Consider the following 57,671-nt stretch of genomic DNA (forward strand, 5'->3'; position numbering starts at 1 on the left):
CAATCTAGTTTTCTCAAAGGAACCTCATACGAGGTTACATATAAGCTCTACTGGCTTAGTTCACTAGCACACTGTTGAGTTCTCAAGCAACACACCGCAACCCAGCCCACCCAGCAGGCAAACCAGATCACTGCGTTGTTTCAAGCTTTTTGGTCGAGCATGCCGACACCTGCAAGTAACTCGCAGAAGCTCGGCGGCCGCTCGTGGGCCGACGCTGAACATTACCTGGTCCGTTTCGCGGTGTCAACCCGCTCGGCCCTGGCGCCCCGTTCCCTTGGGGCTTTCGGCCCCGCCGGCCCGGTGTTCCTGGCGACGAAGAGAAGATTACATGCCCCGCAACGGGCCGAAAACAGGGGGGTCACTTAACGACATAGCCGCAGGTCAGAGGCCAATTCGACCCCGTGCGACGGGCACCGGCGGCAACGGCGGGCCGGCCGGAAACGAGAACCGGCTTCCCCACCCGCCACGAAGGCAGGGCGAGGGAGCCGGATTCGAACAGTCCCGCGGTCAGAGGACCGGCAGCAACGTCCGCAGCTCGTACGGCGTCACGGCACTCCGGTAGTTGTCCCACTCGGCGTGCTTGTTCCGGAGGAAGAAGTCGTAGACGTGCTCCCCCAGCGCGTCGGGCAGCAGCTCGGAGCGCTCCATCTCCGCGAGCGCCTCCCCGAGGTTCTGCGGCAGCTGCGCGTATCCCGCGGCACGACGCTCGGACTCCGACAGCTGCCAGATGTTGTCCTCCGCGGGCGGCGGAAGCTCGTAGCCCTTCTCGATGCCCTTGAGGCCGGCGGCGAGGATCACCGAGTACGCCAGGTACGGGTTGCACGCCGAATCCAGCGTGCGGATCTCGACCCGCCGGGAGGACGCCTTGCCGGGTGAGTACATCGGCACGCGCACCAACGCGGAGCGATTGGCGCGGCCCCACGACACCGTCGTCGGCGCTTCACTACCGCTGATCAGGCGTTTGTACGAGTTCACCCACTGGTTGGTGACTGCGGAGATCTCCTTGGCGTGGTGCAGCAGCCCCGCGACGAAGGCCTTCCCCGTGGCGGAGAGCTCGTACGGGTCCTCCGCGTCGTAGAAGGCGTTGCGGTCGCCTTCGAACAGGCTCACGTGAGTGTGCATGCCCGAGCCCGGCTGATCAGTGAACGGCTTCGGCATGAACGTCGCGCGCACGCCCTGCGTCAGCGCGACCTCCTTCACGACGTACCGGAACGTCATCACGTTGTCGGCCATGGTGAGGGCGTCGGCGTAACGCAGGTCGATCTCCTGCTGGCCGGGCGCGCCCTCGTGGTGGCTGAACTCGACGGAGATGCCCATCGCCTCGAGCGTCTCGATGGCGTGGCGGCGGAAGTGCGTGGCCGTGGCGTGGCTGGCCTGGTCGAAGTACCCGCCGTTGTCCGCGGGCTCGGGTTCGCTGCCGTCGTCGGGCAGGTTGGCCAGGAGGAAGAACTCGATCTCCGGGTGCACGTAGCACGTGAAGCCCGCTTCACCGGCCTTCGAGAGCTGGCGACGCAGCACGTGGCGCGGGTCGGCCCACGACGGCGAACCGTCGGGCATCGCGATGTCGCAGAACATCCGCGCCGAGTACGGGCCACCGTCCGGCGTCTCCCACGGGAGCACCTGGAACGTCGACGGGTCCGGCTTCGCGACCATGTCCGATTCGTAGACGCGGGCGAAGCCCTCGATGGCGGAGCCGTCGAAGCCGATCCCCTCGCTGAACGCGCCCTCGAGCTCAGCCGGCGCGACCGCGACGGATTTGAGGAACCCCAGCACATCGGTGAACCAGAGGCGGACGAAACGGATGTCGCGCTCTTCCAAGGTCCGGAGCACGAATTCCTGCTGGCGATCCATGGCCGCACCCTAACGACGGCGTGTTAACGACATGTTTCACGACGCGCCGGAAGTGTCCACGATGCGTGAACTCTCCTCAGGCCACGAACGTGAGCTCGCGTTTCCCGGATCGGGTGATCGACACCGACGCGATCGAGGCGATCACCGCGAGGCCCGCCGCCACGTACCAGGCCAGGGCGTAGTCACCCAGCTGATCGCGCACGGCGCCGGCCGCGGAAGCCGCGAACGCAGCGCCCAGCTGGTGGCACGCGAAGACCCAGCCGAACACGATCGGGCCGGCCTCGCCGAAGGAGCGGATGCAGAGCGCGACCGTCGGCGGGACCGTGGCGACCCAGTCGAGACCGTAGAAAAGGATGAACGCCCACATGCTGGGCTGCACGGAGTCGGTGAGCAGTTGCGGCAGCAACGCGAGCGAGAGACCGCGCAGCGCGTAGTACACGCCGAGCAGGATGCGCGGGTCGACGCGGTCGGTGAGCCAGCCGGACACGACCGTCCCCACCACGTCGAACACGCCGACGAGCGCGAGCAGGCTCGCCGCGGTGGTCTGCGGCATGCCGTGGTCGTGCGCGGCCGGCACGAAGTGGGTGCCGACCAGGCCGTTGGTGGTCGCCCCGCAGATCGCGAAGCCGACGGCCAGCAGCCAGAACGAGCGGGAGCGCATGGCCTGGAACAGCACGCTGATCGCCCGGCCCGCCGAACCGCGCTTGACCTCCGGGTGGGCCACCTCCGTGCCCGCCGGCGCGCCGTACGCGACGGTGTCCAGGTCGGCCGGGTGGTCGCGCACCACGAGCAGCACGACGGGGACCACCGCGAGCGCCGCGATGGCGATGACCAGCGACGCCGTGCGCCAGCCGTCGTTCACGGCCAGCGTGGCGACCACCGGCAGGAACACGAGCTGACCCGTCGAGCCGGCCGCGGTGAGGATGCCGGTCACGGCGCCGCGGTGGCGCTCGAACCAGCGCGTGGTGACGGTCGCGGCGAAGCTCATGGCCATCGAGCCTGTGCCGGCGCCGACGAGCACGCCCCAGCACAGGATGAGCTCCCAGCTCGTGCTCATGAACACCGTGCCGCCGGCCCCGAGCGCGACCACGAACAACGCGGTCGCGGCGACGCGGCGGATGCCGAAGCGCTCCATCAACGCGGCCGCGAAGGGCGCGAAGACGCCGTAGAGCACGAGGTTGACGGAGACCGCGAGCCCGATGGTCGCGCGGGACCAGCCGAACTCCTCGTGCAGCGGGTCGATCAGCACGCTCGGCGCGGCGCGGAACCCGGCCGCGGCCAGCAGCGCGATGAACGCGGCCGCGGCCACGAACCAGGCTCGGTGGACGCGGGGCGCGGTACGAGTCTCGACGGTCACGGGAGATGAGTCTGATTCGTCTTCGGCGTCCGGGACAGTGGCTTGAAGGACACCGTCCGAAAGGATCGGGCCACGGGTAGTCTCACCGCCATGCGCTGCCGAAGCTTCCTGCCGGCGCTGCTGCTCCTCGGACTCGTCGGCGGGTGCACAGCGCCCTCGCTGCCCCCGGCCGGTGACCTGCTCGGCGCGGCCGGAGCGAACTTCGCCGGCGTGCGCAGCCTGCACTTCTCCGTGGTCGTGAACGGCGTGCTGCCCGGCCTGCCGCTGAGCACCGTCGACGGCGACGCGACGCTCGACGACGGCGGCCACGCGGCCGGCACCGCCGAACTGGAGAACGCCACGAGCGACCGGAAGCTCTCCTTCGTCCTCGACGGCTCCCACGCCACCACGCACGACAGCACCGGCGCGACCTGGTCGGGTCCGGCGACGTTCACCGTCGGAGACTTCCTCGGCCCCGACAGCGGGCTCGCGCACCTGCTCAGCTCACTCGGCAACCCGCAGACCGAGACCCGCGAGCCCGTTCACGGCCTCGACACCTACCGCGTCGGCGGGGTCCTGCCCGAGAAGGTGGCCACGCGGCTGCTCCCCCAGATTCACTCGGACGTGAACGTGAAGGTGTGGGTCACCGCCGCCGAACCGCGGCGGTTCGCCCGGTTCTGGCTGCAGGTCCCGCCCCCGACGGAGAAGGACAGCCCGGTGATGTTCGAGGTCACGCTCTCGAACGAGAACCAGCCCATCCCGGCTCCCCGGACCTGATCACAGCGGCCTAGCTGCCCGCGCAACGCGTCCCGTCGGCCGGCACCGTCCCGTCGACGAGGTAGGCGATTCCCGCCTTGTCCACGCACGCGTTGCCTTGCAGGAACGCCGTGTGCTGCGTGCCCTCGAAGGTGAGCAACGCGCCCTTCAGCGCCTTCGCGAGGTTCACACCCGCCTGGTACGGCGTGGCCGGGTCGTTGGTTGTCGAGATCGTGAGCGTCTTGGGCAGCCCTTCGACCTGCGGTTCGTGCGGCGTCATGGTGTTCGGCACGGGCCAGAAGGCGCACGCGTCGCGCGCGGAGCTGGCCGGGCGGCCGTCGTCGAGGAACGGCGCCACCTGCTCGTACTTCTGCTGCGCGTCGAGGATCGTCTTGGGGTCCGTAACACGCGGGTCGTCGACGCAGCGGATCGCGGTGAAGGCGTCCTGCGTGGTGCCGTAGCGCCCGTCGGGGCCGCGCTCGTTGTAGATGTCGGCGAGCTGCTCGAGCGTGGCGCCGCGCTGGTTGCGCAGCTCGTTGAGGCCCGTGTTGAGGTAGTCCCAGAGGTTCTGCTGGTAGAGCGCCTGGATGGCGCCGGTGGTGGCGTCCTCGTACGACAGCTTGCGCCCGTCGCCCACCGGCACCGGGAAGTCGATCAGCGGCCGCGTCAGGTCCTGGAACGCCTTGGTCGCCGCGGCCGGGTTGGTGCCGAGCGCGCAGTCCTGCTGAGCGGCACACCACTTCGCGAACTCACCGAACGCGACGCCGAAGCCCTGGCCCTGCGCGACGAGCGAGTCTTCCGGGTCCTGCGTCGGGTCGACGGCGCCGTCGAGGACGAGCGCGCGGACGTTGCGCGGGAAGTCCTCGGCGTAGGTCGAGCCGAGGAGAGTGCCGTAGGAGTAGCCGAGGTAGGTCAGCTTCTCGTCGCCGAGCACGGACCGAAGGACGTCCAAGTCCTTCGCGCCGTCACGGGTGCCGACGTGTTCGAGCATGTCGTCGCCGAGTTTCGTGCGCTGGGCGCACTTGGCGGCGAAGTCTTTTTCCTGTGTCTCCTGCTTGGCGACGCCGGCGGGCGTGCCGTCGGTTTCGCTGTCGTCGGCGCGGTCCGCGTCGCGCTCACTGTCGGTGAGGCAGCGGATCTGCGGTTCGCTCGCGCCGATGCCGCGCGGGTCGAAGCCGACGAGGTCGAAGCGTTTGCCGAGGTCGTTGTTCTTGACCTGGTCGATCAAGCCGGCCGCGGCGACCATGCCGGACGCGCCGGGACCGCCCGGGTTGACCACCAGCGAGCCGATGCGGTCGTCCGGTTCGCTCGCTTTGTGCCGCAGGACGCCGAGCGTGATGGTCTGTCCGTCCGGTTTGTCATAGTCCAGCGGGACGGTCAGCCGGGCGCACTGGATCCCGGACGCGCGGAAGGCGGACTGCGCGTCGTCCGAGGTCGCGTAGGGTGCGCAGTCGGCCCAGGTCATGCTCTGGCCGTAGAAGCGCGCCAATCCCGCGGGCACCGGGCCCACGGGCGGATGCGATTCCGTGGTCGGCGAGGGCGCGACCTGACCGTCGTTCGACGTACACGCGGCTAGCGTGCCGCCGAGCAGTACGGCCGCCGCGAGAGCGGCGATCCGGTGGGCGCGAGAGCTGGCGCTGGCAAGGGGAGACACGGTTTGATCGTGCCATCCGGCGACGGAACTCCGACGCACCACCGGCGCGTTGGGTAGTCAGCGTCGGGTGGACCAGCGGCGGTCGGAGACACGAGCAACAGGACGGGAGACCAGGGGTGGCACTGATCAGCCGGGTGGGCAAGCGGCTCCGCCGGATCATCCAGCGGCCGGGCAGCGTCGAGCTGACCCGCTACGAAGCGCTGCTGCCCGCAGTCGCGAAGCTCGAACCCGACCTCGAGAAGCTCTCGGACGCCGAGCTCACCGAACGCGCCGAAAAGCTGCGTGAGGACCTCGGCGGCGCGAAGGTGTTCAACGACGACCAGCTGGTGGAGACCTGCGCCCTCGGCCGTGAGGCCGCGCGGCGCGCGCTCGGCGAGCGCGCGTTCGACGTGCAGGTCCTCGGCACGATGGGTCTGCTCACCGGGCACGTGGTGCAGATGGAGACCGGTGAGGGCAAGACGCTCGCCGGAGCGCTGGCGGCCGCGGGGTACGCCCTGCGCGGCAACCGCGTGCACGTCGTCACCGTCAACGACTACCTCGCCCGACGCGACGCCGAGTGGATGAAACCCGTCTACGACCTGCTCTCGGTCACCGTCGGCTGGGTCGAGCCCGCGCACAGCCGCGACGAGCGCAAGGACGCCTACGGCAAGCAGGTCACCTACGGCGCCGTGGCCGAAATCGGCTTCGACGTGCTGCGCGACCGGCTCGTGACGGCCGTCGACGACCTGGTGCAGGGCGCACCCGAGGTGGCGATCGTCGACGAAGCCGACTCCGTGCTGGTCGACGAGGCCCGCGTGCCGCTCGTGATGGCCGGCTCGATCGACCACAACGACGCCGACGAAGAGGTCGCCACGGTCGTGCGCCGGCTTCGCCTCGGGCTTCACTACGAGACCGACACCGACGGCCGCAACGCGTGGCTCACCACCGCCGGCGCGTCCGTGGTCGAGAAGTCGCTCGGCGGCATCGACCTCTACGGCGACTCGGGCTCCGACCGACTGGCCGCCGTGAACGTCGCGCTGCACGCCCACGCGCTGCTCACCCGCGACGTCGACTACCTCGTGCGCGACGGCAAGGTGCAGCTCATCAACGCCGCCCGCGGCCGCGTCGCCGAGCTGCAGCGCTGGCCGGACGGCCTGCAGGCCGCCGTCGAGGCGAAGGAGCAGGTGGCGGCCACCGACCGCGGCGAGATCCTCGACTCGATCACGGTGCAGGCGCTGCTCGCGCGGTACCCGTCGGTGGCGGGCATGACCGGTACGGCCGTGGCCGTGGCCGAGCAGCTGCGCGAGTTCTACAGCCTCGAGGTCGCGGTGATCCCGCCGAACACCCCGAACGTCCGCGAGGACCAGCCGGACCGGATCTTCGGATCGCCGTCGCAGAAGCTGCGCGCGATCGAGGAGGAGATCCGGAAGGTGCACGAGACCGGGCGGCCCATCCTCGTGGGCACCCAGGACGTGGCCGAGTCCGAGGAACTGGCCGACAAGCTCGCGAAGGTCGATCTGCCGTGCGTGGTGCTCAACGCGCGCAACGACGCCGAAGAGGCCGCGATCATCGCCGAGGCCGGCAAGAAGGGCGCGGTCACCGTGTCCACGCAGATGGCCGGCCGCGGTACCGACATCCGCCTCGGCGGCACCGAGGGCGCGAGCCGCGAGGAGGTCGCCGAGCTGGGCGGCCTGCACGTGATCGGCACCGCGCGGTACCCGTCGAGCCGCCTCGACGGCCAGCTGCGCGGCCGGTCCGGCCGGCAGGGTGACCCGGGCAGCGCGATCTTCTTCGCGAGCCTCAACGACGACCTGGTGCTCTCCAACGCGCCCGACATCCCCGAGGGCATCGACGCCGACACCGAGACCGGGGAGATCACCGACCCGGCGGCGCTGCGGCAGATCAACCACGCCCAGCGCGTGGCCGAGGGCGTCGACCTGGAGATCCACCGCAACACCTGGCGCTACACGCGGCTGATCGAGCGGCAGCGCACCGAGCTGCTGGAACACCGCGACAAGGTGCTGCACACGGCGTTCGCGGCCGAGGAGCTGGAGAAGGCTCAGCCGGAGAAGTTCGCCGAGGTGAAGGAGAAGCTCGACGACACCGAGCGGCTCGAACAGCTCTCCCGTGAGGTCGTGCTGTTCCACCTCGACCAGCTCTGGTCCGACCACCTCGCGTACCTGACCGACGTGCGCGAGAGCATCCACCTGCGGGCGCTGGCCCGCGAGACGCCGCTCGACGAATTCCACCGCGCGGCGATCCCGGAGTTCCACAAGATCATCGCGGAGTCGGCCGCGCGCGCGTCGAAGACGCTCGAGGAAGCCGAGATCACCGACGACGGCATCGATCTCGCCGACGCCGGCGTGCGGCGGGCGAACACGACGTGGACCTACCTGGTGCACGACAACCCGTTCGACTCGGACTTCGAGCAGACGGTGAAGAAGGTGCGCAGCATGATGCGGATGAAGAAGTCCTGATCCCGGTGTCGTGAAGAGCCCGGTCACCCACGTCGGTGGCCGGGTTTCTTTTTGCCCACATTCGCTCGGCTCCGGCCAGGCCAGGCTGTGCAGATTTGCCCACATTCGCTCGGTCCCGGGTGCGCGGCCGGGTCAGAATGACCGCATGCCGCAGCTGCGCATCGCCTTGGCCCAGGTCAACCCCACCGTCGGCGACGTCGACGGCAACACCGCGCGCACGGTCGAGTGGACCCGCCGCGCCGCCGAGGCCGGCGCCCACGTCGTCGTGTTCCCGGAGATGTCCCAGACGGGTTATCCCGTGGAGGACCTGGCGTTCCGGGCCACTTTCGCGCAGGCTTCGCGCAATTCGCTGGACGAGCTGGCCCGCCGGCTGGACGACGCGGGCTGCGGCGAGGTGCTCACCTACGTCGGTTACCTCGACCACGACGAGGCCGGCCCGCGCGACGCGGCCGCCGCGCTGTTCCGCGGCGAGGTCGTGGCGAAGCAGTACAAGCACCACCTGCCCAACTACGGCGTGTTCGACGAGCACCGCTACTTCAAGCCGGGCACGGAGCTGGAGGTCGTGCGGCTGCACGGCATCGACATCGGCATGGTGATCTGCGAGGACATCTGGCAGGACGGCGGCCCGATCTCCGCGCTCGGCAAGGCCGGTGTCGACCTGGTCGTGGCGCCCAACGCGTCACCCTACGAGCGGTCGAAGGACGAGCAGCGGCTGCCGCTCGTGGCCCGTCGCGCGGCCGAGGCGGGCGCGCCGCTGGTCTACACGAACCAGGTCGGCGGCCAGGACGACCTCGTGTTCGACGGCGACTCGCTCGTGGTCGGCGCCGACGGCAAACTGCTCGCGCGGGCGCCGCAGTTCGTGGAGCACCTGCTGGTGGTGGACATGGACTTGACCTCGGGCGGCCACGCCGGCGACGGCGCCCTCGCGGGCCTGCACGTCCACCGGCGGGTGCTGAGCGCCGAGCCGCTGCCCGCGTACCCGCCGCTGACGGACCCCGTGATCAGCGAGCCGCTTTCGGACGAGGCCGAGGTGTGGTCGGCGCTCGTGACCGGGCTGCGCGACTACGTGTACAAGAACGGCTTCTCGTCAGTGACGTTCGGCTTCTCCGGCGGCATCGATTCCGCGGTCTGCGCGGCCCTGGCGGCCGACGCGCTCGGCGGCGACAACGTGTACGGCGTCTCGATGCCGTCGAAGTACTCGTCCGCGCACTCGAAGGACGACGCCGCCGACCTCGCGCGGCGCATCGGCGCGCACTACCGCGTGGAGCCGGTCGAGGACATGGTGAAGGTCTACGTGGACCAGCTGGCACTGACGGGGCTCGCGGAGGAGAACATCCAAGCCCGCACGCGGGGCATGCTCCTCATGGCACTGTCCAACCTGGACGGACACCTCGTGCTCGCCACCGGCAACAAGACCGAGCTGGCCGTGGGCTACTCCACGATCTATGGCGACGCGGTGGGCGGGTTCGCGCCGATCAAGGACGTGTTCAAAACGCACGTCTGGCAGCTCGCGCGCTGGCGCAACGACGAGGCGGCCAAGCGCGGCGAAACCCCGCCGATCCCGGAGAACTCGATCACCAAACCGCCGTCGGCCGAGCTCGCGCCCGGCCAGGTGGACACCGACTCGCTGCCGGACTACGCGTTGCTCGACGACATCCTCGACGATTACGTGGAGGGCGACCGCGGCTACGCCGACCTCGTGGCCGCCGGGTTCGAGCCGGAGACCATCGACCGGGTCGTGCGGATGGTCGACCGCGCGGAGTACAAGCGCCGGCAGTACCCGCCGGGCACGAAGATCACGTTCAAGGCCTTCGGCCGCGACCGGCGGCTGCCGATCACGAACGCGTGGCGCGAGCGGAAAGCCTGAGCACAGCGCCTAGAAAAGCGTCGGTTCGTCGGGCAGCGCGCCTTCGATCACGAGCATCCGCCGCTTGGTCTCGACGCCGCCCGGGGCCGAGAAGCCGCCGTGTTTGCCGCCGGCCGCGAGCACGCGGTGGCACGGCACGATGATCGGGAACGGGTTGTTGCCCATGGCCTGCCCCACGGCTTGGGCGGCGCCCGGGAGGCCGAGCTCGTGGGCCAGGTCGCCGTAGGTCTTGGTTTTGCCGGGTGGGATCCGCAGCGCCGCAACGTAGGCACGGCGGTTGAACTCCGGGACGTCGTCCAACGCCAGCGGAAGGCCGGACAGGTCGGGTTGGCCGCCCGACAACAACGCGGTGATCAGCTCGACGGCGGTCTGCATTTCCGCCGGCGGCACCGCTTCCGTGGCGTCGGGGAACCGCCGGGCGAGGAAGGCCCGGGTGCTCGCGGGCGAGCTGCCCGGGAGCGCGGTGCCGATGATGGCCCCTTCGCGCCAGGCCAGCCCACACGCGCCCAGCGGCGTGTCGAAAACGGTGTATCCGGACGTCATCCGCCCAGGGTACGAGCGACCCCCGACAAAACTCAGCGAACGGGACGCGAAGCGAAGCGCGGCAGGGGCCTGATGACGATGTACGCGACGCCCGAGCCCATCAGCACGGCCCGCACCCCGAGCTGCACGCGGCTGAACACGCCGGCCAGGTGTCCCGGCCCGAGCAGCGACGCGACGAGGACCAGCGCCCAGGTGACGAGCACCAGCGCGAACCCCGCCAGCGCCCACTCGCGCCACGGCGGCGGCCACCAGAACACGAGGCTGAACGAGCCCCCCACGAACGCGAGGTTCTCCAGCAGCTGTGCGGCGATCGTGCCCGGCACCAGCGCGTCGACGATCAGGACGAGACCGAAGAGCGCGAGCGTGATCGCGGCGACTCGACCCGTCCAATGCACCGGCACCAGGCGCAACAGCGGTGGGCAGGCGAGCACGAAGGCGAAGCCCGCGACCGCCGTGGTGATCCGGAACAGCGGAACCGCCCGCAGCAACTCCTCGACGGTCTGCTGGGCCGGCGATACGCCGGTGGGCAGGAAGAATTCGAGCAGCCAGGCGGAATAGACCACCACCCCGAGCCCGACCAGGGCGACCGCGGCGAGTCGCGCAGTACGCACGCCCACACCCTAAGCGAAGCGGTGCGACGTTGCGCGCGGAGGTGTCACTTTTTCCCTGGTCGCAACGTTCCTCAGGCGTGCGGGCGCACGAACGGGAACAGCACCGTCTGCCGGATCGAAGCGCCGCTGAGCATCATCAGCAGCCGGTCGACGCCGAGGCCGAGCCCGCCCGTCGGCGGCATGCCGTGTTCGAGCGCGAGCAGGAAGTCTTCGTCGAGCTCCATCGCCTCGACGTCGCCGCTCGCGGCGCGCAGCGACTGGGCTTCCAGCCGGCGGCGCTGTTCGATCGGGTCCGTGAGCTCGGTGTAAGCGGTGCCGACCTCCGAGCCGAACGCGATGAGGTCCCAGCGCTCGGCCAGCAGCGGGTCGCGGCGGTGCTGGCGGGTCAGCGGCGAAACGTCCGTGGGGTAGTCGGTGTAGAAGGTCGGCATCACCGTCGAGCCCTCGACGAGGTGCTCGTGGGCCTTCAGCACCAGGTCACCGTGCCCGGCGTCCTCCCCCACCGGCACACCGGCCGCGGTGCAGAGCCGCCGGAGCGTGGCCACCGACGTACCCGAGTGGATCTCCTCGCCGAGCGCCGCCGAAACGGCCTCGTGCACGGGAATCACCGGCCAGTCGCCAGAAATGTCGTACTCGGTCACGTGGCCGTCGGCGTCGTGGCGGCGCACGATCTGCGCGCCGAAGGCCGCTTCTGCCGCGTGCTGCACCAGCTCGCGGGTGAGGTCGCGCATCGAGTTGTAGTCGGCGTAGGCCTGGTACGCCTCGAGCATCGTGAACTCGGGGTTGTGCGTCGCGTCGACGCCTTCGTTGCGGAAGTTGCGGTTGAGCTCGAAGACGCGCTCGACGCCGGCGACGCACAGGCGCTTGAGGTGGAGCTCCGGCGCGATGCGCAGGTACATCCGCATGTCGTAGGCGTTGATGTGCGTGACGAACGGCCGCGCGTTGGCTCCACCGTGGACGGTCTGCAGCATCGGCGTCTCGACCTCGAGGTAGTCGCCCTGGTGCAGCCGCTCGCGTACCGCGCGGACCACCGTGGACCGCAGCCGCAGCAGGTGCGCCGACTCCGGGTTCACGGCCAGGTCGAGGTAGCGCTGGCGCACGCGCGTCTCGGGGTCGGTGAGGCCCTTTCGTTTGTCCGGCAACGGGTGCAGGCACTTCGCGGTGACCGTCCACTCGTCGACGAGCACGGACAGCTCGCCGCGGCGCGAGGTGACCACCTCGCCGCTCACGCCGACGTGGTCACCGAGGTCCACACCCGTGCGCCAGCCCGAGAGGTCGAGCACCGCGGCGTCGAGCATCAGCTGCAATTCGCCCGAAAAGTCCTTGATGCGCGCGAAACACAGCCCGCCGAGCGTCCGCAGCGCGAGCACCCGGCCGGCCACACGCACGCGGTGCCCGGTGCGCGAATCCGCCGGCAGCTCGGCGAACTTGCTCACGACCTCGCCCAGCAGGTCTTCGCGCTTGAAGCCGACGGGGTACGGATCCACGCCGAGATCGCGCAGTTTGTCCAGCTTCGCGACGCGCACGCGCACCTGCTCCGGACGGCGCGTGGCCTTCGGGACGACGCGGGCGGCGCCGTCCTCGATGCGCCGGACCTTGGCCACGAACTCGTCGCTCACCGTTTCGAGCCGCAGCACGCGCGAGCGGCCCGTGGGCACGAAGCCCTCCAACGCACCGGCGACGATGCCGACGCGCGGCAGGCGGCGGGCCGAGGAGTAGCAGAGGAAACGCGGTTCCCAGTCCGGGCCGTACTTCGCGTTGGAGCGGTACAGCGACTCCAGCTGGAAGAACCGCGACGCCAGGCCCAGCACCGAACGCCACAGGCGCAGCACGGGACCGGCGCCGATGCGCTCGCCCTCGGCGAAGACCGCGCGGAACATGGCGAAGTTGAGGGAGATCCGCTGCGCGCCGAGGTGCTGCGCGGCCGCGACGACCTCGGCGACCATGAACTCGTTGAGGCCGTTTTCCGCCCCGCGGTCGCGGCGCATGAGATCGAGCGAGAGGCCCCGCCGGCCCCACGGCACGAAGGACAGCAGGCCGCGCAGCTCGCCCTCGCCGTCGTAGGCCTCGACCATCACGCTGCGGGCGTCGCTGGCGTCGCCGAGGCGGCCCAGCGCCATCGAGAAGCCGCGTTCGGACTCCGCGCCGCGCCACTGCTGCGCCCGCGCGAGCAGGCCCTGCATCTCGTCGACGGGGATTTCGCCGTGGCGGCGCACGCGCGCGGTGTAACCCGCGCGTTCGATCCGCTTCACGGCCTGGCGCACGGACTTGCGCTCGGGTCCGGACAGGGAGAACTCGCGGACGTCGAGCACGGCTTCGTCGCCGATCTCCAGCGCGCGCAGGCCCGCAGCCGCGTAGACCTTCGCGCCGCGCTCGCTGGCGCCGAGGACGCCGGGAATCCAGCCGTACGAACGGGTTTCGTCGAGCCACGCCCGCACGGCGTCGGGCCACGCGTCCGGGTCGCCGATCGGGTCGGCGCTGGCGACGCTGGTGCCGCCGAGCACGCGGTAGGTCACGGCCGCGCGGCCGTTGGGCGAGAAGACCACGCTCTTGTCCCGGCGCGTGGCGAAGTAGCCGAGGGAGTCGTCGTCGCCGAACTCCGCGAGCAGGCGGCGCAGCGCCAGCTCTTCGTCGTCGGTGCGCTGACGACGGTGCCGAACGCCGCGGAAGAGCGTGTACAGCGCGCCGGTGGCGACAAAGGTCGCGCCGAGGTCCAGCACCACGTCGATCCACGCCGGGCCCTCGCCGACGCCGATCTTGCGCAGCTGCAGGTTCTCACCGGTGGCGTGGTTGACCACCCAGACCAGCCGTTCCCACGAGTCGCCGAGCGTGCCGGGGAACGCCTCGGTGAGCGCCCAGCCGAGCGCGACCACCACGAGCAGGCCGCCGAAGAGCACCGCCAGCCCGTCGCGCCAGGCGCCGGGCGCGAGCCGCGCGGGAAACGCCGGGCGCAGCACGAGCAGGAAGCAGATCAGCAGCACGGACAGCACGTCGGCGATCGCGAGGAAGCCGACCTGCATCGGGATGTGGCGGATCTGCCGCGGGCCGAGCGCGAGCAGGTCGGGCGCCCACAGCAGTACCGCCTGGAACGCGAGCGTGATGAGCAGCCCGACGACCTGGAAGAGCAGCAACGTGTAGAGCGCGGCCTTCTTGCGCCGCCGCAGGGCCGCGCCGAGGACGACGAGCAGCAGCACGATCACGAGGCTCGCGCTCGTCGGCACGCTGAGGGCCGAGAAGGCCATGTCGATGCCGTCGAGCAGGTGCCCGTGGGTCCCGCCGGCGAGCAGCAGCACCACCGAGAAGACAGCGGCGAGCTGCACGACAGTGGCGACGAGGCCGCCCGCCCTGGCCTTCCAGGCGGGGATGCGCCTGCGCGCGCTCGCTGGGGTTCCCATCGGTGCCCTTCTCACGTGATCATCACGACTGGTGCAAAGACGTCAGTAGACCGGCAATGGTTGTCTGCAGTCATCACCCGGCAGGCTGAGCCAGGATCCTCCTGACGGAGCACACCACACGCGTGTGAAGCTCATCGCACGACCTTGGGACCGACCGGCGGACATGTCAGGCTTTGACGTGTTCTGACTCCACGACCCGGGGACCTCACCGAGGCCTCGAGGGAAGGACGGTCGACGACGATGTCTGCCAATCCGAACGGATCCGACGAGGTGGCCGCCCCGTATGGAACCGGCGCCGCGCCCGCGCAACCCGCGGCGACCGGGCGCAAGGTCCGTGTGCACCACCTGCGTGAGCTGAAGGAACGCGGCGAGCCGTGGCCGATGCTCACCGCCTACGACATGTACACCGCGCAGATCTTCGACGAGGCCGGCATCCCCGTGCTGCTCGTCGGCGACTCCGCGGCCAACAACGTGTTCGGCTACGACACCTCGCTGCCGGTGACGGTCGACGAGCTGCTGCCCCTGGTCCGCGCCGTGACGCGCTCGGTGAAGCGGGCGCTCGTGGTGGCCGACCTGCCGTTCGGCTCCTACCAGCTCTCGCCCGAGCAGGCGCTGGCCACGTCCGTGCGGTTCATGAAGGAGGGCCGCGCGCACGCCGTGAAGCTGGAAGGCGGGCGCCGGTTCGCCGCGCACGTCGAGGCGCTGACGTCGGCCGGCATCCCCGTGATGGGGCACATCGGATTCACCCCGCAGAGTGAACACAACCTCGGCGGCTACCGGGTGCAGGGGCGCGGTGAAGCGGCGGACGTGCTGCTCGCCGACGCGCTGGCGCTGCAGGAGGCCGGCGCGTTCGCCGTGGTGATGGAGATGGTGCCCGCCGAAGCCGCGAAGCGCGTGACGCACGAGCTGAAGATCCCGACGGTCGGCATCGGCGCCGGGCCCGACTGCGACGCGCAGGTGCTGGTGTGGCAGGACATGGCCGGGTTGCGCCGGGGCAAGGCACCGCGGTTCGTGAAGCGCTACGCCGAGCTCGCCGACGTGCTGCAGGGTGCGGCCTCGGCGTTCGCCGAAGACGTGCGGCGCGGGGAGTTCCCGGCGCCGGAGCACGCGTTCCACTGAGTGGTTTTCCTCGACCCGGGGCTCACCGGCGGCGAAACCGCTGGGCGAGCTCCGGGTCGTTCTGCCACCAGAGGCCGCCCGCGGGGGCCTCGCCGGATTCGGCTTCCTCGTCGAGGCGCTCGTCGATCTGCTTCGCGCGCTTCTGGTCGTCGCGGACCCAGCGCACGAACAGCGCGCCGACGAACGGCAGCCCCGCCACGTCGCCGCCGATCCACAGCACGCCCGCGCCGATGATCTGGTCGGTGCGCGGGTCCGGGCCCCAACCGGGGTGCGCCGTGGCGTAGTGCGCGGGCGCGAGCAGCGGGCCGAGCCAGAGCACGAGGCCGAGCGCGCCGTCGAAGATGACTTCCGTGAACGAGATCCACACCGACACGAGGTGCGAGCCGCCGCGCGGGGTCGGATCGAGTGCCACACGGCTGTAGAAGTAGAGGAACCCGGCGGCGATGAGGAACACCCGCACCAGGCCGCCGACCACGGGGTAGTCGAGCGAGAGCCCGTAGACCGGCGTCAGATAGATGATCACGAACGGCGCGATGAGCACGACCGTGACGGTGAGCGGGAAGGTCAGGAACTTCGTGAACGGGCTGCGGCCGTGGTGGCGCAACCACTGCGCGAGGCCGGGCGGCGCCGTGCGCATGAGCAGCGTGATCGGCGCGCCGAGGGCGAGCAGCAGCGGCGTGACCATGAGCAGCACGGTGTTCTGCGTGGCCCGGACCCAGAACAGCGTGGTGTCGTAGACGCCGAGGAACGAGCACGTGACGAGCACGATCGTGGCGAGCCCGCCGAGGAACGCCGTCGTCCGGCCGGGTGCCCAGCTGTCTTGCTTCCGCGCGGCGACGAGGTAAGCCGCGCCGAGGGCGAGCACGACGAGCAGGGCCGGGACGTCGGGTGTCCAGGCCGTGAAGAGCGTGGCGCCGGTGAGCGGGGTTTCGATACCGCCAGTGTCCCCTTCCGGAAATCGGACCGGGACACCGCCCTCAGAAACTGAAGACGAGCAGGCTGGCGATTCCGGCGATGACGCAGTAGATGGCGAACGGCGTCAAGGTGCGCGTTTCGAAGTATTTCGTGAGAAAACGGACAGAAATGTAGGACGCAATACCGGCCACCAGACTTCCGGCGAGCGCCGGGCCGAGCGACGGGCTGTTCTCCGGCGTGAACAGCGAGGGAAGTTTCAGCACGCCCGCGGCGAGGATCACCGGGGTGGCCAGCAGCCACGCGAAGCGGGCCGAATCCTGGTGGCCGAGACCGCGGCGCAGGCCCGCGACCATCGTGATGCCGGAGCGGCTGATGCCCGGCAGGAGCGCGAGGATCTGGGCCGAGCCGATGAGCACGGCCTCCTTCACGCTGAGCTTGGAGAGGCGGGCGTCGGTGGCTTCCTCGACCGTGATCGCGCGCATGACGAGGGTGTCTTCGGTACTGAAGTCGACGGTGTCTTCTGTTGTCCTGCCTGAGATCCCGGCCTTGGGCGCGGCACGGGAGAAGCGTTCGGCCGCATACAGCACGCCGCCGTTGAGGATGAGGAAGATGGCCGACGGCACGGGCTTGCCGAGGAAGTCGCGCAGCAGGCTTTCGAGCAGCAGGCCGGCGATGCCGACGGGGATCGTCGCGAGGATGAGCAGCCACGCGAGACGCTGGTCGGCCGTGCGGACCTCGCGGTGGCGGATCGAGGAGAACAGGCCGCCGATGATGCGCACCCAGTCGCGCCAGAAGAACAGCACGAGGGCGAGCGCCGTGGCCACGTGCATCGCCACGAGCACCGCGAGATAAGGCGAATCCTCGCCGATGCTCAGATCACGCTGCCACGATCCGCCGATCACCGCGGGCAACAGGATGCTGTGTCCCAGACTGGACACCGGAAACAATTCCGACACGCCTTGCAGCGCGCCGACGACGATCGACTCGACATACGTGACCGCGGACATTCTCGAGCCTTTCTCGCGTCGGTTCGGCCTTTCCTCGCGCAAGCTACCCACTACCGGGTAAACGCGGGGCAAGGGGGCGAAAGAACCTCCTCGGCAACCTTGTGCTTGTTCACATCCATGAACACGAATCATGTCCTTGACTGGTGTTCGGGCGGTGGCTTAGCGTGGTCCCAACACGAAGGTGTGAACCTCGACGAGGAGGACGGGATGCCGGAAGCAGCCGGAGCTTCACGCGCGACCCGCCGCCCGAGGTCCGCGCCACGGTGAAGGAAATCGCGGACGCGGCCACCTCCCAGGTGGGCCACCGACGCGACACGGACGGGGGCCCGCTCAGCCCGGCGGCGGGGGCGGGCCTCCACCTTCTCTGCGAATGACGCTGAGGGTGTCTCCGCGGAGGCGACAGCCAGGCGCGGCGGTGGTGCAAGCGGCGCCCGCGTGGACCAAGCCGGCCGACACCCGGACGGCTCGCGGCCTTTCGGCTGAACGGCGCCGCGACCCCCGCGCGAAGGCCGCCGGTCCGGCAGAGTGATCGGCATGGACGACCTCTACCCGCCGCTGCAGCCGCTGGCCGATGGGATGCTCGACGTGGGCGACGGGCACCGGATCTACTGCCAGGAGGCGGGAAACCCGCAGGGCAAGCCGGTGGTCGTGGTGCACGGCGGGCCCGGGAGCGGGATCGCGCCGATGGCGCGCAGGCACTTCGACCCCGCCGCGTACCGGATCATCCTGTTCGACCAGCGCGGGGCGGGGCGGAGCACGCCGAGCGTCGAGGACCCGGACGCGGACCTGAGCACGAACACGTTGTGGCACCTCGTCGCGGACATGGAGCTGCTGCGGGAGCGGCTGAACATCCGGCGCTGGCAGGTGTTCGGAGGGTCGTGGGGGTCGACGCTCGCGCTGGCGTACGCGCAGACTTACCCCGATCAGGTGACGGAGCTGGTGCTGCGCGGGATCTTCACGGCGCGACAGCGCGAGCTCGACTGGATCTACCGCGGTGGCGCGGCGAACCTCTTCCCCGCCGAGTGGGAGGACTTCCTGGCGCCGCTGCCGGAAGAGCACCACAAGGATCCGCTCGCCGGGTACGCCGAGCTGCTCGACGACCCCAAGCGCGGCGTGCGGGAACGGGCCGCGATCGCGTGGAGTGTCTGGGAGGGCGCGACGGTGGCATTGCTGCCGCAGCAAGCGTTCCTGAACCGGTACGCCGATCCGTCCTTCGCGCTGACGTTCGCGCGACTGGCGGTGCACTACTTCAGCCACGACGCCTGGCTCGAGGACGAGCAGCTGATCCGCGACGCCGGCAAGCTCGCCGAAGTGCCGGGCGTGCTCGTGCAGGGCCGCTACGACGCCGTCTGCCCGCCGATCACCGCGTACGAGCTGCACCGCGCGTGGCCCGGCTCGATCCTGCGCATCACGGAAGGCGCGGGGCACGCCGTGAACGACCCGGGCACGCTGGCCGCGCTGCGTCAGGCGACCGACGACTTCCGCTAAACGTCGAGCAGCAGCCGGAAGAGTCCTTCCAAAGTCGACGCCAACGCGGCCTCGTCGGTCTCGTTCAAGGCCGTGCTGCCGATCACCTTGCGCATCAACCAGAACCCCGAGATCAGCGACAGCGCCACGGCCGCGCGATCGGTTCCGCGCACACCGGGGACGACGTCGAGGATGTGCGCCTCGACGTGCTTTTCGATGCCCGCGCGCAGGATCTCGGCGGCGCGCGGGTTGGGCGCCGAGCGCAGCATCAGCAGGAACGGGTCGAGACTGTCGGCGTCCGGTGAAGTCCGCGACACCAGCGAAGCCGCGACGTCGCGCGCGAGTGTGGCCGGGTCGCCCGTCAGCACGGTCCGCTCGGTCATCGACACCTCCGCCACCTCGGCGAAGAGCCCTTCCTTCGAGCCGAAGTAGCGGTTCACGAGCATCGCCGTGACGCCGGCGGTCTGCGCGATCTCCCGCACGCCGACGCCGTCGTAGCCGAAGCGCGTGAACGCCTCGACGCCCGCGCGCAGGATCGCTTCCCGGGTCGCCGCGGCGTCGCGACGGCGTGGTGCAGTCATGTATACCAGTGTAGACTAAAATTAAATCTACACCCGTAGACCTGAACGGAGAACCATGGACCTCAACCTGACCGGCCGCCGCGCACTCGTCACGGGCTCGAGCTCCGGCCTCGGCGAAGCGATCGCGCGGCTGCTCGCGGAAGAGGGCGCGGACGTCGTGGTCCACGGCCGCGACGAAGCCCGAACCCGTGCGGTGGCGGACAAAATCGGCGCGAAAGCCGTCGCGATCGGCGACCTCGCCACCGACGCAGGCGCGGCGAAAGTCGCGAAGGAATCCGGTGACATCGACGTGCTCGTGAACAACGCCGGCGCCTACCAGCACCTGACCTGGACCGAGGCCACGCCCGAGGAGTGGGCGCGAACGTACGAGGTGAACGTGATCTCGTCGGTCCGCATGATCCGCCACCTCGTGCCCGGCATGCGCGAACGCGGCTGGGGCCGCGTGATCCAGATCGGCGGCGGCCTGTCCGGCCAGCCGATGGCGCTGCTCCCCCACTACAACGCGACGCTTGCCGCGCGCCACAACCTCGCGGTTTCCCTTGCGCGGGAACTGAAGGACACCGGCGTGACGTCCAATGTGGTCGCTCCCGGCGCGATCCTCGTGGACTCCGTGCAGAAGCTGCTCACGGACCTCGCGCCGGAACGGGGCTGGGGCGAGACCTGGGAGACCATCGAACCCCACGCCGCTCAGGACTTCGTGCCCAACGACATCGGCCGCTTCGGACGGCCCGAGGAGATCGCGGGCGCCGTGGCGTACTTGGCGAGCCCGTACGGCGACTACGTCAGCGGGGCCACCCTCCGCGTGGACGGTGGCACCATCCGCTCCGTGATCTAGAAAACCCTAGATCCGGCCGCCCGAAGAGCTGTCGCCGCCGGAGAGCTTCTGCGCGAAGTACACCGGCACCGTCGAGACGATGATCAGCACCGCCGCCACCACGTTGACCACCGGGGCCTGGTTGGGGCGGAACAGGTTGTCGTAGATCCAGATCGGCAACGTCTCCATGCCGGTGCCCAGCGTGAAGGTCGTCACGATGATCTCGTCGAACGACAGCGCGAACGCCAGCAGCCCGCCCGCCAGCAGCGCCGAGCGCAGCATCGGGAACGTCACCAGCCGGAACGTGGTGATGCCGTCGGCGCCGAGGTCCATCGACGCTTCCTCGAGATTGCCGCCCATGCGCCGCAGGCGGGCCACGACGTTGTTGAACACCACGACGATGCAAAAGGTCGCGTGGGCGATGATCGCTGTGAGCAGGCCGAGGTCGATGCCGAGGATCGTGCGGAACGCGTTGTTCAGCGCGATACCGGTGACGATGCCCGGCAGCGCGATCGGCAGGATGATCAGCAGCGAGATCGAGTCCCGGCCGAAGAACCGGTAGCGCTGCAAGGCGAACGCGGCCATCGTGCCGAGCACGAGCGCGATCGCCGTGGCGGCCACCCCGGCCTCGATGCTGGTCCACAACGCGCGCAGCGCGCCGGCGTTGGTGACCGCGCGGCCCCACCACTCGAGGGTGAAGCTCTTCGGCGGCCAGCCGAACGTGGTGTCCGAGTTCACGGAGTTGAGCAGCACTACCAGAAGCGGGAAGTAGATCACCGCGAAACCGACCCCGAGTGCCGTCCACAGCACCACCCGGCCGGTCTTCGACATGCGCACGGCGGTCTCCTAAAGGTTGTTCAGCGCGCCGGTGCGACGCACGACGGCCAAGTACACGAGCATGATCACGACCGGCACGATGGCCACGGTCGCGGCGAATGGCAGGTTGTTGGCCGCGCCGATGTTGTCGTAGACGACGTTGCCGAGCATCTGCGACGTGCCGCCCACGATCTTCACGGCGATGTAGTCGCCCAGCGACAAGGAGAACGTGAAGATCGAGCCCGCCACGATCGCCGGGAAGGCGAGGGGCAGGATCACCGAGCGGAACGTGCGGAACGACTTCGCGCCGAGGTCACCCGACGCGTCGACCAGCGAATCGGGCAGCCGCTCCAGGCCGGCGTAGATCGGCAGGATCATGTACGGCAGCCACAGGTACGACAACGTGATCACCGTGGCCGCGACGCCGTAGCCGGGGCCGGAGAGGCCGAAGGGGCTCAGCAGCCAGCTGATCGCGCCGTTGCCGGAAAGCAGGGTGCGCCACGCGTAGGCCTTCACCAGGTAGCTCGCCCACAGCGGCGTCATCACGGCGATCACGAGAATCCGTTGCGCCCGAGGGGAAGCGAGCTTGGCCATCGCGAAGGCCATGGGAAACGCGATGACCGCGTCGATCACCGTCACCAGCAGCGCGATGCCGACGGTCCGCAGCGTGATCGTGCGGTAGACCGAGTCGGTGAACAGGGTGACGAAGTTGTCGAACGACCAGTCCGTGACCACCTTGCCGGTGAACACGTCGGTGGACCAGAAGGCCGTGATGAACAGGGCGGCGAGCGCGCCGAGGTAGGCCAGGCCGAGCCACAGCAGCGGAGCCGAAAGGAGAATGCCCAGGCGCAGCTTGGGTTTGCGGAAGAAGAAAGCCGAAGCGCGGCGGCTCGGCGGGCTCACGGCGGTCATGCGGGCACCTTCGGGGCACGGTCGGGAGGAGGGGTCCGGGGGCGGCGAACGAGGGGGGAGGGTGCCCGCCGCCCCCGGAGCTACTGTGCGGATCGTTACCAATCCGACCACAGTCACGGCCGAATGGCTTCGTAGCAACGGTTACGTTCCGCGTGGGGGTCGGCCTTCTTCTGGCCGGATTGGTAACAGGGAATCCCGTGAGCGCCGGCGCGGATTCCAGAGCAGCGCCGGCACTCACGAGCACGTCAACCCTTGATCTCGGTCCAGGCGCGGGTCCAGTCGCCGTAGTCCTTGCACTTGACGTCCGTGCGGCCGTCGAGGCATTGCGGGATCGGCGTGGTCCAGTACTGGATCTTGGCGGCGTAGGCCGCGTCGTTGGCGTGGTAGGTGTCGCACAGGGACTTGTCGGTCATCTCGGCGCAGGCCTTGGAGTTGGCCGGGGCCTCACCGAAGTACTCCGCCACCTGGGCGTTGACCTTCGGGCTGATGATGTAGTCCATCCACTTGTACGCGCACGTCTTGTGCTGCGACTTCGTGGCCACCATCCAGGTGTCCGACCAGCCGGTGGCACCTTCGCTCGGCACGGTCGCACCCAGCGGAGCGCCCTCGCTCTTGGCCAGGTTCACCGTGACCTGCCACGCGGTGCCGATCACGGCGTCCGCGTTCTTGAGCGACTGCGTTTCCTTGAGGTAGTCCGCCCAGTACTCGCTGACGTTCGGGCGCTGCTTCTTCAGCAGGTCCACCGCCGCGTTGAACTGCTTGTCGTCCAAGGCGTACGGGTTCTTGATGCCGAGGTCGGGCTGGTGCGCCATGAGGTACAGGGCGGCGTCGGCGATGTAGATCGGGGAGTCGTAGGCGATGATCTTGCCCTTGTAGGGCGAGTTCACGTCGAACATCGGCGACCACGACGTCGGCTCCGGGCTCACCTTGTCGGTGCGCCAGGTCAGCACGTTGGCGCCCCAGCCGTGCGGGATGCCGTAGGCGACGTTGTTGACGCTGTTCCACGACTTGTTCTTCAGGAACGGGTAGACGTCGTTGTAGTTCGGCACGAGCGCGGTGTTCACCGGCTCGACGTCGCCCGAGGCGACCAGGCGCAGCGAGGCGTCGCCGGAGGCGGACACCACGTCGTACTGGCCCGTCTTCATCAGCGTCACTGCCTCGTCGGACGTGCCGAACGGCTTGACGGTGACCTTGCAGCCGGTCTGGTCCTCGAACGGCTTGACCCAGTTGATCTTCGCGTCGTTGGAGCCGTTCTCGGCGTATCCGGGCCACGCAAGCACGTTCAGCTGGCCTTCCGGCTGGCCCAGCTGGGTGAGTGCGGCCAGCTTGGGCGGGGTGAACCCCTGTGCGCCCGGCGCGGACCCCGCGTTTGAGTCGGAGCCCGACGTCCCGCAGGCCGCGAGCAGCAGGCTCACGCCGCACAGACCCGCGAGCAGCGTCTTCCTGTTCTTCATGTCGAGAGAAACCTTCCCGTGAGAACTAGCCGGCTTCGGGGACCCGGAAACTGTGTTCGTGGCGCCACCGCAGACGGACCCGGCCGTCGGCGAACTCGGTCGGTTCACTGGTGTTCTGGCGGACCACGGACAACTGACCCCCCGCATCGAGCGCGACAGCGTAGCGCACTGTAGATCCGGCGTATACGACATCCGTGACGATTCCGGTCGCCGAAGTCTCGCCTGGACCGGCCGGCGACGCAAGATCAGCATCGATGCGAATTTTCTCCGGCCGGATGCTGTACACGCCGGGCTTGCCGATCACCGCTTCGGCCCCACGCCCGCTGAGCAGGTTGGACGTGCCGACGAAGCCGGCGACGAACGCGCTGGCCGGTCTCTCGTACACCTCCACCGGGGTGCCGACCTGTTCGATCCGCCCGGCGTTGAACACCGCGATGCGGTCGCTCATGGTCAGCGCCTCGTCCTGGTCGTGCGTCACGAACACGAAGGTGATCCCGACCTCGCGCTGGATCTGCTTGAGCTCGATCTGCATCGCTTGACGCAGCTTGAGGTCGAGCGCTCCCAGCGGTTCGTCGAGTAGCAGCACCTTCGGGCGATTCACCAGCGCCCGCGCGAGAGCGACGCGCTGGCGCTGACCACCCGAGAGCTGCGAAGGCTTGCGGTCGCCGTACTCCCCGAGCCGCACGGTCTCCAGGGCTTCCGCGGCGCGTTGCTTGCGCTCGGCCTTGGCGACCCGCTTGACCTTGAGGCCGTACTCCACGTTCTGCCGCACGGACATGTGCGGGAAGAGCGCGTAGTCCTGGAACACGGTGTTCACGTCGCGCTCGAACGGCGCGAGCTGGCTGACGTCCCGGCCGGCGAGCTCGATGGTGCCCGCGGTGGGCAGCTCGAAGCCGGCAATCATGCGCAGCACCGTGGTCTTCCCCGAGCCCGACGGGCCGAGCATGGAGAAGAACTCACCGGGCGGGATGTCGAGGTCTACGCCGTCGACGGCGCGGACCTTGTCGAAGTGCTTCTGCAGCCCGGTGAGCCGGATCGCCGGCTCACCGCCGGCGCGCGGCGGTTCGGGCCGGCGGGCGGCCGTCGGGGCAAGGTGTGGCATGGCGGGCCTTCCCGTGGATCTCGTCACCGGTACCTACAGCGCGGTCATCACGTGCTTGACGCGGGTGTAGTCCTCGAGGCCGTACAGCGAGAGATCCTTGCCGTAACCCGACTTCTTGAACCCGCCGTGGGGCATCTCGGCGACGAGCGGGATGTGGGTGTTGATCCACACGCACCCGAAGTCGAGCTTGGCGGACACGCGCATGGCGCGCTGGTGGTCCTTGGTCCAGATCGAGGAGGCGAGTCCGTAGGGCACGCCGTTGGCCGCCTTCACCGCGTCGGCTTCGTCCGAGAAGCGCTGCACGGTGATCACGGGGCCGAAGACCTCGTTCTGGGTGATCTCGTCGTCCTGCGTGACGCCGGAGACCACGGTGGCTTCGTAGAAGAAGCCCTCGTCGCCGACGCGTCGCCCTCCACAGTGGACGGTGGCGTGCCCGGGCAGGCGGTCGATGAAGCCGGACACCTTCTCCAGCTGCGCGGCGTTGTTGAGCGGGCCGAAGGCGGCGGTGTCGTCGTCGGGCTTGCCGGTCTTGCTGGCCTCGGCCTGACGCGAGAGGGCGGCGACGAAGGTGTCGTGCACGTCGTCGGACACCAGCACGCGCGTGGCGGCGGTGCAGTCCTGGCCGGCGTTGAAGTAGCCCGCCATCGCGATGGTCTCGGCGGCGGCCTCGAGGTCGGCGTCGGAGAACACGATCACGGGCGCCTTGCCGCCCAGCTCGAGGTGCACGCGCTTGACGTCGCGGGCCGCGGCGCCCGCGACCTCGATGCCGGCGCGCACGGAGCCGGTGATCGACACCATCGAGGGGATCGGGTGCTCCACCAGCGCGCGGCCGGAGTCACGGTCGCCGGTCACGACGTTGAACACGCCCGGCGGCAGGAACTCGCCGCAGATGTCGGCCAGCAGCAGCGTGGACGCCGGCGTGGTGTCCGACGGCTTGAGCACGACCGTGTTGCCCGCCGCGAGCGCGGGCGCGATCTTCCAGATCGCCATGAGCAGCGGGTAGTTCCACGGCGTCACCTGCGCGCAGACGCCCACGGGCTCGCGGCGGATGAAGGACGTGTGGCCTTCCATGTACTCACCGGCCGCGCGGCCTTCGAGCACGCGCGCGGCGCCGGCGAAGAAGCGCAGTTGGTCGACGATCATCGGCAGCTCTTCGGACATCGTGAGCGCGACCGGCTTGCCGGTGTTCTGCGACTCGACGCGCACGAGCTCCTCGCCGCGGGCCTCGACGGCGTCGGCGATCTTGAGGAGCGCGAGCTGGCGCTGGGCCGGGGTGGTCTCCTTCCAGCTCTCGAACGCCTCCGCCGCGACCTTGAGCGCGTGGTCGATGTCTTCGGCGCTCGCCACCGGCGCGGTGCAGTACGCGCGGCCGGTGACCGGGTCCACGATTTCGAGGACCTTCCCGGACTGCGAGTCGACGAACTTCCCGCCGACATAGTGCTTCAATTCCTGCACGCGTGCGCCTCCTGACTCTCCGTGGCAGGGTGAAACATATAACTCCATATTTCACATGACAAGGTCCTGGGGCACTATTGGCCCCCATCGCATGCCGAGACGGGTGGGCCCACGATGCGCAAGGAGATGTCGAACAGCGCACGACTGGCGATGTTCGCTCCGCTCGACCAGCTCGGCCGCGCCGAGGCGGTCGCGGCCCGGCTGCTCGACGCCATCACCCTGGGTCTGCTCGACGACGCCGAGCAGCTGCCGAGCGAAGTCGAGCTCGCCGCGCAGTTCCGCGTTTCCACCGTGACGGTCCGCGAAGCGCTCGCCGTGCTGCGGCAGCAGGGGCTGGTCGAGACCAGGCGCGGGCGCGGCGGCGGCAGCTTCGTGCGCACGCCCGCATGGCCGGCGCCGAGCTCGTGGGCCCAGCGCCTGCGGCTCGTCTCGCTCGCGGATCTGCGCGACTTCGGCGACCACTACCTCGCCGTGGCCGGGTCCGCGGCCAAGCTCGCGTCGGAACGCAGCTCGCCCGAAGACCTGGAACGACTGCGCCTGACCAGCGAAGACCTCCTCGGCACGACCGGTCCCGAGGCGACGCGCGCCGAACGGCACTTCCACCTCGAGGTCGCGGCGGCCGCACAGTCGCCGCGGCTCACCAACCAGGAGGTCCAACTGCAGGGCGAACACGGCGGGTTGCTCTGGGTGCCCCTCGACGGCGAGGACACCTGCCGCCAGTCCTACGCTGAGCACTACGCGATCGTCACCGCGATCGCGGCGGCCGACGGCGACCTGGCCCGCAAGCTGACCGAGGAGCACATCCTGAGCGCGCTCGACCGGCTCGTGGATCTGCACTTAAGCCTCGAAACGCCGTAAGCTTCGATGACCCCGCGATCGAGGTGAGCATCGTGACCGACACCCGCACGTTGACCGGCGACGAAGTCGTCGCACAGGTATCCGCGCTGGTCGAGGAGATCTTCGAGCGGCTGAAGCCAGTACTGGCCGCGGCCGAGACGCTGCTGGCCGAGCCCGGCGGCGCCGGTTCCCGCACGCTCCACGGCATCCGGCCGCAGGTCCTGGAGGCCCTCGGCGGCCTCGTGATCGGCGCCGGGTTCGTGAGCGCGCCCCACGTGTTGTCGGACCAGGAGTTCGGCTTCGAGTGGTGGACCACCACCGGTTCGGACGACAGTGGTTCCGAGGACGCCGTGCCGGAGCAGCTGTTCATCAGCCTCGACCCGGAGAGCCCGAACTTCCTCGACTACACGCGTCAGTCGTGGTTCACCGTGCCGCGCGACAGCGGCCGGCGCCACATCAACGGCCCGTACGTCGACTACCTCTGCACCGACGAGTACACGCTCACGTTCACGCTGCCCGTGTACCGCGACGGTTCGTTTGCCGGCGTGGTGGGCGCGGACGTCTACGTGCGCGAGTTCGAGCGGACAGTGAGCCGGCGGCTGCGTTCGCTGGGCCGACGCGCGGCTCTGCTCAACGCGCAAGGGCGCGTGATCGTGTCGAACAGCGTCCGGCAGGCGACGGGTTCTCTGGTGCGAGACGTCGATGTGCCGGCGTGGTGGACGTCGGGCGCGGAACCGCAGACGATGTCGGGCGGCGCGACGTTGCGCCGGTGCGGGGATTCGCCGATCGCGTTGCTCGTCAGCGTGTGACTTCTCAGCGGGTGACCTGAAGCGCGAGCCAGAGTTCTGCCCTGGTGCCGGGTGAGTCGAGGTCCTGGGCGAGGAGCTCGGCGGCCTTGGTGATGCGGTTGCGCAGGGTGTGGCGGTGGATGTGCAGCTGCGTGGCGGCACGATCCCAGTGGCCGTGGTTCTCGAGCCAGCAGCGCAGGGACTCCTCCAGCTCGCCGCGGCCGGACTCGTCGTGGGTGCGCAGCGGGTGCAGTAGATCGTGGGCAAAGGCCTGGGCGGCAAGGGGATCCAGGAGGTTGAGCAGGCCCCGGCCGGCGTGGTCGGCGTAGTGCAGGAGCGGGATGTCCTGGCTGCGCGCGGTCTCGGCCGCCTGCCGGGCCTGGCGCAGGGATGCCGGGAACTCGGTGGCGTCGCCGACGCCGACGTGGCAACCGCCGACTTCGGCGGCCACGGTGAGCACGCGGTCGGCGTCGTCGGTCGCGGCGACGAGGAGCGACTCGGAGTGGGCGAAGAACACTTGCCCCGCAACGGGTTCCAGGCGGTCGTACAGCGCGGTCCGCGCGGCAGGCCGGCCCGCGACGGCGAGCACGGCCCACGGTTGCGGCGGGGCGCCCTGCACGGTGCGCACCACGTCGAGCGCGAGGGCTTCCTGGCCGTCGGTGAACAGGTCGAGCAGGCCGGTGCGCAGCCGGGACAGCGCGCCGCGTTGCGCACGATCCTGTTCCAGGGCAAGGGAAAGCAGCGAAACCGCCGTGTTCACGATGTGGCGACCGGTCGAGTCGAGCGGCTCGGTGGTGCCGACCGCGAGCGCGCCGCGCGTGTGCAAGGTCTGGAGCACGACCTCCTGCTCCCCCAGCGTGACAACCCGTGTGCCGGCGCGCAGGTCCTTCACGTCGAGCTGTTCCCCGTGCGCGCGAGCGGCTGCGGAGGAGACTTCGCGGAGGTGACCGGCGGCGTCGAAGACCACGACCCAGCCGTCGATGAGCCGGGCGAGCCGCCGCACGACACCCGCCGCGCCCGTCTTTCCCACGGCGGTGCGGGTGAGCTCCTGCTGAGCGCGGCCGATGCGGACGGTCGCGGCGTACTCGTCGGCCGCGACCGCGCGGGAGACGGCGCGGGTGATGGCGATGAAGGGCGTCTTGCGGGGCACTTCGAGCACCGGGAGCCCGATCTCGTCGGCGGTTTCGACCAGGGTGCGCGGCACGTGCTCGTGGCTGAGGCCGACGCCGAAGCCGAGCCCGGCGGTGCCCGCTTCGACGAGGCGGCGGACGTAGGCCTCCGACGTCGTGTCGTCGAGGGCCAGGCCCGTGGTGAGCAGGAGCTCGCCGCCTTCGAGAAAGGCGTGCGGGTCGGTGAGCTCGGTCGGGTGCACCCAGCCGATCGGGCGGTCGAGCCCTGCCTCCCCCGCGACCACGCGCAGCGCGAGCGATCGCTGTTCGGTGAGCGCGCGCAGGGTGAGTGCCATAGTGGCCAAGTTTACGCGCGGTTTTGGACATCTTGGCCAGCTGACTCGGACATCGAGCCGCCTCATCCTGGGAGGTGACCCAGCCCGCCTCCCAGGAGTTGAGCCCATGACCACGACCACCGAGACCCTGGTGGCTCCGGCGCCCGTCGCGCGTCGGCTGCGCACCGAAATCCCCGGCCCGGCTTCGCGCGCGCTGCAGGAGCGGCGGACGGCCGCGGTCGCGGCGGGGGTGAGCTCGACGCTGCCCGCGTACATCACGTCGGCCAGTGGCGGTCTGCTCACCGATGCCGACGGAAACGTGCTGATCGACTTCGGTTCCGGCATCGCCGTGACGAACGTGGGCCACTCAGCGCCCGAGGTCGTGGACCGCGTACGCACGCAGGCGGGCTGGTTCACGCACACGTGTTTCATGATCACGCCGTACGAGGGTTACGTCGAGGTGTGCGAGGCGCTGGCGGAACTGACGCCGGGTGACCACGCGAAGAAGTCGGTGCTGTTCAACTCCGGCGCGGAGGCTGTGGAGAACGCGGTGAAGATCGCGCGCGCCGCGACCGGGCGGCAGGCCGTGGTGGTGTTCGACCACGCCTACCACGGGCGGACGAACCTGACGATGGCGTTGACCGCGAAGTCGGTGCCCTACAAGCACGGCTTCGGCCCGTTCGCGCCCGAGGTGTATCGCGTGCCGGGGTCGTACCCGTACCGCGACGGGCTTTCGGGTCCGGAGGCCGCGCGGATCGCGATCGACCGGATCGAGAAGCAGATCGGCGGCGACCAGGTGGCGGCCGTGGTGATCGAGCCGATCCAGGGTGAGGGCGGGTTCATCGAGCCTGCGCCGGGGTTCCTGCCGGCGCTTTCGGCGTGGTGCGCTGCGAATGGCGTGGTGTTCGTGGCTGATGAGGTGCAGACGGGCTTCTGCCGCACCGGCGACTGGTTCGCGTCGTCGCGCGAGGGCGTGGTGCCGGACCTGATCGCGACGGCCAAGGGCATCGCGGCAGGCCTGCCGCTGTCGGCCGTGACGGGTCGCGCGGAGCTGCTCGACGCGGTCGGCGCCGGTGGCCTGGGCGGCACGTACGGCGGCAACCCGATCGCGTGTGCCGCGGCGCTGGGGTCGATCGAGACCATGCGGTCCGCCGATCTGGCCGCTTCCGCGCGGCGGGTGGAGGAGCTCGTGCTGCCGCGGTTGCGTGCGCTGGCCACGGAGACGGGCGTGCTCGGTGATGTTCGCGGGCGCGGCGCGATGCTGGCGGCGGAGTTCGTGCAGCCCGGCACTTCCACTCCCGACGCCGACCTGACGAAGCGTGTCGTGGCCGCGTGCCACGCGCTCGGCGTGGTGGTGCTGACCTGCGGGACTTACGGCAACGTCATCCGGCTCCTGCCGCCGCTTTCCCTGTCCAACGAGCTGCTCGACGAGGGCCTGTCCGTCCTCGAGCACGCGGTCCGCACGGAGGTGCGCAAGTGACTGTCCCCTTTTGGATCGCCGGCAAGCCGGTGACCAGTTCTTCGACCGCGGTCGTCCACCACTCCTACGACGGGAGCGAGGCCGGTTCGCACTTCGTGCCGACCGCTTCGGACGTCGAGGCGGCGGTTGCGGCGGCGGCTTCGGTGGCCGACGAGTTCACTGTTACGCCCGCGCACGTGCGGGCGGGAGCGTTGGACCACGTGTCCGGTTCGTTGAGTCAGCGGGCCGACGAGATCGCGCGGCTCATCACGGCCGAGTCGGGCAAGCCGCTGAAGTGGTCGCGCGGCGAGGTGGGGCGCGCGGTGTCCACGTTCCGCTGGGCAGCCGAGGAGGCGCGCCGGTTTTCCGGTGAGCTGCAGCGCCTCGACACCGACCCGGGCGGCACCGGCCGGATGGCTCTGGTGCGGCGGGTGCCGCGCGGACCGGTGCTCGGCATCACGCCGTTCAACTTCCCGCTGAACCTGGTGGCGCACAAGGTCGCGCCGGCCATCGCCGTCGGCGCGCCGATCGTGCTGAAGCCGGCGCCGGCGACGCCGCTCACGTCCCTGCTGCTCGGCGAGATCCTGGCCGAGACGGACCTTCCGGCCGGGAGCTGGTCGATTCTGCCGCTGGGCAACGAGGAGACGGCCGCCCTGGTTCGCGATCCGCGGCTGCCGGTGGTTTCGTTCACAGGCTCAGTGCCGGTCGGCTGGTCGATCCGGGACAGTGTGCCGCGCAAGCACGTCTCGCTGGAGCTGGGCGGGAACGGCGCCGTGCTGGTCTGTCCGGACTGGACCGACCTGGACTTCGCTGCGCAGCGGATCGCGACTTTTTCGATGTACCAGGCCGGGCAGTCGTGTATCTCGGTGCAGCGGGTTTACGTGCACACGGATGTTTACGATGAGCTGGAATCGCGCGTCCTCGCTCAGGTGGCGGCTCTTCGCACCGGCGACCCTTCCGCCGACGGCGTGGACGTCGGCCCGCTGATCAACGAAGCCGCCGCCACTCGCGTCGCTTCCTGGGTCTCGGACGCGGTTTCCTCCGGCGCCCGCGTGCTCACCGGCGGCGGCCGTTCCGGCGCGACGGTGGAGCCGACCGTGCTGGCCGACGTGCCGGAGGACGCCGCGGTGATGGCGGAGGAGGTTTTCGGGCCGGTGGTTTCGCTGGTCCGGGTGTCCTCTGTGGATGAAGGCGTGGCGCGGATCAACGCGTCCCGCTTCGGCCTCCAGGCCGGCGTCTTCACGCGCGACCTGCCGACTGCGTTCGACGTCTCCGCCCGCCTCAAGGTCGGCGGCGTGCTGATCGGCGACGTCCCCAGCTTCCGCGCCGACCAGATGCCCTACGGCGGCGTGAAGGACTCGGGCGTCGGCCGCGAAGGCCCGGCCGCCGCGATGGCGGACTTCACGGAGGAACGGGTGACGGTGTTGACGGGGTTGACGTTGTAGGGCGTTGATCCGGCCGCGACGCGTCCCGCCTCCTCAGGTACCAGGGGCGGGCGCGCGCGGCGTCAGCGGGTGGCCGGCCGACACGCCGGCCGCACCCTGACCAGCTGCGCATGTACAGCCAGATGGTCAAGAACTCAAGTACTTACATTTCCCCTCCCCAGGTGGTCTGATCCACTCGATCACTGACCATGGAGGAGAAATGCCGCTTCCCTTCGTCCGAAGATCCGCAGCGTCGGTGGCTGCTGCTCTTGTTGCCACGTCGGCCTTTCCCCTGACGGCCCAAGCAGCTACTCCGTCAGCGCTCACGCAAGCCACTGCGGGCGACCAGAGCGCCGCGCAGCCCGCGCCGGTTGCCGTCACGTTGATCACCGGTGACAAGGTGACGGCGACTCGGGCACCGGACGGAACATTGTCGGTGGACGACGTCACGCGCGCGCCGGGCGCCGCGGGTGCGGTACGAGTCGCCGTCGAGGGTGGTGACACCTTTGTCTACCCCGACAGTGCCATGCCCTACCTCGCGACCGGCCGGCTCGACAAACAGCTTTTCGACGTCACCCAGTTGATCGCGGAGGGCTACGACGACGCCCACACAAGCGCGCTTCCCTTGATCATCACGCACTCCCCGGACGTGTCGGCACCCGAGAGCGGCACGTCCGCCCGGAGAGCGCCGTCCGATGTCGTGCTGCCGGGCGCGAAGACCACCCTGGAGCTTCCGTCCGTCCACGGTGAAGCCGTCGAAACCCCACGATCCAAGACCTCTGCCTTCTGGTCCGCCCTGACCGGCCCCGACGGGCAGGCTGCCGCGGGGCCGACGGCGAGGGCCGCCACGAGCCCGGACGAAGCGAGGGAGCCGTCCTTCGCCGCCGGTGTCAACAAGGTGTGGCTCGATGGCCAGGCGAAGGCGGACCTGGCGGACACGACGGCGCAGATCGGCGCCCCCAAAGCGTGGGCAGCAGGGGACACTGGCGCGGGCGTCCGGGTCGCGGTCCTGGATTCCGGAGCGGACATCACTCATCCGGATCTGGGCGACCGCATCGTGGCGTCACGCAGTTTCGTCGCGGGCGAGGACATCACCGACCGCAACGGGCACGGAACGCACACCGCCTCCACCGTGGCCGGCACCGGAGCCGCCTCGAACGGGCAGGAACGGGGTGTCGCCCCGGGCGCGGATCTGCTCGTGGGCAAGGTCCTCGGCGACAACGGATCCGGTCCGATCTCGGGAATCATCGCGGGGATGGAGTGGGCGGCGCAGACCGAGCACGCCAAGGTGATCAACATCAGCCTGGGCACCCCGGCGTGGCACACCCAGGACGACCCGCTGAGCCAAGCGGTCAACCAACTGAGTTCGGAGACAGGCGCACTCTTCGTGATCGCCGCGGGCAACGCCGGCAACAGCCCGTACAGCGTCAGTTCACCGGGAACCGCGGACGCCGCCCTCACCGTAGGCGCGGTGGATTCCTCCGACCACCTCGCGGACTTCTCCAGCGCCGGGCCGCGGATGAACGACGACGCCCTCAAGCCGGACCTGACCGCCCCCGGCGTGGACGTGCTGGCGGCGCGCTCGCAGCAGATGAGCTCGGGCGAGGGCTACTACCGCACGGACAGCGGCACTTCCATGGCGGCGCCGCACGTCGCCGGAGCAGCGGTGCTCCTGGCCCAGAAGCACCCGACGTGGACCGGTCGGCAGATCAAAGACGCCCTGATGAGCACCAGTGTCCTGACCCCCGCCTACAGCGCCTACCAGGCCGGTACCGGCCGGGTGGGCGTGGGCACCGCATACGCGCAGGACCAGATCATCGCGAGCGGATCGGTCGACGCCGGACTCGTTCTCTGGTCGAGGAACCAGTCACCGAAGCCGGTCGCGCGGCAGATCGCCTACACCAACACCACCGACCAGCCCATCACGTTGCGCCTCACGGCCGACCGCGGCGACTCGCCCGCGGGGGTGTTCACCCTCGCCGCCGACCACGTGACGGTACCGGCACACGGAACCTCGAAGGTCGGGCTCCAGGCCACCCCGGCAGGCCTGGCGGCGGGCCAGTACTCCGCCCAGGTCACCGCCCGCTTCGCGGCCGGCGCCGTGCACACCGCTGTGGGCGTGTCTGTCGAGTCCGAGAAGTACAACCTGACGGTCCACCTGAAGGACCGGGCGGGCAAGCCTGTGAGCGGTGAGGTCGAGATCACCGGAGCCGACGGGAAGACCACCGTCATGTGGGTCCCGGACGGCACCCTCACCAGCCGCTGGGCACCCGGCTCCTACACCCTCGTGTCCACAATGGACGTGGCTGGCCGCACCGGCCCGCACTCCCTGGGCTTCGCGGTGCTCACCGCCCCCGAGCTCAACCTGACCTCCGACAAGAGCGTCGACCTGGACGCTTCCCGCGTGCACCAGATCAAGGTGGCGACACCCCAGCCCACGTCGGTTGCCACCAGCAGGATCGACCTCTTCCGCTCCTTCACCTCGAACCAGCCCACGCCGAGCGACACGCAGGCACTGCACGAAATCCTCATGCCCGACACCAGCTACGACAGCCTCTGGGCCCTGCCGACCAAGAACAAGGTGACCAAGGGCAGCTTCGTCTTCGCCACCCGGATCCGCGCCGTGCAGACTCCGCTGAAGATCACCTACCCGGGGCACGACCTCGACGACACACTGCTGGTCCAGCCTGGCTCTGCCCCGTTCCCGAGCGGCAGCACCCGCATCGACGCGGTCTACGCCGGTGACGGCGCACCGGCCGACTACACCGGCCTGTCCGCCCGAGGCAAGGCCGTGATCGTCCGCAGCAACTCCACCGTGGCCCCGACAGACCAGGCGGCCGCGGCGCGCGCCGCGTCGGCGGAGATGCTCCTGGTGGTCAACGACGGCGACGGCCGCAAGAGCGACTGGTACGGCGGCCCGGACGAGAACACGACCGGGCTCATCCCGGTCGCCTCGATCACCCAGGACGACGGCGAGCAACTGATCAGGACCATCACATCCGCGGGAAAGAAGCCGACCAAGCTGGCCGTGGAGGCCCATCCCACGCCGGAGTACCTGTACGACCTGGCCGATTACCACCAGGGCCGCGTGCCCGACGATCCTTCTGCCGCAACGGATCCCGGCAGCCTCGCACGCATCGACAACACCTTCGCCCCGCCCGCCGGCAAACAGATCACCGAAAGCCGCGAGGACAGTCCGTCGTACGAGTACTTCCCGGCCGGCTTCCCCTATGCCGTGTATGGCAGCTTGCGCGTTCCCCCGTTCCCGAGAGAGCCCGTCGCCCCCGGGCGCCGCACCGACTGGGTCTCCGCCGGGAACGGTGTCAAGTGGCAGCAGTACGCGGGCATCGACGGTTGGCAGACCTTCACCGACATCGCGAGTTACCAGCCGCGCAGTGTGCAGAGCGAACACTGGTTCGGCCCGATCACGCGACCGCGGATGCTCACTTTCGAGGTCCCGCACCGGGTCGGCAACGCCATGGGAGGAACTCTCGCGGGGTTCGGTGACGGAGGTTCGGCGCACAGCGGCGACACCGGCCTGATGTCCCGGAGTTTCGCGCTCTACCAGGGTGACAAGCTGCTCGTGCAGAACGGCCCGCGCCCCGACTTCGGCGTGGGTGACCTGGCCCCGCAGAAACTCCCGTACCGGCTCGTCGCCGACACGGTGGGGAACGCCCAGCTCACCCCGTACTCCTCCACCACGCACACCGAGTGGAACTTCCTCTCCGGCAACGCCGACAACCAGGCCATCCCGCTGGTCCAACTCGACTACGGGACAGACCTGGACCTCTCCGGACGGGCACCCCGCACGTCCGCCTTCTCGGTCAAGCCCGTCGTCGACAGTGCTGCGGCCGAGGACGGTGTCGCCTCGGTCAAGCTGGAGGTCTCCTACGACGACGGCGCATCCTGGCATCCGGAGGCCATGAAGGAAAACAGGGGCGCCTGGCAGGCGCAGCTCCACGCGCCCGCCCGGGCCGGTTACGTGTCAATCCGTGTCACCGCCAAGCAGCGCAACGGTGGCGGCATCAGCCAGACCATCACCCGCGCCTTCGGCCTCAAGTAGGCCTCGTGAGCGGCCGATGCCCCTGCCTTCGACGGCATCGGGCACCGGCCGCTCCGCCCACCGCGAGACAACGACCGACACCCGATCTCCGGTGCGAACAGACTGGCGGGCCCAGGGCAGCAGTCCAGGCGGTGTTCGCAGCAGACAGCCGTCGCCCGGGTGTCGCCAAAGCCCGCGATCAATGAGAACCGCGATCGCCTCGGCTCAGGTGTCGTCGGACGCGGGCTAGTCGTCCTTGAGGTAGCGGTCCCAGAACGCGATTGCCCGGAGGGTGGCCGGATCGCCGTTGCGCCAGTCGGGCCAGGGCTGTTGCCAGGTTTGGCCCTCTTCCCTCGGCGACTCGACGGGGAGGCCGGCGGCGAGGAACGCGCGGTGGTCGTCGGCGAATTCGATGTCGTACTGGGCCTCGATGCGGTCGAACTCGGCGTCGGTGAGACCCGGTTCGATGCGGCAGCAGTCCAGCGCCGCGAGCAGGCGCGCGGCTCGGGCACCCCGGCTCACGACAGCTCCGCCAGAGAACGGGTCAACGCCCCGTGCGCCTCCACCAGGGACGGCCCGTACCAGGTCAAATACCGCCCCGAGACCAGCGCCGGCCTGAGATCCGGGAAAAAGCCCGGGCCGTCGTCGGCGGTGAATTCGTACGGTTCGTCCGGCAGGATCACGACGTCGGCCTCGGCGGCTTGCAGTTCGGCCAGCGGGGGGCGGGGGTAGCGGTCTTCGGCGTCGGCATACGCGTTGGCCACGCCGACGCGGCGGAGGACGTCGCCGGCGAAGGTGTCGTGGCCGAGGACGATCCAGGGTTTGCGCCAGACCGGGATGACGGCGCGGTGGCGGACGGGGCCGGTGGTGCGCCAGAGTTCTTCGGCCTCGACCAACCAGGCCGGTTCGATCAGCTCGTAGACCTGGGTGAGGAGCCGGCGCAGCGAGCCGAGGGCGGCGGGCACCGAAGCGGCGGCCTCCATGACGAAGACCGGAACGCCGTTGGCGCGCAACCGTTGTACGTCCTCGGGGCGGTTCTCTTCCGAGTTGGCCAGCACGAGGTCCGGCCGCACCGCCAGGACGTCGTCGACCTTCGGGTACTTCGAGCCACCGACGCGCGGGACGTCCAAAGTGGACGGATGCGTGCAGTAGTCCGTGGCGCCGACCAAACGTCCGGGCGCGCTGACCTCCACCGCCTCCGTGAGCGAAGGCACCAGCGACACGACCCGGGATGGCGGGCCGTCGAGCGGGACCGGCTCACCGAGGTCGTCGAAGAGATCCCTCATACGCGTTCGAACGACACCTTCCGCTTGTCGACGTCCACGGCGGTCAGCCGGACGCCGATCCGTTCGCCTTCGGGGAAATTCTCGCCCGTGCACTTGGCCATCACCGGCGGGTCCTCCACGAGGATCTCGGCACGCGTTTCCTCCGCTCGCAGCACCACGGCCGTGAACTCGCGTCCGACGCGTTCCGCCAGGACCCACGCTTCCACCTGGTCGATGCAGGCGCGTTCGACGCGGGCGGCGAGACCGTCCGAAGCGGACATCTGCAACGGCACCTCCGCGAGCGCGTCGCGAACCCACGACGGCACCTCGCGCCCGGCCGTGACGGCGAGGCAGACCTCCGTGCCGAAGCGGTCGACCAGACGGCGGATGGGCGCGGTGACGTGGGCGTACGCGCCGCCGATGCCCGCGTGGGTGGTGAGCGCGGGCAGGGATCCGTCGAAGGACGTGTAGCCGGCGCCACGCAGAAGCCGCGTGGTGTCAGCGAAGATGGCCATCGACGAGGGCTGTCCGGGGTCCAAAGAGGACAGGAACTCCGAAACGCCGAGCCCCGCCGGCCAGGGGACGCCCACGACCGACGCCGAGCGGCGCAGCCACTCCACGGCGTCCGGCTCGGGTGGCGGCAACGTCCGCAGCACGCCGACGCGGGCTTCGAGCATGATCTGCGCCGCGGCCATGCCGGTAAGCAGCGAGATCTCGGCGTTCCACGCGTCGACGGCGGTGCGCGGGCGGCGGGCCAGCGCCCAGCCGCCGTCGGGGTCGCCGCTGATCTCCTGCTCAGGCAGCTGTAATTCCACGGCCCCGCGCTGCACGGCCAGCTCGCGTCGCAGCCGGCCGAGCTCCGGCAGCGCGGCGACGGACGGGTGCGGAGTGCCCGCGTCGAGCGAGGCCTGCACGCTCTCGTAGTCGAGCTGTTCGGTCGAGCGCACCAGCGCGCGGCGTACACGGGTGGCGACGGGCTCGCCGTCGGCGTCGACGTCGACAGTCCAGAGCACGGCCGCGCGGACCTCGCCGGGCAGCAGGCTTGCGGCACCTTCGGACAGGACTGTGGGGTGGAGCGGGACGTTGCCGTCCGGCAGGTAGAGCGTCTGGCCGCGGCGGCGGGCCTCGTGGTCGAGCGCGCCGCCGGGCGGGACGAAGGCGGCGAGGTCGGCGATGGCGTAGTGCACGCGGAAGCCGCCCCCGGTGCGTTCGACGACCATCGCTTGGTCGAGATCCTTGGCGCCGGGCGGGTCGATCGTCACGAACGGCAGGTCCGTGGCGTCCTCGCGGCCCTCGGCGCGCGCGGAGAGCACAGCGGCCTCCGCCTCGGCCAGCACCTCGGGACCGAACGATTCCGGCAACGAGAACTCCGTCCGGAGCCGACCGAAGTCCCCTCCCGACGCGGGTGTCCTGATCACGAGTGGCACCACACAACACTATCCCGCTCGACGGCCGCCGATCGCCCGTTCGGGCGCGAGCCGCGCCGGTGTACGTTGATCCTTGCTGTAATGAAAACCATCTTCATCTTGTGAAAGGGTTTCGCCGTGAAGATCGCGTTCGTCGGCAAGGGCGGCAGCGGGAAGACCACGCTCTCGTCGCTGTTCGTCTCCTACCTGGCCGGCGCCGGCAAACCGGTGCTGGCCATCGACGCCGACATCAACCAGCACCTCGCCGTCGCCCTCGGCGCGACCGAAGAGGAAGCACTCGCGTGGCCCACGCTGGGCGACAACATGGCGCTCATCAAGGACTACCTGCGCGGCGACAACCCGCGTATCCCTTCCGCTTCGGCGATGATCAAAACCACGCCGCCGGGTCGCGGATCGCGCCTGGTCACGCCGTTCGAGGACAACCCCGTCACCGACGCGTGCTTCCGGTTTTTGGGCGACGTGCGCTTGGGTGTCACGGGCCAGTTCGACGAGGACGACCTCGGTGTGGCGTGCTACCACTCGAAGGTCGGCGCCGCGGAGTTGCTGCTCAACCACCTGGTCGACGGCCCGGGCGAGTACGTGGTGATGGACATGACCGCCGGCGCCGACGCCTTCGCGTCCGGGCTGTTCACGCGCTTCGACGTGACGTTCCTGGTCTGCGAGCCGACGCTGCGCAGCGTCGGCGTCTACCGCCAGTACGCCGACCACGCGCGCGACTTCGGCGTGCACCTGGTGGCGGTGGGGAACAAGGTGACGGATGCGGAGGATGTGGCTTTTCTGCAGTCCTCGCTGGGACCGGCTCTGCTGGGCTGGCTGGAGGCTTCGGGACACGTGCGGGCCGGTGAGCGCGGCGCTTCGCGTCCGATTGGGGAACTGGAGCCCCACAACCTGGGGACGCTCGCGTCGATGCTGTCGACGGTCGACGGCGTGACCCGAGACTGGGCTCGCTATCAGCGCCAGGCCGTGGACTTCCACCTGCGCAACGCGCGGGCCTGGGGTAACGGCCGGACGGGCGAGGACCTCGAGGCGCAGGTGGACCCGGAGTTCGTGTGGGGGCCGGGGGTTTCGACGTCTTTGTGAGGTTGTGGTCTGTGGGTTCCGCGGCTCGGGTGTCGGCGCGTCGGCCGGGCTCGGCGCGGCGAGCCGGGCCGGGCGACGACGTGCGCTCCACGGGCGACGGTTCAGGCCGGTGCACCGGCCGTGCCTCGGGGCGCCGAGCCCGACCGGGCAGCGACGTGCGCTCTGCGGGAGACGTTTCGGCCGGCGCACCGGCCGAGCCGGGCCGGGCGACGGTTCAGGCCGGCGCACCGGCCGTGCCTCGGGGCGCCGAGCCCGACCGGGCAGCGACGTGCGCTCCGCGGGAGACGTTTCGGCCGGCGCACTGGCCGAGCCGGGCCGGGCGACGGTTCAGGCCGGCGCACCGGCCGTGCCTCGCCACGCCGTGCCGGACAGCGACGTGCCGGCCGATGATCGCGGCAACCAGCCCATGCCTCAGTTCGGCGGCAATTCCGGAACATTGAGCCGGCCCGCCCCGGGCGGTGACGTGCCGACCGGGTCGATCTGAGAACTGCGGTATCAGTCCCGGTTTCGACAGCGATTCCGGCGCTGCGAGCTGACCTGCCGTGGGCGGCGAAGTGCCGGCCGAGTCGGGCCACGCAAACCTTCGCGGGGCCGCGGGCCTGCCCCGGACAGAGATCAGGCGCGCCGGATACCGCGGGCGAACGTCAGCGGGCCGGGCCGGATGGACCTGGCCCGAGGTGGCGGGTGGTCAGTCGCCGTCCCATTCGCGGTCGGCGGCGTCGGCCTGTCGGTTGCGCTCGCGGGCGATGTCGAGGGCGCGGCGGGCGGTGGCCTCGTCGGGGTAGGGCCCGAGGAGGTCGATGCTCCGGCTACGTTCCAGGTGTTCCACCTCGTGGGTGCGGGTGTTGTAGTACCAGCCGGGGTCCGGGTTGGGGTCGTCAGCCATGTGTCCAGCCTGACATCCGGCAGGTCACTTGCGCCAGCGGAACGGGATCTCGGTCGGGTCGCCGGTGGGGCCGAACTCGCCGCCGTCGGGGTCGTCGCCGTTGGGGGGTGTGGCGGTTTGCGGTGGGGGGTTGGGGTTGTCGGGGTGCTGGTCGAACCAACCGCGCACCTGGGGAATGCCGCGTGGCGGGGTGGGGGCTTCGTCGGCGGGGTGGCTTTGGGGTGCGTTGGGCTGCTGTCCGTGGGCCGTCTGCTCCGAGAACCCCAACGGCACATCCCTCACCTGCGCCCCCTCCGCCTGCCCCCGCTGCCCCGCCAACTTCCTCTCCATCGACGACGGCTGCGGCAACCCCGGCTTCTCCTGAACGGGCTGGTTCACCTCGGGCACCACCGGCACCACCGGCTCCTTCCCGGGAAACACCGGCGGCGCAGCGCGATACACCCGCGCTGCAGCGGGCGGCGGTGCCACGGGTCCGGTCTCCTGGCCGGGGAACACGGGCAGGGGCCGGCCGTCCGGTCCTAGCGCGGGTCGCGGTTGCGGCAGCTCAGGCCATGGGGCACGCACTTCCTGTTGGCGCCAGCCAGGCTGCGTGCCTGGTTGGGGCAAGCCGCTCGCCGGAGCAGCCGGCTGCTGCCCCTCCGGCTGTGCACCTGGCTGGGGCAAGCCGCTCGGCGGAATCGCCTGGTGCGCACCCGGTTGCGGCACGCCACGCTCCGGAACCGGCGGCTGCTGCCCGTCCGGCTGTGCACCTGGCAGCGGCAAGCCGCTCGCCGAAATCGCCTGGTGCGCAGCCGGTTGCGGCATGCCGCTGGCCGGAGCCGCTGGCTGCGCCCCTTCCGGCTCTGCACCTGCGAGCGGCAAGCCGCTCGCCGGAGCCGCCTGGTGCGCACCCGGTTGCGGCACGCCACGCTCCGGAACCGCTGGCTGCGTGCCTGGTTGGGGCAAGCCGCTTGCCGGAGCAGCCGGCTGCTGCCCGCCGGGGCCTTGCACTCCGCTCGGCTGGGGCAAGCCACTCGATGCTGTCGCTGGCTGCGCGCCAGCCGGTTGCTGCGGGCCGGGCTGGGGCAAACCGCTTGTCGCCGCGAATGGCTGCGCGGCAGCTGGCTGCTGCGCAGCGGGCTGAGGCGACCCGCTTGCCGCGCCCGCAAACTGCGGCTGCATACCACCCGGCACAACGCCGCCCGACTGCGGCTGCCTCCACTGGCCGCCCTGCTGCTGTTGTGTTGTCTGTGCACCACCCGACTGCTGATCGCTCGCCGCCTGCTGATGGGCCCACCCAGGCTGCGGCTGCGCTGCACTCGGCTGCCCGTTCGCCTGGGGCGCTGCCTCGCCCGGCTGTTCCGGCGCACTAGTCACCGGTTGGGTCGGCTGATACTCAGAAGGTTGCTGCGCTTGGCTCAGCTGCTCACCGCCAGCAGGCTCGGCAGCACTCCTCGGCTGGCCGTCCTGCGGATGACCGGCAACCTGCTCCGCCTGCGCAGCCGGAGCCTGACCTACCTGCGCGGCCGGAGCCTGAACTGTCTGCGGGACCTGCGCCGGTGCAGCGGCCTGCTGAGCCGACGGGTACTCCCCTTGCGGCCGCCCGTTCTGCGGCTCCGCCGCCCCCGAACTCTCGGTGGGCGGCTGGTGCTCTACCTGCGGAACTTGCTGCTCCGGCGCGGCGATCTGCGACGTCGGCTGATCGGCCGGCGCCAGCTCCGGCTCAGTCGTGGAAGGCACCTGCCTTGGCTCGGCCTGCGCATCCACCGGTTGCTCGGATGCTTCGACATGCGGAGTCGGCTCGGGTGCGGGCAGTTCGGCGCTCTCGGCCCGACCTGCCGCAACGGCAGAAGCCGCCTCATCCGGCTGCTCCACCTCAGCCTGCGGCGAAGCCTGCTCAATCGCAGGCCGGGGCTCGCTCGCGGCGGCCTCGGCAGCCACTTGATCAGGCGACTGCGGCGAAAACTCACTGGCCAAAAACGCCTGCGGCTGCTCTTCCACCAGCGGCGATCGGTCCAGTGCCTCCGCTTGGACACTCGGCGACTGCGCCGAAAACTCGGGCGCCGACGGCTCCTGCGGGTGCACATCATCGTGTGATGGCTGGTCCGGCGACTGTGACTCTGCCTGCGCGATCGGCGACAGTGTCGAGGATTCGGTCACCGGAGATGTGTGCGGCTGGTCATGCGGGGGCGAATGGTCGGGCGATTGCGACTGCTCGGCCGGGAGGTCCGCCGGCGGGCTGGTCAGACGTGCAGGCTGCGGCTGTTCGTCCGGTCGTGGCGGTTGCTGGGCGGCGTCCTGCGCTGGCGACGGGGCTGCCGGTTCCTGCGGTGGCTCGGAAGTCTGTGATGGAGATTCGATGAGATCCGGTGCGCTGGGGTTGGGGTCCCCTGCAGGCTCGGCCACTGGGGCATCTTCCGGATCTGCGGTAGTTGCCGTGGGCTCGGCCGGGATCGGTGGCGTGTCGGCAGCGGGTGGCGTTGTGTCGCCCGAAATGGGTACAGGGGCCGTTTCCTCCGCAGCCGTGGGCTCGACGGAGGCGTCGGTTGCCGAAGGGGCCGGAGAACTGGTGCCGGTCGGTGGGTCGACCGGTGCGGGAGCCGGAGTCTGGACAGGCTCTGGTTCCGTCGGCGGAGCCGGCGGCTGAAGGGGCGCGGGCTGCGTGACCGGTTCCGCGGCGTGCGGGGTCTCGGGCGGGAGCAGGCCGGGGTCGGGCGTCTCGGCAATCGGCGGCTGGACCGCCGGAGGAGCCGGTGGTGGCTGCGGAGCCGAGGTCCACTGTTGGGTGGAGACCGGGATCTGAGCGGGAACAACAGGCACCGACGCCGAGGTGGTCTGAGCGGTCTCGGGTGCCGCGGCTGGGACTCCAGGTCCCGCAGCGAAGCCCGGCGCGCCGAGGCCGGGGCCGCCGGCGTTGGGAGAGCCGGTGCCGAAGGTGGCTGCGTTCAGGTCCGTGGCACCGGTGGCGAAGGTTGAACCACCAGGGTGACCTGCGGCGGAGTGTTGCCAGCCGGTTGCCTCGGGCAAAGGGCCGTTGGGCGGCGCAGCTTGTGATGTCGGGTCGAAACCAGGGTGCGGTGGCCCGGCGGGCGTGGTCTGGAAGCCAGGACCTCCCGTGCCTGGGCCGGCATTTGAGACAGCAGGACCCGGAGCGACAGGACCCGGACCAACAGGGCCAGCAAGACCAGCAGGACCCGGAGCGCCAGAAACCGGACCACCAGGACCAGCACGACCAGGAGCGCCGGCACCAGGAACTTCACCCTCACCAGGATGCGGCACCGTCCGCCACACCGGCGCCGGGCCGATGTTCATCGCTGCGGGCGCCCGCAGCGGTTGAGAAGGGGCGGGAGCGGCAGGCCGCGGCTTGGGCTTCGGAATCGGATCCAGGCAGGACACCAGAACGGTCGTGTTCAGCGGGTCGTCGACCTTTCGCCCGCTCCGTTCCCGGTAGATCATCTCGCCTTCGGTGTCGATTTCGACGAGGTAGCCGGCCTCCGCGAGTTGTTCTTCGTCCAAGTCGACGAGCTTTTCGTAGCGCGACGGCACCACGCGGTAGATCGGCCACGCCAAGGCGGCGTGTTCGGCGTGGAACTGGGCCAGCAGAGCGGCCATCTGTTGTTGCCACGGCAGGGACATGCCCTCGGCCAGGGAGCGGGGCAGCACGACGTACCCGGGGTCGACGCCGGGCCAGCCGTGGGCCAGGTGGTCGGCCAGGGGGGTGCTCGACGCGGGGTGCGCGGCCTGCCGCGGAGGCTGGGGCGCACCGAACAACGTTGCCGGGTCCTGGGGCTCGCCCTGGCCGGGCTTGCCTCGTTTGCCGAATTTCCGTGCCACGTGTGTCATCCTCTGCCAGCGCGCGGCCGCGTGCTCGTGGACAGGCCGCGACTTCGGGTGAATCCGCGGCGCCGGTCAAGCGCCTTAGCGGTCACCCCGGTCCGTGTCAAGAGCCGGTGACTCCCGAACTCCATGCTAGACGCCGGGGCGCACCGCCTGCGGCACCACTTCGGCCTCATCGAAGGAGAAGGGGCGCACGTGCACGGGCACGCCCGTCTGCTGGGCCTCGACGATCTTGCCGTCGCCCAGGTACATCGCCACGTGGTGGATTGTGGACGGGTCGGCGGGGTCCGTCGCGAGGAAGATCAGGTCACCGGGCTGCGCCTCGCGCACCGGGAGCATCGCGCCGGCCTTGTACTGGTCCTGGGAGACGCGCGGCAGGATCACGCCGGCCGACTCGTAGGCGCGCAGCATGAGACCGGAACAGTCGTACGCGCCGGGACCGGTCGCGCCCCACACGTAGGGCTTGCCCTGCTCCCCCAGTGCGAACTTGATGGCCTGCGCCGCCGCCTGGCTGGGCGGGAGCGCGGCTCCGAGGCCCTGGCCGCAGCCGGACGCGTCGACGACCTGGCCCAGGTTCTCGATCAGCACGGAAGCCATGGCTTCCCACTTGTGGTAGCGGTCGGGGAAACCGGAGCGTTCAACGGCTTGCGCGGCGTCACCCGGGCGTTCGTTCTGCCAGTCGGGCACGGCGAGGAGCACGTCGTAGAACTTGTTGATCGCGTAGTTCGGGTCGGTGACCTGGGCGACGCTGCCCCAGTTCATCGACGGGCGCATCTGGAAGATGCCGAGCGAGTCGCGGTCGCCGTGGTTGAGGTTGCGCAGGCCCGACTCGGTCATGCCGGCCTGGATCGCCACCTGCCAGGCGCGCGGGGCGAGGCTGCGCTGCTTGCCGATGGAGATGATGAGCGAGACGATGCCGCGCTGATCGTCGTCGAGGTTCTGCGCCTGCCCCGCACCGGTCTCCGGCTGGCCGGGCTGCGTGGGGCCGATCGCCGCGTCGCACGAGGTGTTGAGGATCCCGCCGGCGGCGGCTTCCTGCTGGTCCACCACGACTTTCGTCACGGTGCTCGCGGTGAGCACCGTCGCGAAGACAGCAGCGACCAGCACCGCGACGAGGATAGCGATCTTCACCGAGTCAGCTCGCCTGGTCGTAGTCCGAAACCCGCCACCCCGCGCCCGTGTTGACCACGGTGATGGACAGCTTCGGACCGTCAGTGGGGACGAGGACTACGACGGAGCTGGTGTAGGAGGACTGGACCGTCGCGTCGCCGGTCACGCGCGTGGCCGGGATGTTCGCGGGGTCCACAGTGGACATCTGGGGCAGGAACTCGTCGGTGGTCAGGGTGCGCATGCCGTTGAGCCAGTCGGCGTTGGTGATGCCCGCGGGGTGGTTGACCCAGGCCGTGGCCCACTGCTTGGCGACGTTGACGGCCTCGGGGTTCGGTGCCGCGGACGTCGGGGTCAGCAGCGGGCTCGACAGCCGCGTCGGCAGCGTCGCGGTGGTCGGCACGGGTGCCGCGATACCCGGCGGCTGCGACGTGGTCGTGGCGACCGAAGTGCTGCCCGGCGCGCCCGGCGTCGCGGTGGCCGGCTTGCCCATCACCTTCGGCAGCACGATGCCAAGAGCGGTGACCACGATCGCCAGGAACACGATCGTGCCCACGAGGTGGCGCGGCGAACGCAGCGGATAGCCCCACAGGCGCCGGTAGACCGCGGTCCGGCCGCGGTTGGTCCGGATCGGCACGCGTCACCGCCCCATGAGCTGGTCGGTGTCGCGGACCTCGATGCCACGGGAAGGCCGGTACAGCACGAAAACGGGCTTGCCCGCGACCACTTCCGGGTCGACCCGGCGCGGCTGCGCGCGGATGCCCGGCGGCGTGTAGACGCCTGCCTGCTCCGGAATCGACTCCGGCGAGGCGTAGCCGCGGTCCGACGAGCCCATCCGCGACGGGACGACAACCGGCTCCTGCTCGTCGCTCCAACGCCGGTCGGCCACCGGCGACGTGTCGACGCGCCGGCTTTCCTGCATCGGCACGCGGCGGCCGCCGACATAGTCGCCCGGCTCGCCCGTGACCGGGTTGTACTGCGAGAACACCGGCGCTCCACCGCCGCCCGAGGTCAGCGCGGCGCGCTCGCCGGCCGACCCGACGGCGCCGGGCCACGGCGCACCCGACCAAGCGGCGGCCGGACGCGCGGAGCGGGAACCGTTGTCGAGCCGCTGGGCGCTGGCGAAGACCGCGGCCTCCGGCCGGTAGCGCCCGCCGCCGACGGTCGCGCCCATCGGACCGCGCGCTTCGCCGTCGACCACGTCGTCGGTGTCGCGCACGTTCTGCCAGAACTCGTCCTGCGGCGAAGGACCGGCCTTCTTGCGAAAGCGGGAGAAAATGCCGCCGTTGGGCGAAGGCACCGCGGCACCCACGACGTTGACGGACATCTCGACCATCTGCCACAGCCGCCGCACCGGCCGTCCGACGAGGAACAGCAGCACCGTGATCAGGCCGCCGAGCACCATCTGCGTGAGCAGGTTGAGCGAGCTGCCGGCGTCGAAGATCGCCTGCAGCAGCAGCGCGTGCACACCCGCGAGCACCGACAGCACGACCAGGTTGAACGCGATCCCGCCGGCCACCTTCAGCACGCGGCGCAGGATGTCCGGGTGCAGCAGCGCGACGAGGCCGATGAGCGGTGCGGTGAGCGTGAACAGGCGGATCAAGACCTGTGCGAGGAGCACGGAAGCCTTGGCCAGCAACTGGAACAGCGAGTAGACGATGCTCTGGCCCAGCGCCAGGAACCCAGCGCCGGTGCGGCCGCCGGATTCGCCGGTGAAGTAGCCGGTGGCGGGGCCGAGCTTGCCGGAGATGTCTTTGAAGGCAGCCTTTTTGGCGTCGACGACGTTTTGTTTGCCGTCGTCGCCGTTCACGAGCTGGTCGCGGGTGAACGCCTGCGCGTCAAGCAGCGGTTTGCCGAACTGGTCGGCTTGCGGCGCGGTCGGCGAACCGAACTCCCCGCGCAGCCAGTTGTCGTAGACGATCTGGGTGTGCAGGTTCGTGGGCAGGATGTCGCGCACGATCCGGTCGGAGCTCTCGTCGACGAAGCCCGCCTGGATGTTCGTGGTGGTCTGGACGATCGCTTTGTCGATCGGGTCGAAGTACCGCAGCATCGCCAGCGACGACGCCGCGAGCCACACCCCCGCGAGCGCGTACAACGCCCGTTTGCTCACCGCCGCGAGGTCACCCCGCCAGATCTGGCGGAACAGCATGATCGACAGGATCAGTGCGACGAGCCCGAACAGCTGCGCGTAGATGTTGTTGTAAACCTTCTCCGCGCCCGATTTCACCGCGTTGTAGATCGGGTTCAGCAGCCCGCCCTCGAGCACGGTGTAGTGCAGCGAGTTGGTGGCGCCGACGATGTTCTTGCCGACGTTGAACAGCTGGTTGCCCGCCCACGTGTCGATCGTGGAACTGGGCGAGGCGATGGCGGACAGCGCCGTGCAGTTGGTCTGGTAGGTGTTCCAGACCATGCCCGCGTAGCTGTAGTCGATGTACGCGCTGCCGGGCTCGCCGTGGCCTTCCGGCGGGTCAATCGCGCCGACCATGCCCGAGCCGGGCCGCTCGGGGTTCGGTGACTCACCGCAGGCCGCGGCGTTGGCCGACGGCGCCATGAGCACCGTCTGCAAGCCGAGGATCGTGATCACGGCGAGCATGGCCGCCCGCCGGCTCGGCTGCCGCCGGCCGGGTTTCGGACCTTCCCTGATGCGCCGCTTCAGCGCGTGCCAGCCAGCGGCGAACGACAGGACGAACGCCAGCGTCCAGACTGTGTTCACGCGGCATCCCTGCCGGTACCACCCTTGCCGCCGGCCCGGGCGTGCCGGTCGGGGGAGTGTCCGTTGGCAGGTTGTCCGTTTCCGTTGTGCACTGCACCCTCCACCTCGCCGGTCTCGGACGCGAGCGGGTCCGGCGAGCCGAGGAGCTGCTCGTCGGTAAGGCCGACTTCGAGCTCGGCCTGGAGCTCGAAGTCGTGTTCCAGCTCGTCGTCCTCCGGTGGGGTGGGGACGTAGGGGGCGGGCGCTTCCTCGTGGGGTCGCACGAGGGCCGCGCCCGGCTTGGTGCGCGCGTCGGGGGAACCCGGGGTGGTGTCCATGACCGAGCGCAGCTGGTCGAGGTGGGGGCCGGAGAAGTCGACGCGGATGCGTTCCACGCCGCCGGCGCCGTCGCCGAAGATGAACTGGCGGGGTTCCACGTCGCGTTCCGTGCCGCGTTGCGCGCCGGGGCGGCGGCCCAACGCGGCGACGACCTGTTCGTAGCCGACGCCGACGGGAACCTTGAGCAGGCGCAGGGCGTCGGCCTGGGCGTCGTCGTCGTCGAGGCGGCCGACGAAGACCGAGTCGAGCAGGGCGACGAATCCCTGGATCTTCAGGAAGTCGGCCGGGATCTGCGAGGACAGCAGCACGCGGACGTTCCACTTTCGCGAGTCACGCGCGAAGCGGTTCATCAGCACGCGGCCGGTCGGGACCTCGGAGAGGAAGAACGCCTCGTCGATCCAGACGCCCTTGCGCTGTTCCTTCGGCTTCTCGTACACCGACCGCTGCGTGAGCCACGCCGCGAGGTTCAGCATCTCGACGCCGAGCGACTCCGCGTCGGTCCAGTACTCGCGCGGCACGCCGTCCTTGGGCAGGGTCAGGCCCGCCATGGTCAGCACGGTCATGCGGTCGTCGCGCGTCTCGGAGTACGGGTCGGCGCCGCGTTCCGGGATGAGCAGCGCCATGCGTTCGCGCATCTCGTCGAGGAAGTCGGCGACCACGACGGCGTGCTCGTGGTGCTCGCTCGAGTCGCGGCGCAGCGCGTCGATGACCTGGCCCGGGTCGGCGTCGAAGCGACCGCCGACGGCGCGGACGGCGCGCAGCAGCACGATCCGCGTCTGCGCCATGCGCGACACCTCGTACGGCAGCACGCCCGTGAGCACGTCGAGTACCAGCCGGCGCCGGGTCGCGCCGGCGAGCGCCTTTTCGCGCCGCCACGAGCGTTCCGGGTCGTCCTCGTCCATGAAGTGCTCGAGCAGCGGGTCGGCGACCACGCGGTACGGGTTGAGGATGCCGGGCTGCGCGTTGAGCAGGTTGATCGGCCGCGCGTACGGCCGCAGCTCCGGCAGGTCGCACAGCCGCGCCAGCGGTCCCGACGGGTCGAGGATCGTCCAGTGCGCCCCGGCGCGCAGCGTCTTGTAGACGATGCCGCCGCCGAGGAACGACTTGCCGCCACCCAGGCCGGCCACCATCGCGGTGAGGCCCGAGCCGTCGCGGATCTCCTGCGCCATCCACGGATCCCACGCGACCGGCCGCCGGGTCGCGGTCACCGTCTCGCCGAGCAGGATGCCGCGCCGGTCGCCGACCTCCGCGGTGGCCGTCGGCACGGACGACGCCGTCCACACCACCGAGCCGCGGCGCATGTACGCCGCCGACGCCAGCGGCTCGCCCGGGATGAACTCCCGCGCCATCGCGTACTGGGCCTCGGGGTGCTCGATCGCGACCTTCGGCTTGTACAGGTCGAGCAGCTGCTGGGCCAGGCGCAGCGCGTCGCGCTCCGTCGGGCCGGAGACGGCCAGGCGCCACCACGAGCGCACGCGGGTGGCCAGCGCGGTGAAGCCCGACGTCATCTCGTCGTCGATCTCCAGCACGCGCCCGGCCTGGCGCGCAAGCGATTGCGGCGGCTCCAGCTCGTGCTCGTCGGTGTAGTGCTTGACCTGTGAGCGCACTTTGTTCATCTGGCGCTGCAGCTCACCCGCGACCTCTTCGGGCCGGCGCACGTAGATGCGCGCGGACACCTCGACGGCAGCGGGCAGGCGGTCGGCGTGCTGGATCCACGGGTCGTCGACCTCGGGGATCTGCAGGCCGTGCATCTGGCCGACGGTGAGCACGGCAAGGTGCCGCGACACGCCGGCGTTGGACCCCGTGCGGCCACGGACGGTGACCGTGGGCGCGTACGGGTCGGCGTGGAAGTCGGCTGCGTCGGTGAAGCTGGCGAGGTCCTCGGGCTCCCACGCAGCGCCCGGCACGGCCGGCATGTTGCGCGGCGCGGGCAGGCCCAGCGAGCACGAGCGGTGCATCAGCCAGGACATCTCCTCGGCGTGCACCGGACGGCCTTCGAGCCCGGCGGTGCCGATGACCTGGTCGAGGTGCTCGACCTCGGAGTCGAGCGCCACCAGCTCGGCGTCGACGGCCTCGGGCAGGATCTTGCGCAGCACGGGGGCGGCGCGTTCGACGGCGCGGTCGACCATGCGCCGGGTCTGCACCTGGACGCCGAGGTAGACCTCTTTTTCGGCCATCGAACGGCCCATCAGCTGCTGCTGCTCGCCGATCAGGTAGTCGTCGAAGGAAAGGGCGCCCGGCACGTCCTGGGGCCGGCCGACGGCGTTGTGCACGTGGGCCTCGGCCCACATGCGGATCGGATACGGCCGGTTGGTCACGCGCAGGTGCAGCCAGCGGCCCTGCAGCTCCGCGTACTGGCCCGCGATGGCCGCGATCAGGTCGCGGCGCTGGGAGTCGGAGCGGAACGACCACCGTTGGGGCGCGAGCCGGTACCAGGCGTACACCTCGTGCCCGGTGCGCAGCAGGTGCCCGTCGATGCTGCGCGCCGCGATCGATGGCGTGTACGCGGGTATGGCCTGCTCACCGGGCAGCCTCTTGCCCGCCGAGGAGTTGTTCCTCGGCGAGGGTTGCCGGACCTGCTGCGGGGTTTCCCAGGCGCCCGTGGGCACGCTTCGATCCCGCTTTCCTCGGCTTCCGCCGCGACCGAACAACGACTACCTCCCGGCCCGAGCCGCGGGGCGGCTCCGGCGCGCTCGTGGTGCTCCCTGTGCTCCGGCCGAAACCCCGGTGCCCTGGCCGTAGCCGTGGTGCCGGTACTGCCGCCTCCTCTTGTGCTTCGGCAACGGGCGCTCGGCCCGCACGCGGATGCGGCTGGCGCTGACGGCGCCGCCCGTGCCCGCGGGCTTCTCACGCGGTGTGTTGAGCTCGCGGCCGGCCATCCCGATCACCGCGCCCAGCGGGCGCTCGTGGCTGATCTTGGCGGTGATCAGCCGGGTGATCACGATCGTGGCCACGAACGCCCACGCCGTGGAGAAGAATCCGAAGCTCCAGCCGGCCCACCGTTCGATGGTGAGCACGACCAGGAAGATGGGTATGCCGATGAGCCACGCTACGTAGCGGGCTCTCCAGGGAAAAGTCGCCTTCGGCGGGCCGAGCCAGACGGCGTCGACCCGGTAGACCTCGTCATCCGTCCTGATGCGCACGCCTGCTCCGCCTCAGCCCGTGAACAGGCCGGCGATCCACTGGCCCACGTTGACGCCGGCGCCACTGACCGCGAGTCCGATGATGGCGAGCGCGATGACGACACCGGCGAGCCTGCGCATGACACCGGCGTTGTCACCCTTGCCGCCACCGAGCCAGAGCAACAGGAGCGCGACGGCCAGCAACACCAGGGGGACGACGTTGTCGAGCAACCAGTTTCGGACGTTTCCGGTGCCGAGTTCGCCGGCAGCCAGCGTCTCGAGCGTGGTCATGGTGGTCATCGCGATACTCCCGGTGCGCGGACGGTCCCGCGCGCTTCTGGCTTCGGCGAAGCCTTGAACAACATCATGGCGTCACAAGGGGTAGTGGTCAAAGCGCGCTGTGTAAATGTCGACTTGTGGACACGGATGGGGCTGGGGTCGTCTGGTCAGAATTCCTCGCCCTCCATCATGGGGGCAAGGGTGCTTGGGATTAACCCCGGCCACCCGGATTTCGCAGTGGACTCACGAACTCACCCTGCTGGGAGTGTTTTGCTCACTCTCGGTACTTCGCAAGTGGTCGATATCCGGCCGGAGCCAGTGTGGCATGCCCCATTCGGCCTCTCCGAGTGAGCCCGCAGTGTCACCACCACGCTGCCCCAGGGTCGCCGGGAGCAGTGAGGCGCTTGTCACGATACGCGCAAGTCAGGCCGGGATTTTCACTACATAGCGTGATGCCGGACATCGGGCACGAGAGGTGCCTTATCGGGAAGAGGTCACCGCTCGCGGAAACGCGCCGGCCTTGACGACGGCACGGCTCAGCGGCCGACACAGCTCGGCGAGACGGGCGGATTTTTCCTCACCCAGGTGCCGCCAGGGGTCTTCGGAGGCGGCGTTCGTGGCGGCCTCGACCCGCTCACGGAGGTCGGCGCCCTTGTCCGTGAGGTCGCCGTCGGGGCCGATGACGCCTTGGCTCGCCAGGCGGGCGACCTCGGCGTCCCACTGCTCATCGCTCCAGCCGCGCGTGCTCTTGGCCATGTCGGGCGTGAAGCCGGCGCCGCTCGCGACGTGCGTGACGAGGGCGGCCAGGCCGTCGAGGCCGTGGAGCATGAGGGCGGCGACGTGGGCGTCGCCGCGGTGCTCGCGCAGGAGCGTGAGGGCGTGCCAGAGGACGAGGTGCGGCTTTTCGGGCCAGGCGAGGCTCGCGTGGCCGGCGTAGAGGGCTCGGCCTTCCGGGCCGCAGCCGTCCGTGGCTTCGCGCGCGAGCTCGGCGGCTTCGGCGGTGGCTTCGGCGTGGATCTCGTCGCCGAGGAGCCGGCTGAGGGCGGCGTCGACGGCGGTGAAGCGGGCTTCGATGATTTGTTCGGGTGTGGCGAGGGTCCAGGCGCGCGGGATGTGGCGTTCGACGATCTCGGGGTTGAAGTTGTAGAACGTCGCGGCCACCACGTCGGCTTTGACCGCGCCCATCGGCGCCGAACGGCTGGCGAAGTACGTCATGCGCCCGGGCCGGAGCCCCGCGGCGGTGAGGTGCTCTTCGGCTTCGGGGACGAAGTAGATCAGGGAGTGGAGGGTGTCGAAGGTGCCCTTGAACTTCTTCGCCGCTTCGGCTGCTTCGCCCATGGGCGGGATGCTACCGGGCGGTAGGTGTTGGTGTCTTGGGGTTGGGGGCGGGTTCTTGGCAAGCACCGCCCCGCCGGACACACCCCCGCCCTCCTCGGGGGGCGTCCCATGCCCAGTCTATCGGGCACCCCCGACAGTTCTGGGGGAATTCGCGCAGGTCAGGGTAGTTGTCCACAGCCCGATCGGGTGGTGATGGAGAGAGGTGTGCCGCGGCTGAATTGCGCCGGGCATGGTGCCGTGTGCGGAGCCCGCACACGCAACGTGGCCAGGGGCAGCGTCGGCCGAAGTCGGCGCGCACGGGGGCGGCCAAAGCTGTGGTAGCGGGGCCGAAGCAGGTGCCCGGGACGGCAGAAGCCCCAAAGCAGGGCGGACGAGTTGGCGTGTAAGCCGGATCCTGTGCCCGGCGCGGCCTCGCGGCCGGTCGGGCGACGGTCATCCATCTCGGCCTGCCGTTGCCGGCAGGCTCCAGCGGCCTACCCGCAGGCATCGGACGGGCCGTCCTCAAGCGCCTGCGCAGGAGCGGCAGCTCCCTCTTGGCCTTGCTCCGGGTGGGGTTTACCTAGCCACCCCGGTCACCCGGGGTGCTGGTGGTCTCTTACACCACCGTTTCACCCTTACCCCCGTCCGGAGACGGGGGCGGTCTGTTTTCTGTGGCACTGTCCCGCGGGTCGCCCCGGGTTGCCGTTAGCAACCACCCTGCCCTGCGGAGTCCGGACTTTCCTCGGACCGGGTCACCCCGATTCGCGACCGTCCAGCCAACTCGTCCGCCCCGGAATCGTACCCGCGCACCGCCGGACGGGCGCGCGGCGGGGCGAGCAGTTCGACGACGCCGAGCGTCACGATCACCGCCAGCGCCACGAGTTCCACGACGTTGATCAGGTCCACGGCCACCAGCTCCCTTCGCAAAGGGGAGTACGGGCCCCGCCCACAACCGGTTCAAGTCGATCAGCGCAATGTCCTTTGTGGATGATCTCACGCCCTGGACCTGCGTTGACGCTGCTCAGGGCCGACGGCGCCTCCTACCAGGACGAATCGACCGGCTTCAGCCTAGCGCTGCTGCTGGCGACGCAGCGTCTCAAGGTGATCGCCGCGATCCACCCCGGCCTGTGGCACCCGGGTGTGCTCGCGAAGTTCGTCGCGAGCGCCGACGTGATCTCCGGCGGGCGCGCGGCCATCAACGTTGTCAGCGGCTGGTTCAAGGACGAGTTCACCAAGCTGGGCGAACCGTGGCTCGAACACGACGAGCGCTACCGCCGCACGGAGGAGTTCATCACCGCCGTGCGCGAACTCTGGACGAACGACCACGCCGAGTTCGGCGGCGACTTCTACCGCATCCACGACTTCGACATCAAGCCCAAGCCCGAGGTCTCCCCCGGCCGCCCGCACCCGGAGATCTTCCAGGGCGGCAACTCCACGGCCGCCCGCAAGGTCGCCGGTCGGGTGTCCGACTGGTACTTCAGCAACGGCAAGGACTACAACGGTTTCACCGAACAAGTCGAAGACGTCCGCGCCATCGCGAACGGCCGCACTGTCCGCTTCGGACTCAACGGGTTCGTCATCGCCCGCGAATCCGCCGCCGAGGCCGAAGCCGTGCTGCGCGAGATCATCGAGAAGGCCAACCGGCCGGCTGTCGAAGGATTCCGTTCCGCTGTCGCGCAGGCCGGGAAGTCCACGGCGGACAACAAAGGCATGTGGGCCGACTCCGAGTTCAAGGATCTCGTGCAGTACAACGACGGTTTCCGCACCCAGCTCATCGGCACGCCGGAACACATCGCCGACCGAGCGATCGAATACAAGAAGCGCGGCGCGAACCTGCTGCTGCTCGGTTTCCTGCACTACTTGGAAGACGTGGAGGACTTCGGGAAGAACGAGCTGGCTGAAATCTCTGCCTAGGCTCCGCCTAGGCGTGCGAGATCGCTTCAAGCCGGCCTCTTCCCTCCCGATTTTCGCGCGGCCCAGGGGCCGCGCGAAAACCGCTCAGTCCAGAAGCCGGCGCGATCCCGCGGTGGTGTCTGCTGAGTCAATTCTGCTCCGGTAGTGCGCCCGCTGCCGTCCCCTCGTGTGGGTACCCAGCGCGTGGCGAGGTGCGGTTGCCGTGGTGGTTACAACATCGGGGCATGACGAAGTATTCGGTCACCCTCGGACTCGACACGTTCGGGGACGTGCTTTCCGACGACGGCGGCACGCCCGTCAGCCACGCCGAGACCATCCGCGGCCTGGTGGAGCACGGCGTGCTCGCCGACCACGTGGGCCTCGACTTCTTCGGCATCGGCGAGCACCACACGGTGGACATGCCGCTCTCGGCGCCCGACGTGGTGCTGGCGGCGGTGGCGTCGCGCACGTCGCGCATCCGGCTGGGCTCCGCCGTCACGGTGCTGAGCTCCGACGACCCCGTGCGCGTCTTCCAGCGCTACTCGACGCTCGACGCGCTCTCGCACGGGCGGGCGGAGGTGATCCTGGGGCGCGGGTCGAGCACTGAGTCGTTCCCGCTGTTCGGCTACGACCTCGGCGACTACGACGAGCTGTTCGACGAGAAGGTGGACCTGTTCTCCCGCTTGCTGGAGGAGAAGCCCGTGACCTGGTCCGGGCGGCTGCGGCCCTCGTTGAGCGGGCAGGAAGTGGTGCCGCACACGGAGACGGGCCCGATCCCGGCGTGGATCGGCGTCGGCGGCAGCCCTGAGTCCGTGCTGCGGACGGCGAAGTACGGGATGTCGCTGATGCTCGCGATCATCGGCGGCCCGGCCGCGCGGTTCAAGCCGTTCGCCGACCTGTTCCGCGACGTGCAGCGCCGCCTGGACAAACCGCAGAAGGCGATCGGGCTGCACATGCCCGGCCACATCGCCGACAGCGACGAGGACGCGATGGAGGAGCTGTACCCGCACTACGTCGACGTGCTCACCCGCGTCGCGCGCGAGCGGGGGTTCCGGCCGCCGTCGCGGGAGCAGTTCCTGGAGGAGGTCTCCGAACGCGGCGCCTGGCACGTCGGCTCGCCGGAGACGGTGGCGCGCAAGATCGCCGCGTCGCTCAAGACGGTGGGGGCCACGCGGTTCGACCTCAAGTACGGGCTGGCCGGCCTGCCGCGCGGCTCGGTGCTGCGCAACATCGAGCTGTACGGCACGCGCGTGGCGCCCATGGTGCGGGAGCTGATGGTGGACTGAGCCGAGGCGGCGAAGGTGTCGCGGCTCAGTCCACCACCACGCCTCAACCCTGGGGAGCGGCGGCTGCCGCAGGGCGCCGGACGCGACCGTCAGACTTGCGGCGGGAGGGCCGGGCCCGTGGTGCCGAGTTGTTCCTGCGCCACCACTTCCGGCACCGGCCACGTGATCCCCGGCGGCGGGAACTTCTGCCCGGTCTTGGCGAGGAAGTCGGCGGGCGGTTCGTACATCGGCGGTTGGACGCCGTCCGGGATCATGCTCTTCCAGTTCGCGTCGCGCGTGCGTTCGGCGAACTCCTGCTGCATGCGCCGGAGCAGTTCGGGCTGCGTGATGAGGTCGACGGCCGTCGCGGCGAGGTACTTCGCGGCAGAGAGCGCGGCCTGGTGGCCGATGTTGGTGGCCGCTGTGGCCGTGACACCCCAGTTGTGGTTGGGCAGGCCCGGTGGGAACGTGGCGATGAGCGCGGTGACCTTCGGGGTCCGCCAGCTCACGTCGGCGGTGTCGACGGACGGGCCGCCGAGGAACATCGGGTCGGGTGCGGTGAGCGGCACGAGTTCGGTGGGCATGCCGATCTCGGGCTTGCCGAGCGAGCGCTGCAGGGCTTTCGCCAGTTCGTGGTCGGCGGCGGTGAACTGCGGCGGGCCGATCTTGGCCATGTTGTCGTTGAGGACCTCGGCCGCGACCTTGTTGCCCAGCGAGTTCCACGTGCCGGAGTGGAACTTGTGGATCAGCTTCGTCTGGCTCGCCTGCGCGGCGGCGTTGGCGCAGGCCACGATCTTGTCGTAGAGCACCTGCGCGCGAGCCGGGCTGCCTTCGCGCACGAAGAACCAGATCGAGCACATGTCCGGCGTCACGTTGGGGGCGCCACCGCCGTTGATGATGGCGTAGTGGAAGCGCCCGGACGCCGCGACGTTCTTCTCGCGCAGGAACTCGCTCATCGTCGCCATCAGCAGCGCGCCGTCGAGGCCGCTCTTGTTGCCCAGCGGCGTCGCGCCGTGGCCGGCGGCGCCGAGGAAGGTGAACGTGGCCGACATGAGGGCCGACGTGGTGCCCCAGTCGG

The 57,671-nt window shown here is 70.0% G+C and carries 45 protein-coding genes and 1 other RNA gene (1 of these 46 running past the window's edge); 16 read left to right on the forward strand and 30 right to left on the reverse strand.

What is annotated here, in order from left to right:
- Positions 1-507 precede the first annotated feature (507 nt).
- Entirely contained in the window at positions 508-1,851 is a 1,344-nt protein-coding gene (gene glnA, locus ABZU76_RS20260; protein ID WP_220246546.1) for a type I glutamate--ammonia ligase, read from the reverse strand.
- A gap of 76 nt (positions 1,852-1,927) precedes the next feature.
- A complete protein-coding gene (locus ABZU76_RS20265; RefSeq protein ID WP_354871627.1) occupies positions 1,928-3,208 on the reverse strand; it encodes an MFS transporter in 1,281 nt (426 codons plus the stop codon).
- A 90-nt stretch (positions 3,209-3,298) separates the two neighbouring features.
- Here ABZU76_RS20265 and ABZU76_RS20270 point away from each other — a divergent pair, with 90 nt between their 5' ends.
- The gene (locus ABZU76_RS20270) at positions 3,299-3,964 is read left to right on the forward strand and encodes an LppX_LprAFG lipoprotein (RefSeq protein ID WP_354871630.1); all 666 of its coding nucleotides are present in this window, start codon (positions 3,299-3,301) and stop codon (positions 3,962-3,964) included.
- A gap of 10 nt (positions 3,965-3,974) precedes the next feature.
- Here the strand turns inward: ABZU76_RS20270 and ABZU76_RS20275 are convergent, their stop codons facing one another.
- The gene (locus tag ABZU76_RS20275; protein WP_354871632.1) at positions 3,975-5,597 is read right to left on the reverse strand and encodes an alpha/beta hydrolase; all 1,623 of its coding nucleotides are present in this window, start codon (positions 5,595-5,597) and stop codon (positions 3,975-3,977) included.
- Between the two features lie 116 nt (positions 5,598-5,713).
- Between ABZU76_RS20275 and secA2 the strand changes: the two genes are divergently transcribed.
- A complete protein-coding gene (gene secA2, locus ABZU76_RS20280) occupies positions 5,714-8,053 on the forward strand; it encodes an accessory Sec system translocase SecA2 (RefSeq protein ID WP_354871634.1) in 2,340 nt (779 codons plus the stop codon).
- Between the two features lie 145 nt (positions 8,054-8,198).
- Positions 8,199-9,920, forward strand: coding sequence for an NAD+ synthase (locus ABZU76_RS20285; protein ID WP_354871637.1), 1,722 nt, complete (start codon positions 8,199-8,201; stop codon positions 9,918-9,920).
- 9 nt (positions 9,921-9,929) lie between these two features.
- On the opposite strand, the gene ABZU76_RS20290 is transcribed toward ABZU76_RS20285, so the two are convergent.
- The 3 genes from ABZU76_RS20290 to lysX form a co-directional block, all read right to left on the reverse strand.
- Positions 9,930-10,463, reverse strand: coding sequence for a methylated-DNA--[protein]-cysteine S-methyltransferase (locus tag ABZU76_RS20290; RefSeq protein WP_354871640.1), 534 nt, complete (start codon positions 10,461-10,463; stop codon positions 9,930-9,932).
- Positions 10,464-10,495: 32 nt separating this feature from the next.
- Complete coding sequence (locus tag ABZU76_RS20295) at positions 10,496-11,074, reverse strand: hypothetical protein (RefSeq protein ID WP_354871642.1); 579 nt, start codon at positions 11,072-11,074, stop codon at positions 10,496-10,498.
- Positions 11,075-11,145: 71 nt separating this feature from the next.
- On the reverse strand, positions 11,146-14,469 hold the full coding sequence (gene lysX / locus ABZU76_RS20300; RefSeq protein WP_354871644.1) for a bifunctional lysylphosphatidylglycerol synthetase/lysine--tRNA ligase LysX: 3,324 nt from the start codon (positions 14,467-14,469) through the stop codon (positions 11,146-11,148).
- 240 nt (positions 14,470-14,709) lie between these two features.
- On the opposite strand from lysX, the gene panB reads away from it, so the two are divergent.
- Positions 14,710-15,588 carry a 3-methyl-2-oxobutanoate hydroxymethyltransferase gene (gene panB / locus ABZU76_RS20305; RefSeq protein ID WP_220246537.1) on the forward strand — a complete coding sequence of 293 codons (879 nt, stop codon included), beginning with the start codon at positions 14,710-14,712 and terminating at the stop codon, positions 15,586-15,588.
- Positions 15,589-15,610: 22 nt separating this feature from the next.
- On the opposite strand, the gene ABZU76_RS20310 is transcribed toward panB, so the two are convergent.
- Positions 15,611-16,453, reverse strand: a complete 843-nt coding sequence (locus ABZU76_RS20310; RefSeq protein WP_354871646.1) for a cytochrome c oxidase assembly protein — start codon at positions 16,451-16,453, stop codon at positions 15,611-15,613.
- A 112-nt stretch (positions 16,454-16,565) separates the two neighbouring features.
- The gene (locus ABZU76_RS20315; RefSeq protein ID WP_354872163.1) at positions 16,566-17,510 is read right to left on the reverse strand and encodes an undecaprenyl-diphosphate phosphatase; all 945 of its coding nucleotides are present in this window, start codon (positions 17,508-17,510) and stop codon (positions 16,566-16,568) included.
- Between the two features lie 534 nt (positions 17,511-18,044).
- Between ABZU76_RS20315 and pip the strand changes: the two genes are divergently transcribed.
- Entirely contained in the window at positions 18,045-18,998 is a 954-nt protein-coding gene (gene pip / locus ABZU76_RS20320; protein WP_354871648.1) for a prolyl aminopeptidase, read from the forward strand.
- On the opposite strand, the gene ABZU76_RS20325 is transcribed toward pip, so the two are convergent.
- Positions 18,995-19,558, reverse strand: coding sequence for a TetR family transcriptional regulator (locus ABZU76_RS20325; RefSeq protein WP_354871650.1), 564 nt, complete (start codon positions 19,556-19,558; stop codon positions 18,995-18,997). The genes pip and ABZU76_RS20325 overlap by 4 nt on opposite strands.
- Positions 19,559-19,613: 55 nt before the next feature.
- Between ABZU76_RS20325 and ABZU76_RS20330 the strand changes: the two genes are divergently transcribed.
- Complete coding sequence (locus ABZU76_RS20330; protein ID WP_354871652.1) at positions 19,614-20,393, forward strand: SDR family NAD(P)-dependent oxidoreductase; 780 nt, start codon at positions 19,614-19,616, stop codon at positions 20,391-20,393.
- A 6-nt stretch (positions 20,394-20,399) separates the two neighbouring features.
- Here ABZU76_RS20330 and ABZU76_RS20335 read toward each other — a convergent pair whose 3' ends face one another.
- The 5 genes from ABZU76_RS20335 to ABZU76_RS20355 form a co-directional block, all read right to left on the reverse strand.
- Positions 20,400-21,209: an ABC transporter permease gene (locus tag ABZU76_RS20335; RefSeq protein WP_354871653.1), complete on the reverse strand. Its 810-nt coding sequence runs from the start codon at positions 21,207-21,209 to the stop codon at positions 20,400-20,402.
- Positions 21,210-21,218: 9 nt separating this feature from the next.
- Complete coding sequence (locus ABZU76_RS20340; RefSeq protein ID WP_220246531.1) at positions 21,219-22,100, reverse strand: ABC transporter permease; 882 nt, start codon at positions 22,098-22,100, stop codon at positions 21,219-21,221.
- A gap of 245 nt (positions 22,101-22,345) precedes the next feature.
- On the reverse strand, positions 22,346-23,554 hold the full coding sequence (locus ABZU76_RS20345) for an ABC transporter substrate-binding protein (RefSeq protein ID WP_354871657.1): 1,209 nt from the start codon (positions 23,552-23,554) through the stop codon (positions 22,346-22,348).
- Between the two features lie 25 nt (positions 23,555-23,579).
- Complete coding sequence (locus ABZU76_RS20350; protein WP_354871660.1) at positions 23,580-24,656, reverse strand: ABC transporter ATP-binding protein; 1,077 nt, start codon at positions 24,654-24,656, stop codon at positions 23,580-23,582.
- Positions 24,657-24,689: 33 nt separating this feature from the next.
- Complete coding sequence (locus ABZU76_RS20355) at positions 24,690-26,111, reverse strand: gamma-aminobutyraldehyde dehydrogenase (RefSeq protein WP_354871662.1); 1,422 nt, start codon at positions 26,109-26,111, stop codon at positions 24,690-24,692.
- A gap of 114 nt (positions 26,112-26,225) precedes the next feature.
- Between ABZU76_RS20355 and ABZU76_RS20360 the strand changes: the two genes are divergently transcribed.
- Together ABZU76_RS20360 and ABZU76_RS20365 are read left to right on the forward strand one after the other, a co-directional pair.
- Positions 26,226-26,969: an FCD domain-containing protein gene (locus tag ABZU76_RS20360; protein ID WP_354871665.1), complete on the forward strand. Its 744-nt coding sequence runs from the start codon at positions 26,226-26,228 to the stop codon at positions 26,967-26,969.
- 32 nt (positions 26,970-27,001) lie between these two features.
- Positions 27,002-27,757 carry a cache domain-containing protein gene (locus ABZU76_RS20365; RefSeq protein WP_354871668.1) on the forward strand — a complete coding sequence of 252 codons (756 nt, stop codon included), beginning with the start codon at positions 27,002-27,004 and terminating at the stop codon, positions 27,755-27,757.
- 4 nt (positions 27,758-27,761) lie between these two features.
- Here the strand turns inward: ABZU76_RS20365 and ABZU76_RS20370 are convergent, their stop codons facing one another.
- Complete coding sequence (locus tag ABZU76_RS20370) at positions 27,762-29,201, reverse strand: PucR family transcriptional regulator (protein WP_354871670.1); 1,440 nt, start codon at positions 29,199-29,201, stop codon at positions 27,762-27,764.
- 106 nt (positions 29,202-29,307) lie between these two features.
- On the opposite strand from ABZU76_RS20370, the gene gabT reads away from it, so the two are divergent.
- The 3 genes from gabT (at position 29,308) to ABZU76_RS20385 (ending at position 36,126) form a co-directional block, all read left to right on the forward strand.
- Positions 29,308-30,660 carry a 4-aminobutyrate--2-oxoglutarate transaminase gene (gabT, locus tag ABZU76_RS20375; RefSeq protein ID WP_354871672.1) on the forward strand — a complete coding sequence of 451 codons (1,353 nt, stop codon included), beginning with the start codon at positions 29,308-29,310 and terminating at the stop codon, positions 30,658-30,660.
- Entirely contained in the window at positions 30,657-32,084 is a 1,428-nt protein-coding gene (locus ABZU76_RS20380; protein WP_354871674.1) for an aldehyde dehydrogenase family protein, read from the forward strand. The genes gabT and ABZU76_RS20380 overlap by 4 nt, the downstream gene beginning before the upstream one ends.
- A 415-nt stretch (positions 32,085-32,499) precedes the next feature.
- Positions 32,500-36,126 carry a S8 family serine peptidase gene (locus ABZU76_RS20385; protein WP_354871677.1) on the forward strand — a complete coding sequence of 1,209 codons (3,627 nt, stop codon included), beginning with the start codon at positions 32,500-32,502 and terminating at the stop codon, positions 36,124-36,126.
- Between the two features lie 225 nt (positions 36,127-36,351).
- Here ABZU76_RS20385 and ABZU76_RS20390 read toward each other — a convergent pair whose 3' ends face one another.
- Genes ABZU76_RS20390 through ABZU76_RS20400 form a run of 3 tightly spaced genes read right to left on the reverse strand, consistent with a single transcriptional unit; the run spans position 36,352 to position 38,788 of the window.
- Complete coding sequence (locus tag ABZU76_RS20390) at positions 36,352-36,627, reverse strand: hypothetical protein (RefSeq protein WP_354871680.1); 276 nt, start codon at positions 36,625-36,627, stop codon at positions 36,352-36,354.
- The gene (locus ABZU76_RS20395) at positions 36,624-37,391 is read right to left on the reverse strand and encodes a helical backbone metal receptor (RefSeq protein ID WP_354871682.1); all 768 of its coding nucleotides are present in this window, start codon (positions 37,389-37,391) and stop codon (positions 36,624-36,626) included. The genes ABZU76_RS20390 and ABZU76_RS20395 overlap by 4 nt, the downstream gene beginning before the upstream one ends.
- Positions 37,388-38,788 carry an RNB domain-containing ribonuclease gene (locus ABZU76_RS20400; RefSeq protein ID WP_354871685.1) on the reverse strand — a complete coding sequence of 467 codons (1,401 nt, stop codon included), beginning with the start codon at positions 38,786-38,788 and terminating at the stop codon, positions 37,388-37,390. The genes ABZU76_RS20395 and ABZU76_RS20400 overlap by 4 nt, the downstream gene beginning before the upstream one ends.
- 126 nt (positions 38,789-38,914) lie before the next feature.
- On the opposite strand from ABZU76_RS20400, the gene ABZU76_RS20405 reads away from it, so the two are divergent.
- Together ABZU76_RS20405 and ABZU76_RS20410 are read left to right on the forward strand one after the other, a co-directional pair.
- Entirely contained in the window at positions 38,915-39,877 is a 963-nt protein-coding gene (locus ABZU76_RS20405; RefSeq protein ID WP_354871687.1) for an AAA family ATPase, read from the forward strand.
- 268 nt (positions 39,878-40,145) lie between these two features.
- Complete coding sequence (locus ABZU76_RS20410) at positions 40,146-40,361, forward strand: hypothetical protein (protein WP_354871689.1); 216 nt, start codon at positions 40,146-40,148, stop codon at positions 40,359-40,361.
- A 204-nt stretch (positions 40,362-40,565) separates the two neighbouring features.
- On the opposite strand, the gene ABZU76_RS20415 is transcribed toward ABZU76_RS20410, so the two are convergent.
- Positions 40,566-40,763: a hypothetical protein gene (locus tag ABZU76_RS20415; protein WP_220246518.1), complete on the reverse strand. Its 198-nt coding sequence runs from the start codon at positions 40,761-40,763 to the stop codon at positions 40,566-40,568.
- A 24-nt stretch (positions 40,764-40,787) separates the two neighbouring features.
- Positions 40,788-41,141, reverse strand: coding sequence for a hypothetical protein (locus ABZU76_RS20420; protein WP_354871691.1), 354 nt, complete (start codon positions 41,139-41,141; stop codon positions 40,788-40,790).
- Between the two features lie 504 nt (positions 41,142-41,645).
- Between ABZU76_RS20420 and ABZU76_RS20425 the strand changes: the two genes are divergently transcribed.
- A complete protein-coding gene (locus ABZU76_RS20425; RefSeq protein WP_354871693.1) occupies positions 41,646-42,839 on the forward strand; it encodes a hypothetical protein in 1,194 nt (397 codons plus the stop codon).
- Between the two features lie 848 nt (positions 42,840-43,687).
- Here the strand turns inward: ABZU76_RS20425 and ABZU76_RS20430 are convergent.
- The 9 genes from ABZU76_RS20430 to rnpB all read right to left on the reverse strand — a co-directional run bounded on the left by ABZU76_RS20430 (position 43,688) and on the right by rnpB (position 54,219).
- Positions 43,688-44,002 (reverse strand): hypothetical protein, encoded by a 315-nt coding sequence (locus tag ABZU76_RS20430; protein ID WP_354871696.1) that lies wholly within the window; start codon positions 44,000-44,002, stop codon positions 43,688-43,690.
- A 709-nt stretch (positions 44,003-44,711) separates the two neighbouring features.
- Complete coding sequence (locus tag ABZU76_RS20435) at positions 44,712-45,710, reverse strand: C40 family peptidase (protein ID WP_354871698.1); 999 nt, start codon at positions 45,708-45,710, stop codon at positions 44,712-44,714.
- Between the two features lie 4 nt (positions 45,711-45,714).
- Positions 45,715-46,323: a hypothetical protein gene (locus tag ABZU76_RS20440; RefSeq protein ID WP_354871700.1), complete on the reverse strand. Its 609-nt coding sequence runs from the start codon at positions 46,321-46,323 to the stop codon at positions 45,715-45,717.
- A 3-nt stretch (positions 46,324-46,326) separates the two neighbouring features.
- Positions 46,327-48,399, reverse strand: coding sequence for a magnesium transporter (locus ABZU76_RS20445; protein ID WP_354871702.1), 2,073 nt, complete (start codon positions 48,397-48,399; stop codon positions 46,327-46,329).
- Positions 48,396-51,368: an ATP-binding protein gene (locus tag ABZU76_RS20450; protein ID WP_220246513.1), complete on the reverse strand. Its 2,973-nt coding sequence runs from the start codon at positions 51,366-51,368 to the stop codon at positions 48,396-48,398. The genes ABZU76_RS20445 and ABZU76_RS20450 overlap by 4 nt, the downstream gene beginning before the upstream one ends.
- A 3-nt stretch (positions 51,369-51,371) precedes the next feature.
- On the reverse strand, positions 51,372-51,860 hold the full coding sequence (locus tag ABZU76_RS20455) for a hypothetical protein (RefSeq protein WP_220246512.1): 489 nt from the start codon (positions 51,858-51,860) through the stop codon (positions 51,372-51,374).
- Between the two features lie 12 nt (positions 51,861-51,872).
- On the reverse strand, positions 51,873-52,139 hold the full coding sequence (locus tag ABZU76_RS20460; protein ID WP_220246511.1) for a hypothetical protein: 267 nt from the start codon (positions 52,137-52,139) through the stop codon (positions 51,873-51,875).
- A gap of 459 nt (positions 52,140-52,598) precedes the next feature.
- Positions 52,599-53,456 carry a hypothetical protein gene (locus ABZU76_RS20465; RefSeq protein WP_354871705.1) on the reverse strand — a complete coding sequence of 286 codons (858 nt, stop codon included), beginning with the start codon at positions 53,454-53,456 and terminating at the stop codon, positions 52,599-52,601.
- Between the two features lie 367 nt (positions 53,457-53,823).
- Positions 53,824-54,219: RNase P RNA component class A (rnpB, locus tag ABZU76_RS20470), an RNA gene on the reverse strand.
- A 203-nt stretch (positions 54,220-54,422) separates the two neighbouring features.
- On the opposite strand from rnpB, the gene sfnG reads away from it, so the two are divergent.
- Both sfnG and ABZU76_RS20480 read left to right on the forward strand, forming a co-directional pair.
- On the forward strand, positions 54,423-55,349 hold the full coding sequence (gene sfnG, locus ABZU76_RS20475) for a dimethylsulfone monooxygenase SfnG (RefSeq protein WP_354871707.1): 927 nt from the start codon (positions 54,423-54,425) through the stop codon (positions 55,347-55,349).
- A 224-nt stretch (positions 55,350-55,573) separates the two neighbouring features.
- Complete coding sequence (locus ABZU76_RS20480) at positions 55,574-56,614, forward strand: Atu2307/SP_0267 family LLM class monooxygenase (RefSeq protein WP_354871710.1); 1,041 nt, start codon at positions 55,574-55,576, stop codon at positions 56,612-56,614.
- 89 nt (positions 56,615-56,703) lie between these two features.
- On the opposite strand, the gene ABZU76_RS20485 is transcribed toward ABZU76_RS20480, so the two are convergent.
- A protein-coding gene (locus tag ABZU76_RS20485; RefSeq protein ID WP_354871712.1) for a hypothetical protein crosses the window boundary here: on the reverse strand, positions 56,704-57,671 show its 3' portion. 733 nt of this gene lie beyond the right edge of the window; 968 of the gene's 1,701 nt are visible here — the last part of the coding sequence; its start codon lies beyond the right edge, outside the window; the stop codon is at positions 56,704-56,706.

The organism is Amycolatopsis sp. NPDC005232, from assembly GCF_040607795.1.
Taxonomy (GTDB): Bacteria; Actinomycetota; Actinomycetes; order Mycobacteriales; family Pseudonocardiaceae; genus Amycolatopsis.

Bases quoted from the DNA above. Each gene is read 5' to 3' on its own strand.
- glnA (WP_220246546.1), bottom strand. From the start codon at position 1,851: ATGGATCGCCAGCAGGAATTCGTGCTCCGGACCTTGGAAGAGCGCGAC.
- ABZU76_RS20270 (WP_354871630.1), top strand. From the start codon at position 3,299: ATGCGCTGCCGAAGCTTCCTGCCGGCGCTGCTGCTCCTCGGACTCGTC.
- ABZU76_RS20285 (WP_354871637.1), top strand. From the start codon at position 8,199: ATGCCGCAGCTGCGCATCGCCTTGGCCCAGGTCAACCCCACCGTCGGC.
- ABZU76_RS20290 (WP_354871640.1), bottom strand. From the start codon at position 10,463: ATGACGTCCGGATACACCGTTTTCGACACGCCGCTGGGCGCGTGTGGG.
- lysX (WP_354871644.1), bottom strand. From the start codon at position 14,469: ATGGGAACCCCAGCGAGCGCGCGCAGGCGCATCCCCGCCTGGAAGGCC.
- panB (WP_220246537.1), top strand. From the start codon at position 14,710: ATGTCTGCCAATCCGAACGGATCCGACGAGGTGGCCGCCCCGTATGGA.
- ABZU76_RS20315 (WP_354872163.1), bottom strand. From the start codon at position 17,510: ATGTCCGCGGTCACGTATGTCGAGTCGATCGTCGTCGGCGCGCTGCAA.
- pip (WP_354871648.1), top strand. From the start codon at position 18,045: ATGGACGACCTCTACCCGCCGCTGCAGCCGCTGGCCGATGGGATGCTC.
- ABZU76_RS20325 (WP_354871650.1), bottom strand. From the start codon at position 19,558: ATGACTGCACCACGCCGTCGCGACGCCGCGGCGACCCGGGAAGCGATC.
- ABZU76_RS20330 (WP_354871652.1), top strand. From the start codon at position 19,614: ATGGACCTCAACCTGACCGGCCGCCGCGCACTCGTCACGGGCTCGAGC.
- ABZU76_RS20340 (WP_220246531.1), bottom strand. From the start codon at position 22,100: ATGACCGCCGTGAGCCCGCCGAGCCGCCGCGCTTCGGCTTTCTTCTTC.
- ABZU76_RS20345 (WP_354871657.1), bottom strand. From the start codon at position 23,554: ATGAAGAACAGGAAGACGCTGCTCGCGGGTCTGTGCGGCGTGAGCCTG.
- ABZU76_RS20350 (WP_354871660.1), bottom strand. From the start codon at position 24,656: ATGCCACACCTTGCCCCGACGGCCGCCCGCCGGCCCGAACCGCCGCGC.
- ABZU76_RS20360 (WP_354871665.1), top strand. From the start codon at position 26,226: ATGCGCAAGGAGATGTCGAACAGCGCACGACTGGCGATGTTCGCTCCG.
- ABZU76_RS20370 (WP_354871670.1), bottom strand. From the start codon at position 29,201: ATGGCACTCACCCTGCGCGCGCTCACCGAACAGCGATCGCTCGCGCTG.
- gabT (WP_354871672.1), top strand. From the start codon at position 29,308: ATGACCACGACCACCGAGACCCTGGTGGCTCCGGCGCCCGTCGCGCGT.
- ABZU76_RS20395 (WP_354871682.1), bottom strand. From the start codon at position 37,391: ATGAGGGATCTCTTCGACGACCTCGGTGAGCCGGTCCCGCTCGACGGC.
- ABZU76_RS20415 (WP_220246518.1), bottom strand. From the start codon at position 40,763: ATGGCTGACGACCCCAACCCGGACCCCGGCTGGTACTACAACACCCGC.
- ABZU76_RS20460 (WP_220246511.1), bottom strand. From the start codon at position 52,139: ATGACCACCATGACCACGCTCGAGACGCTGGCTGCCGGCGAACTCGGC.
- ABZU76_RS20465 (WP_354871705.1), bottom strand. From the start codon at position 53,456: ATGGGCGAAGCAGCCGAAGCGGCGAAGAAGTTCAAGGGCACCTTCGAC.
- sfnG (WP_354871707.1), top strand. From the start codon at position 54,423: ATGATCTCACGCCCTGGACCTGCGTTGACGCTGCTCAGGGCCGACGGC.
- ABZU76_RS20480 (WP_354871710.1), top strand. From the start codon at position 55,574: ATGACGAAGTATTCGGTCACCCTCGGACTCGACACGTTCGGGGACGTG.